The sequence below is a fragment of the Methylomonas methanica genome, from assembly GCF_001644035.1.
GTDB classification, from domain to species: Bacteria; Pseudomonadota; Gammaproteobacteria; order Methylococcales; family Methylomonadaceae; genus Methylomonas; species Methylomonas methanica_A.
In genome coordinates this window covers 113,573-169,100 of the sequence record NZ_LUUG01000044.1, presented here as the reverse complement: position 1 = coordinate 169,100, position 55,528 = coordinate 113,573, and the positions used below count along the sequence as shown (strand labels likewise).

General features: G+C 52.8%; 58 protein-coding genes and 1 pseudogene (2 of these 59 cut by a window edge). 38 read left to right on the top strand and 21 right to left on the bottom strand.

The window, feature by feature from the left end:
- Positions 1 to 157: the 5' end (the start) of a flagellar brake protein gene (locus A1332_RS02920; protein ID WP_064007065.1), read on the bottom strand. It extends 593 nt beyond the left edge of the window; 157 of the gene's 750 nt are visible here — the first part of the coding sequence; the start codon lies at positions 155 to 157; its stop codon lies beyond the left edge, outside the window.
- Between the two features lie 79 nt (positions 158 to 236).
- Between A1332_RS02920 and A1332_RS02915 the strand changes: the two genes are divergently transcribed.
- From A1332_RS02915 to rimO, 4 genes are read left to right on the top strand one after another with little or no spacing between them, the layout of a single operon-like run.
- Complete coding sequence (locus A1332_RS02915; RefSeq protein ID WP_064007064.1) at positions 237 to 557, top strand: DMT family transporter; 321 nt, start codon at positions 237 to 239, stop codon at positions 555 to 557.
- Entirely contained in the window at positions 557 to 850 is a 294-nt protein-coding gene (locus tag A1332_RS02910; RefSeq protein ID WP_064007063.1) for a DsrH/TusB family sulfur relay protein, read from the top strand. The genes A1332_RS02915 and A1332_RS02910 overlap by 1 nt, the downstream gene beginning before the upstream one ends.
- Complete coding sequence (locus A1332_RS02905) at positions 841 to 1,173, top strand: TusE/DsrC/DsvC family sulfur relay protein (protein ID WP_197491378.1); 333 nt, start codon at positions 841 to 843, stop codon at positions 1,171 to 1,173. The genes A1332_RS02910 and A1332_RS02905 overlap by 10 nt, the downstream gene beginning before the upstream one ends.
- A 21-nt stretch (positions 1,174 to 1,194) precedes the next feature.
- Entirely contained in the window at positions 1,195 to 2,505 is a 1,311-nt protein-coding gene (gene rimO / locus A1332_RS02900) for a 30S ribosomal protein S12 methylthiotransferase RimO (RefSeq protein ID WP_064007062.1), read from the top strand.
- A gap of 38 nt (positions 2,506 to 2,543) precedes the next feature.
- Here the strand turns inward: rimO and A1332_RS02895 are convergent, their stop codons facing one another.
- The 5 genes from A1332_RS02895 to A1332_RS02875 all read right to left on the bottom strand — a co-directional run bounded on the left by A1332_RS02895 (position 2,544) and on the right by A1332_RS02875 (position 11,079).
- Positions 2,544 to 2,753 (bottom strand): cold-shock protein, encoded by a 210-nt coding sequence (locus A1332_RS02895; protein ID WP_020483452.1) that lies wholly within the window; start codon positions 2,751 to 2,753, stop codon positions 2,544 to 2,546.
- Between the two features lie 458 nt (positions 2,754 to 3,211).
- On the bottom strand, positions 3,212 to 4,498 hold the full coding sequence (nhaD, locus tag A1332_RS02890; protein ID WP_157203923.1) for a sodium:proton antiporter NhaD: 1,287 nt from the start codon (positions 4,496 to 4,498) through the stop codon (positions 3,212 to 3,214).
- A gap of 400 nt (positions 4,499 to 4,898) precedes the next feature.
- A complete protein-coding gene (locus A1332_RS02885; RefSeq protein WP_064007060.1) occupies positions 4,899 to 8,546 on the bottom strand; it encodes a hypothetical protein in 3,648 nt (1,215 codons plus the stop codon).
- Between the two features lie 48 nt (positions 8,547 to 8,594).
- Complete coding sequence (secF, locus tag A1332_RS02880) at positions 8,595 to 9,524, bottom strand: protein translocase subunit SecF (protein ID WP_064007059.1); 930 nt, start codon at positions 9,522 to 9,524, stop codon at positions 8,595 to 8,597.
- A 97-nt stretch (positions 9,525 to 9,621) separates the two neighbouring features.
- Entirely contained in the window at positions 9,622 to 11,079 is a 1,458-nt protein-coding gene (locus tag A1332_RS02875) for a TrkH family potassium uptake protein (protein WP_064007058.1), read from the bottom strand.
- Positions 11,080 to 11,356: 277 nt separating this feature from the next.
- Between A1332_RS02875 and A1332_RS02870 the strand changes: the two genes are divergently transcribed.
- Entirely contained in the window at positions 11,357 to 11,878 is a 522-nt protein-coding gene (locus A1332_RS02870; protein ID WP_064007057.1) for a phosphatase PAP2 family protein, read from the top strand.
- The gene (locus tag A1332_RS02865; protein WP_064007056.1) at positions 11,878 to 12,918 is read left to right on the top strand and encodes an MJ1255/VC2487 family glycosyltransferase; all 1,041 of its coding nucleotides are present in this window, start codon (positions 11,878 to 11,880) and stop codon (positions 12,916 to 12,918) included. Before A1332_RS02870 ends, A1332_RS02865 begins: the two co-directional genes overlap by 1 nt.
- 6 nt (positions 12,919 to 12,924) lie before the next feature.
- Here A1332_RS02865 and A1332_RS02860 read toward each other — a convergent pair whose 3' ends face one another.
- Positions 12,925 to 13,956, bottom strand: coding sequence for an efflux RND transporter periplasmic adaptor subunit (locus A1332_RS02860; protein WP_064007055.1), 1,032 nt, complete (start codon positions 13,954 to 13,956; stop codon positions 12,925 to 12,927).
- Positions 13,957 to 14,126: 170 nt separating this feature from the next.
- Between A1332_RS02860 and gcvH the strand changes: the two genes are divergently transcribed.
- The 9 genes from gcvH to A1332_RS02815 all read left to right on the top strand — a co-directional run bounded on the left by gcvH (position 14,127) and on the right by A1332_RS02815 (position 19,971).
- Positions 14,127 to 14,510: a glycine cleavage system protein GcvH gene (gene gcvH / locus A1332_RS02855; protein WP_064007079.1), complete on the top strand. Its 384-nt coding sequence runs from the start codon at positions 14,127 to 14,129 to the stop codon at positions 14,508 to 14,510.
- A gap of 9 nt (positions 14,511 to 14,519) precedes the next feature.
- Entirely contained in the window at positions 14,520 to 14,879 is a 360-nt protein-coding gene (locus A1332_RS02850) for a diacylglycerol kinase (RefSeq protein ID WP_064007054.1), read from the top strand.
- 104 nt (positions 14,880 to 14,983) lie between these two features.
- Positions 14,984 to 15,916, top strand: a complete 933-nt coding sequence (locus A1332_RS02845; protein WP_064007053.1) for a carbohydrate kinase family protein — start codon at positions 14,984 to 14,986, stop codon at positions 15,914 to 15,916.
- Entirely contained in the window at positions 15,913 to 16,728 is an 816-nt protein-coding gene (mazG, locus tag A1332_RS02840) for a nucleoside triphosphate pyrophosphohydrolase (protein WP_197491377.1), read from the top strand. Before A1332_RS02845 ends, mazG begins: the two co-directional genes overlap by 4 nt.
- On the top strand, positions 16,721 to 17,200 hold the full coding sequence (locus A1332_RS02835; protein WP_064007052.1) for a hypothetical protein: 480 nt from the start codon (positions 16,721 to 16,723) through the stop codon (positions 17,198 to 17,200). The genes mazG and A1332_RS02835 overlap by 8 nt, the downstream gene beginning before the upstream one ends.
- A gap of 130 nt (positions 17,201 to 17,330) precedes the next feature.
- Positions 17,331 to 18,260, top strand: a complete 930-nt coding sequence (msrP, locus tag A1332_RS02830) for a protein-methionine-sulfoxide reductase catalytic subunit MsrP (protein ID WP_064007051.1) — start codon at positions 17,331 to 17,333, stop codon at positions 18,258 to 18,260.
- A 3-nt stretch (positions 18,261 to 18,263) separates the two neighbouring features.
- Positions 18,264 to 18,896 carry a sulfite oxidase heme-binding subunit YedZ gene (locus A1332_RS02825; protein WP_064007050.1) on the top strand — a complete coding sequence of 211 codons (633 nt, stop codon included), beginning with the start codon at positions 18,264 to 18,266 and terminating at the stop codon, positions 18,894 to 18,896.
- A gap of 41 nt (positions 18,897 to 18,937) precedes the next feature.
- Positions 18,938 to 19,453, top strand: a complete 516-nt coding sequence (locus tag A1332_RS02820) for a hypothetical protein (RefSeq protein ID WP_064007049.1) — start codon at positions 18,938 to 18,940, stop codon at positions 19,451 to 19,453.
- Positions 19,454 to 19,641: 188 nt separating this feature from the next.
- Positions 19,642 to 19,971: a hypothetical protein gene (locus tag A1332_RS02815; RefSeq protein ID WP_197491376.1), complete on the top strand. Its 330-nt coding sequence runs from the start codon at positions 19,642 to 19,644 to the stop codon at positions 19,969 to 19,971.
- A gap of 116 nt (positions 19,972 to 20,087) precedes the next feature.
- On the opposite strand, the gene A1332_RS02810 is transcribed toward A1332_RS02815, so the two are convergent.
- Positions 20,088 to 20,537, bottom strand: a complete 450-nt coding sequence (locus tag A1332_RS02810) for a hypothetical protein (RefSeq protein WP_064007048.1) — start codon at positions 20,535 to 20,537, stop codon at positions 20,088 to 20,090.
- A gap of 554 nt (positions 20,538 to 21,091) precedes the next feature.
- Here A1332_RS02810 and A1332_RS02805 point away from each other — a divergent pair.
- The 16 genes from A1332_RS02805 (at position 21,092) to hypD (ending at position 33,515) form a co-directional block, all read left to right on the top strand.
- Positions 21,092 to 22,183 carry a hydrogenase small subunit gene (locus tag A1332_RS02805; protein ID WP_197491375.1) on the top strand — a complete coding sequence of 364 codons (1,092 nt, stop codon included), beginning with the start codon at positions 21,092 to 21,094 and terminating at the stop codon, positions 22,181 to 22,183.
- Entirely contained in the window at positions 22,183 to 23,979 is a 1,797-nt protein-coding gene (locus A1332_RS02800; RefSeq protein WP_064007047.1) for a nickel-dependent hydrogenase large subunit, read from the top strand. Before A1332_RS02805 ends, A1332_RS02800 begins: the two co-directional genes overlap by 1 nt.
- 9 nt (positions 23,980 to 23,988) lie before the next feature.
- Positions 23,989 to 24,204: a hypothetical protein gene (locus tag A1332_RS02795; protein ID WP_064007046.1), complete on the top strand. Its 216-nt coding sequence runs from the start codon at positions 23,989 to 23,991 to the stop codon at positions 24,202 to 24,204.
- The gene (gene cybH / locus A1332_RS02790) at positions 24,201 to 24,896 is read left to right on the top strand and encodes a Ni/Fe-hydrogenase, b-type cytochrome subunit (RefSeq protein ID WP_064007045.1); all 696 of its coding nucleotides are present in this window, start codon (positions 24,201 to 24,203) and stop codon (positions 24,894 to 24,896) included. The genes A1332_RS02795 and cybH overlap by 4 nt, the downstream gene beginning before the upstream one ends.
- 89 nt (positions 24,897 to 24,985) lie before the next feature.
- Positions 24,986 to 25,672, top strand: coding sequence for a HyaD/HybD family hydrogenase maturation endopeptidase (locus A1332_RS02785; RefSeq protein ID WP_064007044.1), 687 nt, complete (start codon positions 24,986 to 24,988; stop codon positions 25,670 to 25,672).
- Positions 25,672 to 25,968, top strand: a complete 297-nt coding sequence (locus A1332_RS02780) for a HypC/HybG/HupF family hydrogenase formation chaperone (protein WP_064007043.1) — start codon at positions 25,672 to 25,674, stop codon at positions 25,966 to 25,968. Before A1332_RS02785 ends, A1332_RS02780 begins: the two co-directional genes overlap by 1 nt.
- Entirely contained in the window at positions 25,965 to 26,387 is a 423-nt protein-coding gene (locus tag A1332_RS02775) for a hydrogenase (protein ID WP_064007042.1), read from the top strand. The genes A1332_RS02780 and A1332_RS02775 overlap by 4 nt, the downstream gene beginning before the upstream one ends.
- Positions 26,388 to 26,904: 517 nt before the next feature.
- Positions 26,905 to 27,867 carry a hypothetical protein gene (locus tag A1332_RS02770; protein ID WP_064007041.1) on the top strand — a complete coding sequence of 321 codons (963 nt, stop codon included), beginning with the start codon at positions 26,905 to 26,907 and terminating at the stop codon, positions 27,865 to 27,867.
- Between the two features lie 414 nt (positions 27,868 to 28,281).
- On the top strand, positions 28,282 to 29,130 hold the full coding sequence (locus A1332_RS02760) for a hydrogenase expression/formation protein (protein ID WP_064007039.1): 849 nt from the start codon (positions 28,282 to 28,284) through the stop codon (positions 29,128 to 29,130).
- Complete coding sequence (locus A1332_RS02755; RefSeq protein ID WP_064007038.1) at positions 29,127 to 29,348, top strand: rubredoxin; 222 nt, start codon at positions 29,127 to 29,129, stop codon at positions 29,346 to 29,348. The genes A1332_RS02760 and A1332_RS02755 overlap by 4 nt, the downstream gene beginning before the upstream one ends.
- 2 nt (positions 29,349 to 29,350) lie before the next feature.
- Positions 29,351 to 29,812, top strand: a complete 462-nt coding sequence (gene hybE / locus A1332_RS02750; protein WP_064007037.1) for a [NiFe]-hydrogenase assembly chaperone HybE — start codon at positions 29,351 to 29,353, stop codon at positions 29,810 to 29,812.
- Positions 29,813 to 30,970 carry a hypothetical protein gene (locus A1332_RS02745; RefSeq protein WP_064007036.1) on the top strand — a complete coding sequence of 386 codons (1,158 nt, stop codon included), beginning with the start codon at positions 29,813 to 29,815 and terminating at the stop codon, positions 30,968 to 30,970. It begins immediately after the preceding gene.
- 19 nt (positions 30,971 to 30,989) lie between these two features.
- The gene (hypA, locus tag A1332_RS02740) at positions 30,990 to 31,331 is read left to right on the top strand and encodes a hydrogenase maturation nickel metallochaperone HypA (protein WP_064007035.1); all 342 of its coding nucleotides are present in this window, start codon (positions 30,990 to 30,992) and stop codon (positions 31,329 to 31,331) included.
- Positions 31,331 to 32,152, top strand: a complete 822-nt coding sequence (hypB, locus tag A1332_RS02735) for a hydrogenase nickel incorporation protein HypB (RefSeq protein WP_064007034.1) — start codon at positions 31,331 to 31,333, stop codon at positions 32,150 to 32,152. Before hypA ends, hypB begins: the two co-directional genes overlap by 1 nt.
- A 29-nt stretch (positions 32,153 to 32,181) precedes the next feature.
- Complete coding sequence (locus tag A1332_RS02730) at positions 32,182 to 32,409, top strand: HypC/HybG/HupF family hydrogenase formation chaperone (RefSeq protein WP_020483413.1); 228 nt, start codon at positions 32,182 to 32,184, stop codon at positions 32,407 to 32,409.
- On the top strand, positions 32,406 to 33,515 hold the full coding sequence (hypD, locus tag A1332_RS02725; RefSeq protein ID WP_064007033.1) for a hydrogenase formation protein HypD: 1,110 nt from the start codon (positions 32,406 to 32,408) through the stop codon (positions 33,513 to 33,515). Before A1332_RS02730 ends, hypD begins: the two co-directional genes overlap by 4 nt.
- Before the next feature lie 73 nt (positions 33,516 to 33,588).
- Here the strand turns inward: hypD and A1332_RS02720 are convergent, their stop codons facing one another.
- The 3 genes from A1332_RS02720 to A1332_RS02710 form a co-directional block, all read right to left on the bottom strand.
- A complete protein-coding gene (locus A1332_RS02720; RefSeq protein WP_064007032.1) occupies positions 33,589 to 33,846 on the bottom strand; it encodes a hypothetical protein in 258 nt (85 codons plus the stop codon).
- A 177-nt stretch (positions 33,847 to 34,023) separates the two neighbouring features.
- On the bottom strand, positions 34,024 to 34,440 hold the full coding sequence (locus A1332_RS02715) for a PIN domain-containing protein (RefSeq protein WP_064007031.1): 417 nt from the start codon (positions 34,438 to 34,440) through the stop codon (positions 34,024 to 34,026).
- Positions 34,427 to 34,660, bottom strand: coding sequence for an AbrB/MazE/SpoVT family DNA-binding domain-containing protein (locus tag A1332_RS02710; protein ID WP_064007030.1), 234 nt, complete (start codon positions 34,658 to 34,660; stop codon positions 34,427 to 34,429). The genes A1332_RS02715 and A1332_RS02710 overlap by 14 nt, the downstream gene beginning before the upstream one ends.
- 99 nt (positions 34,661 to 34,759) lie before the next feature.
- Here A1332_RS02710 and hypE point away from each other — a divergent pair, with 99 nt between their 5' ends.
- Positions 34,760 to 35,803 (top strand): hydrogenase expression/formation protein HypE, encoded by a 1,044-nt coding sequence (gene hypE, locus A1332_RS02705; RefSeq protein ID WP_064007029.1) that lies wholly within the window; start codon positions 34,760 to 34,762, stop codon positions 35,801 to 35,803.
- Positions 35,803 to 38,115 carry a carbamoyltransferase HypF gene (hypF, locus tag A1332_RS02700; protein ID WP_064007028.1) on the top strand — a complete coding sequence of 771 codons (2,313 nt, stop codon included), beginning with the start codon at positions 35,803 to 35,805 and terminating at the stop codon, positions 38,113 to 38,115. The genes hypE and hypF overlap by 1 nt, the downstream gene beginning before the upstream one ends.
- A gap of 21 nt (positions 38,116 to 38,136) precedes the next feature.
- On the opposite strand, the gene A1332_RS02695 is transcribed toward hypF, so the two are convergent.
- The 3 genes from A1332_RS02695 to A1332_RS02685 all read right to left on the bottom strand — a co-directional run bounded on the left by A1332_RS02695 (position 38,137) and on the right by A1332_RS02685 (position 42,810).
- Complete coding sequence (locus A1332_RS02695; RefSeq protein ID WP_064007027.1) at positions 38,137 to 41,235, bottom strand: efflux RND transporter permease subunit; 3,099 nt, start codon at positions 41,233 to 41,235, stop codon at positions 38,137 to 38,139.
- 191 nt (positions 41,236 to 41,426) lie between these two features.
- Entirely contained in the window at positions 41,427 to 42,101 is a 675-nt protein-coding gene (locus tag A1332_RS02690; protein WP_064007026.1) for a hypothetical protein, read from the bottom strand.
- A gap of 58 nt (positions 42,102 to 42,159) precedes the next feature.
- A complete protein-coding gene (locus A1332_RS02685; protein WP_197491374.1) occupies positions 42,160 to 42,810 on the bottom strand; it encodes a PEP-CTERM sorting domain-containing protein in 651 nt (216 codons plus the stop codon).
- A gap of 354 nt (positions 42,811 to 43,164) precedes the next feature.
- On the opposite strand from A1332_RS02685, the gene A1332_RS02680 reads away from it, so the two are divergent.
- Positions 43,165 to 44,403 (top strand): HD domain-containing phosphohydrolase, encoded by a 1,239-nt coding sequence (locus A1332_RS02680; RefSeq protein ID WP_064007024.1) that lies wholly within the window; start codon positions 43,165 to 43,167, stop codon positions 44,401 to 44,403.
- A 150-nt stretch (positions 44,404 to 44,553) separates the two neighbouring features.
- Here the strand turns inward: A1332_RS02680 and A1332_RS25585 are convergent, their stop codons facing one another.
- The 3 genes from A1332_RS25585 to A1332_RS02665 form a co-directional block, all read right to left on the bottom strand.
- On the bottom strand, positions 44,554 to 45,222 hold the full coding sequence (locus A1332_RS25585; RefSeq protein WP_064007023.1) for a VPLPA-CTERM sorting domain-containing protein: 669 nt from the start codon (positions 45,220 to 45,222) through the stop codon (positions 44,554 to 44,556).
- A 540-nt stretch (positions 45,223 to 45,762) separates the two neighbouring features.
- Positions 45,763 to 46,329: a hypothetical protein gene (locus tag A1332_RS02670; protein ID WP_064007022.1), complete on the bottom strand. Its 567-nt coding sequence runs from the start codon at positions 46,327 to 46,329 to the stop codon at positions 45,763 to 45,765.
- 20 nt (positions 46,330 to 46,349) lie between these two features.
- Complete coding sequence (locus A1332_RS02665; RefSeq protein WP_064007021.1) at positions 46,350 to 47,474, bottom strand: hypothetical protein; 1,125 nt, start codon at positions 47,472 to 47,474, stop codon at positions 46,350 to 46,352.
- A 334-nt stretch (positions 47,475 to 47,808) separates the two neighbouring features.
- On the opposite strand from A1332_RS02665, the gene dnaB reads away from it, so the two are divergent.
- Together dnaB and alr are read left to right on the top strand one after the other, a co-directional pair.
- Positions 47,809 to 49,203 carry a replicative DNA helicase gene (dnaB, locus tag A1332_RS02660; RefSeq protein ID WP_064007020.1) on the top strand — a complete coding sequence of 465 codons (1,395 nt, stop codon included), beginning with the start codon at positions 47,809 to 47,811 and terminating at the stop codon, positions 49,201 to 49,203.
- Positions 49,200 to 50,342 (top strand): alanine racemase, encoded by a 1,143-nt coding sequence (gene alr, locus A1332_RS02655; RefSeq protein WP_064007019.1) that lies wholly within the window; start codon positions 49,200 to 49,202, stop codon positions 50,340 to 50,342. Before dnaB ends, alr begins: the two co-directional genes overlap by 4 nt.
- On the opposite strand, the gene A1332_RS02650 is transcribed toward alr, so the two are convergent.
- Positions 50,318 to 51,112 carry a DUF2797 domain-containing protein gene (locus tag A1332_RS02650; protein WP_064007075.1) on the bottom strand — a complete coding sequence of 265 codons (795 nt, stop codon included), beginning with the start codon at positions 51,110 to 51,112 and terminating at the stop codon, positions 50,318 to 50,320. The genes alr and A1332_RS02650 overlap by 25 nt on opposite strands.
- 93 nt (positions 51,113 to 51,205) lie before the next feature.
- On the opposite strand from A1332_RS02650, the pseudogene ppa reads away from it, so the two are divergent.
- A pseudogene (gene ppa / locus A1332_RS02645) lies at positions 51,206 to 51,750 on the top strand (inorganic diphosphatase).
- 15 nt (positions 51,751 to 51,765) lie between these two features.
- On the opposite strand, the gene A1332_RS02640 reads toward ppa, so the two are convergent.
- The 3 genes from A1332_RS02640 to A1332_RS02630 form a co-directional block, all read right to left on the bottom strand.
- The gene (locus tag A1332_RS02640) at positions 51,766 to 52,533 is read right to left on the bottom strand and encodes a GGDEF domain-containing protein (RefSeq protein WP_064007018.1); all 768 of its coding nucleotides are present in this window, start codon (positions 52,531 to 52,533) and stop codon (positions 51,766 to 51,768) included.
- Positions 52,534 to 52,878: 345 nt separating this feature from the next.
- The gene (locus tag A1332_RS02635) at positions 52,879 to 53,736 is read right to left on the bottom strand and encodes a lytic transglycosylase domain-containing protein (protein ID WP_064007017.1); all 858 of its coding nucleotides are present in this window, start codon (positions 53,734 to 53,736) and stop codon (positions 52,879 to 52,881) included.
- Between the two features lie 534 nt (positions 53,737 to 54,270).
- Positions 54,271 to 55,158 carry an NF038132 family protein gene (locus A1332_RS02630; RefSeq protein ID WP_064007016.1) on the bottom strand — a complete coding sequence of 296 codons (888 nt, stop codon included), beginning with the start codon at positions 55,156 to 55,158 and terminating at the stop codon, positions 54,271 to 54,273.
- Between the two features lie 281 nt (positions 55,159 to 55,439).
- Between A1332_RS02630 and coaBC the strand changes: the two genes are divergently transcribed.
- Positions 55,440 to 55,528, top strand: the start of a protein-coding gene (coaBC, locus tag A1332_RS02625) for a bifunctional phosphopantothenoylcysteine decarboxylase/phosphopantothenate--cysteine ligase CoaBC (protein ID WP_064007015.1). 1,123 nt of this gene lie beyond the right edge of the window; the window shows 89 of its 1,212 coding nt (coding positions 1-89); it begins with the start codon at positions 55,440 to 55,442; its stop codon lies beyond the right edge, outside the window.

Genomic DNA, 55,528 nt, shown 5'->3' with positions numbered 1-55,528 from the left:
GATTGGCTTTTTGATCGAGATCGATAATGGTGGTCAAAAACGATTGGTTATGTTCGCCAAAGTGCGCGGAGATGATGCACTTCTTTTTTATCAGATCGCTTAAGTGACTAAAAATCATTTTGGCGCTTCTAACGAGATAGTCGGATTCTTTTTCCATTAAATTGCTAAATTTTGCGGATAGGTGAGAGCACTGCTGTAAAATACCGCAGATTATAGTGCATAGGAAAGGAGTTTTGATGGGTTGGTTGCTATTGTTCGCCGCGGGTTGCTCGGAAATCGTGTTTGCGATAAGTCTTAAATACAACGACGGGTTTTCCAAGCTATGGCCGAGCGTAGTGACCGGCGTATCGGGCGCTGGCAGTTTTTACCTGTTAATGCTGGCGATCAGAACCCTGCCTTTGGGTACGGCGTATGCGGTGTGGACCGGGATGGGTGCGGTCGGCGTCGCGATAATCGGGATTTTTCTGTTTAAGGAATCGGCGGACTGGTTCCGCTTGGCGTCGATTCTGTTAATCATTGTCGGCATCGTCGGTTTGAAGCTGACGCATGTGGAATAATGCTGCATTTGTTATCGCAATTGCCGTTGCAAGCGGCGGTTATCGAGCGCATTGGTAACGGTGATGATGTCGTCTTGATGGATGGCGCGGTGTGTGCCTCGCTGGCCGGGCATAGTGGTAATGCCTTGTTGCGGCAATTGTTGAGTCAGTCGTGTCGGATTTATGCATTGCAAGAGATGTTGCTTGTTCACGGTATTGATCAGCGGCACGTATTGGCCGGTGTGGAATCGGTCGATTACGCGGGCTTGGTCGAGCTGACCGTGCGGAATCCGGTGATTCATTCGTGGTGTTGATGGTCGACGGCGTTGCGTTGCCAACCAGTGACGATGGTTTTCTGCGCGATGCCGGGCAATGGAATCGCCGCGTGGCCGATGAATTGGCCCGGCTTGAATCCATCGAAATTAGCGACGCACATTGGGAAATCCTGCTGTACATTCGCGATTACTATCAACAATTCCAGCACTTGCCCAATGCCCGAATGTTTGTGGCGGCTATCCGCAAGAAGTTCGGGGAAGACAAGGGCAATAGCCGTTATCTGCAAAAGCTGTTTCCACAAGGGCCGTTGAAATACGCCTGTAAAATCGCCGGCTTGCCCAAGCCACCCACCTGTTTATAAAAATGTTTTCAAGAGAGTTTCATGAGTAACCCCCGTGTTGGATTTATCAGTTTAGGTTGCCCGAAAGCCCTGGTCGATAGCGAGCAGATTCTGACCAGGCTGCGCAGCGAAGGCTATCAGGTTTCGCCGAACTACAAGGATTCGGATTTGGTGATCGTCAATACCTGCGGCTTTATCGATGCGGCGGTTGAAGAGTCGCTGGACAGCATCGGTGAAGCGTTGGCGGAAAACGGTAAGGTGATCGTCACCGGTTGTCTCGGGGCGCGCCAGGATGAAATTTTGGCGCGTCATCCGCAGGTTTTAAAAATCACCGGCGCCCACGCGACTGACGAAGTGGTGTCTGCGGTGCACGAATACTTGCCGCCGGCGCATAACCCATTTACAGATTTAGTGCCGCCGCAAGGTATCAAACTAACACCCAAGCATTATGCTTATCTGAAAATCTCCGAGGGTTGTAATCACAGATGTACGTTTTGCATCATCCCGTCGATGCGTGGGGATTTGGTCAGCAGGCCCATTGATGATGTGATGTTGGAAGCCGAGCGGCTAGCCGATGCGGGTGTTAAGGAATTGCTGATCGTCTCGCAAGATACCAGCGCTTACGGTTTGGATTTGAAATACGAAAGCCGGCGCTGGCGCGGCCGGGAAGTACAGACCCGGTTTTACGATTTGGCCGAAGCATTGGGTGAGTTGGGTATCTGGGCGCGGATGCATTATGTCTATCCTTATCCGCATGTCGATGACGTCGTGCCGTTGATGGCGGAAGGCAAGATCCTGCCGTATCTGGATATTCCGTTTCAGCACGCCAATAGTCGAATTTTAAAGCTGATGAAAAGGCCGGCTGCGGCGGAGAATAATCTGGAGCGCATCCGCGCCTGGCGGAAGATTTGTCCCGATTTGACTATTCGCAGTACGTTTATCGTAGGATTTCCTGGAGAAACCGAGCAAGACTTTGCAGAGTTGCTGCAATTTTTAACGGAAGCGCAAATGGATAGGGTGGGCTGTTTTGCTTATTCGCCGGTGAAGGGAGCGGTAGCGAACGATTTGCCGGACGCTGTTCCGGAAGAAGTCAAGCAGGAACGTCTGGCGCGGTTTATGGAGCACCAAGCAGCTATCAGCGCCGAACGCTTACAACGCCGGGTTGGCCGAATCGAAACGGTTCTGGTAGACGAAGTGGTCGAGGAGGGGGCGGTCGCGCGCAGCAAAAGCGATGCACCTGAAATTGACGGCCAGGTGTTTATCGACGGCGCAAGCCATTTACAAGTCGGCGATTTCGTCGATGTGGAAATCGAGGAAGCCGACGAGTATGACTTGTGGGGTAAACTGATCTAACGAAAAAGCCGCTGGTTAGGCGGCTTTTTCAGTTCAATTTACAGCGGTGTTACGTTTTCCGCTTGTGGACCTTTTTGGCCGTTGGTCACTTCCATAGTGACTTTTTGGCCTTCTTTCAAGGTTTTGCGGCCGTTGCCGTTGATGGCGCTGAAATGTACGAATACATCTTTGCCGCCTTCTTGCTCAATGAAGCCGAAGCCTTTTTCATCATTGAACCATTTTACTTTGCCTTCTACTTGAACTGACATAAATCTCTCTTGCTAATAAAGTGCTATTCGCTGGTTTGTAACTAGGGTTGGTGAATAAAGCAGGTAGTGGAAAACAATGTTTGTTGATCCGATTGCAGACTTGAAAAGCGACAACGATACCGAGCTAAATCAACTCCATTATACATCGCAATCGGCGGGTATCCACAAAAACTAGCTAGATTTTGCGTGCTAAATGCTTGTGACAATAGTGTGTCAACGGTCATTGTTGGATGCTTATGTCAGGCTAACGCAGGTTGCGGGTGGCTATTGGCAGGCTAAGATATTGAAATAAAGTGGTTTTTTATGAGGCTTTTGTGGATGCTCGCTTGGCTTAAATCCGCTTTTGGGCGCTTGCAAATGCGAAATTGGTCGTCGCAAAAAACAAAAAAAATACTGGATTTTGCAATTGACCTATTGGGCAGGCCATGAAAAAAGACTGCCCAATAAAGCTTGTCGCGTCAAAAATAGCTGCCGTTAATCAGAAAATGGGTAGCAATACTACCGAAAAAACCGATCAAAATGACCGGCATCCATTTCAAGTGTGCGCTAAAGGAGTAAAGGCCTTTCATTTGGCCCATCAAGCCTACGCCTGCCGCGGAGCCGATTGCCAGTAAGCTGCCGCCGACGCCGGCGGTTAATGTCACTAACAACCATTGGCCTTGCGAGATGTCGGGATGCATGGTCAGTACCGCAAACATGATGGTACCGTTATCGATGAACGCCGACAGGATGCCGACTACAATGTTGGCGATGGTCGGGTCCATGCCCACGTACAATACATCCGAGGCCATGGTCAAATAACCGATGAAACTCAAGCCGCCGACGCTGATCATTACGCCGTAAAAAAACAGCAGGGTGTCCCATTCCAGCGTCGCAACACTTTTGAATACGTCGAATTTTTGGCTTGGTCTCGCGTCGGGAACCGCAACGTTAAATAATTTATACACGTGGGCGAAATCGCTAATTTTGCCGTTGTCTTTATCGGCGGTTTTTTGCAGATAAAAGCCCAGGAATTTTAGATAGGTCAGACCAGCCAGCATGCCCGCCGCCGGCGGCAGTTTCAACATGTTTTCGAAGCAGACCGCGGTAATAATCGTCAGTAAAAACAGCACGATCATAGTCAACGCGCCGCGTTTCATTTTTGGGGCTTTACCCACAGCCGCCGGTTGTTGTTTGGGTATCCAGAAATGCATGATTATCGCCGGCAGTGCGAAATTGACCACGGCAGGAATGAATAGCGAGTAGAAGTCTTTAAAGGGTACTACCCCGCTTTGCCATACCAGCAGCGTGGTGATGTCGCCGAACGGACTGAACGAACCGCCGGCATTGGTCGCGACTACTACGTTGATGCAAGCGAGTGTAACGAACTTGCGGTTTTCCTTGCCCATTGCCGCGATTACTGCCCCCATTAGCAAGGCCGTGGTCAAGTTGTTGCAAACCGAGGACATAAAGAACGACATGATGCCGGTAATCCAGAACAGCTTACGGTAGCTGAATCCTTTGCTGAGCAACCAAACCCGCAAATTATCAAAGACGCCGCGATCTTCCATCGCATTGAGATAGGCCATCGACACCATGATGAACAAAAACAATTCCGCATAGCCTTCCAGGCAGGCACGGAACGCGTGTCCGGCCTGTTCGCTCATGCCATTATTCACGTAAATGCCGGCGATAAAAGCCCAGATCAAGCTCGCCGCTAACACCATGGGTTTGGATTTGTTTAATTCGGTGACCTCTTCGGTCATCGCCAGCAGATAGGCTACCGCAAAAATGCCGATAGCCAGATAGCCGACCCAATGCTTAGTCAGATTAAGGGCTTGTGTTGCTTGTTCTGCGTCTGCCCAAGCTATCAGTGGTGAGCAGGCGAGTAAAATGAGTAGAAGGATGCGCGAAAACACGGGTGAACTCCTTTCAATAACTGGGTGCTGGACAGTCACGGTAGGGAGTGAGTTCCTCGACCGTGACTGCTTTTGCCGTGCCCGCTTAACTACGGGCTTGGCTATCACGATATTACAAAGCTTGTAACTTTACAGCGATTGTAGTTTAGCATTGCTAAAGTGCGGGGCGTCCGGCCAGGAATGCCCCTGTTTTAGATGCTTTTTGCTAGTCTACCGGGGATAGGCTTAAAGTCTGCCTATCTTTTTATCATTGGGCTTCGAGTAAATACGTCAGCCAGAGTGAGGACAGTTTTTCCTGTACCGTGTTTTGCCGCAGACGGGCAGCCAGATTTGGGAAATCCACATAGTCCAGCGCCTGATCCTGGTTGTAACAGGAGTACATAAAGCTCTCTTCGCCGCTTTCCGGATCCACGTGTTTGCATAAGCATTGGGCGCAGACGCCTTTCATCATGCATTGCATCGGCGAGTTGATTGAGCCGACCGCTTCGTGGCCTTCCTTCAAGTACGGTTTCAAGGCGGCAAAACGTGCTGCTTTTACGGCTGCCATCATCCGGTCGGAACCGATCACGATCAGGTGATCGACGTCTTGCAGAAGCAAGCTGGTTTCGCCCAATTTTCCGGTAGCATAGGACACCATGGCTTCGACGATATTACCGACGAAGGTTTTATCCTGTGGCCGGGTGACAGGAATAGCGTCGTTACCGGGTCTGTCATCGACGGCCCAAACGATCACGTCGGACGCTTCCTCGATTTCCGGCACCTTGAACAGGTCTTCGCTGTTACGGTAACCGGCGAAATACAGCACCTTGTTACCGGCATTGCGCATGGCTTTACCGATTGAGAACAGTACCGCGTTACCCAAACCGCCGCCCAGCAGCAAAACGGTTTTGCCGGTTGGAATTTCGGTTGGCGCACCCGTGACACCCATTAACACCAGCGGATCGCCCACTTTCCAGGTCGCGCACAAGCGGCTGGAACTGCCCATTTCCAAGGCAATCAAGGACACCAGGCCTTTCTCCTTGTCTACCCAGGCGCCGGTCAGTGCCAAGCCCTCGGCGGCCAATGTAGTACCTTCCACTACGGGAGCCAGTGACTCGTAGTTTTGCACGCGGTAAAACTGGCCTGGTTCGAAATGTTTCGCGGCAGCCGGTGCTTTGATGACCACTTCGATGATGGTTGGCGTCAGACGATTCACTTCAACGACATGCGCCAGGAAAGTCGCGTCCAGTTTGTTTTGCAAATCGCGTAACTGTGTATCGCGTTGCGGCTGTTGCGCAGCGTCCAAGCCAGCCAGTTCGTTGGCGAATAACTTAACAATGTACGGATAACCGTCTTTCGCGCTGGCCATCGCCTTCACCACGTTGCCGGCGTAAACCGGGTGGTTGTCGCCGTAAAACGTAATGTAACGACCGTTGCTGTGGTAAGAGGTAAACGGCGCCGGTTTGCCGACTTTGACTTGCGTTTCGTCAGTGCTTGCAACCAACTCTGCTTGGCCTTGCAACCATTCCGGCTCGTGGCGTTTGTAGAATTTGCGATCCATCACAAAGGTGCCGGGGTGTTCGGATTGATAGATGGTATTCGGTGCGGTGCCGGCGGCGATGAACAAGCCGCGCAGTTTCACTTCCACTTCATCGGTTTTGCGCCATTTGCCGTCTTCTTCGGCCAGTTTCTCAAAGCGTACGGCTTGCAAATGGCCGTATTGATCTTCTATGGCTTCCAGAGGGCTCATGCCTTCGGCCAGGTAAATACCTTCCGACAGCGCTTCGTGGATCTCTTCGTGATTCTGCCGATAAGCCGGTGAATCCTTGATGCCTTTACGATAGAACAGCGTCACGCCGCCCCATTGTTTCAGGAAAGGCAGAAAATTGGGCATTTCACCGGCGGCAGCGGCGCGTTCGCGCTCCTGCTCGATCACGCGGCCATGCGCCAAGAACTCTTCCAGAATTTCCAGTTCTTCGCCGTCGTACCGGCTGCGCACTGCTGCTTCACCGTACTTGGCGACTAATTTGTCGTAGCGATGCAAAATCTTGCTGACTTGCACGGGGTAGTAGGCCAGCAACTCGGTGGTGGTATCGATAGCGGTCAAGCCGCCACCGATGACGCCGGCGGGCAAGCGCACTTGCAAATTAGCCAGCGAGGATTCTTTCGCCGCACCGGTCAATTGCAGACCCATCAAAAAGTCGGACGCCTTGCGGATGCCGCGGATCAGGTTATTTTTCAGATCGATCACGGTGGGTTTGCCGGCGCCGCTGGCGATGGCGATATGATCGAAACCCATCTCCCAGGCTTCATCGATAGTGATGGTGCCGCCGAAACGCACGCCGCCGTAGCATTTGAATGCACTGCGACGCAGCAGGGTCAGGTAGATGACTTTCAAAAAGTTCTTATCCCAACGCACGGTAATGCCGTATTCGGCCACGCCGCCGAAGCCCAGCAGCACGCGCTTATCCAGGTCTTCGTACAGGCTTTGGAAGTCCATAATCGGCATCGGCAGGTTGTCGCGGTCGCCGGTCAGATGCAGGGGTAGCGGCTCGATTTTCAAGGCATCGATACCGACGACGCCAAAGCCTTCGTTCAACAGGTAGTGCGACAAGGTGTAACCGGCTGGACCCATGCCCGCCACCAGCACATTTTTGCCATTGTAAGGCAACGCGGTGGAGCGCTTGATGTTGAGTGGGTTCCAGCGCGTTAACAGGCTGTAAATTTCAAAACCCCAAGGCATGAACAGCACATCGGTCAGCACATTGGTTTCGATTTGCGGAATATTCACCGACTCGGTTTTTTGGTAAATACAACCGCGCATGCAGTCGTTGCATATCCGGTGGCCGGTGCCTGGGCACATCGGGTTGTCGATGATGATCATCGCCAGTGCGCCGATATTGTCGCCTTGGCGTTTGACCACATGCATCTCGGAGATTTTTTCTTCCAGCGGGCAACCCGTCATCAACGCGCTCAAATGATTGGTTTTGAACGTGCCGTCTTTTTTGTTCTTGATGCCTTTGGAGCAGGAGTCGTTATCGCGGTCGTGGCAGTAAATGCAATGATCGACTTCGTACAACACCTGGCGTTGTTTGAAGCGTTTGTCGGTCAAGGCAAAGCCATCGCGGCGGCGCTGATGGTGATCGTTGCACGCCCAAACATCAAAGCCGTTTGGTGACACGGTGTCGTGTTCGACCAGATTGTCCAGATTGGTTTTTTCCGGAACCTTGAAGCTCACCCATTTGGCGACATAGGCTTGCAATTCAGGATCTTGCTTGGCGGCAAAACTCCAGCGGCAGACGATGTCCAGCAAGCCGGCTACCAGCGCAGCGGGACTGTCGCAGCCGCTGAGTTGATCTTGCAGGTGGGCAACATCGGCATCGGTAATCTCTGCCTGTTGTGATAAGCGCCATAAATCGGCACCCAGCTGGCTCACGGCCAATTCCGGGTCGGCCTGGAATAAATCTTGTCTGTCGGTGGCCGTTAGCAGACCAGCCAATTGGCTGCGCAGTGCGGCAATATCCCAGCCTTCGATAGTTTGGCCTTTGAACAGCTTGCTTAAATTACCGACGATTTCGGTGCGATAAACAAATATCGCGTCGAATTCGCCACGAATAGTGCCGATTTGTTGGTCGCGGACATCGCTGACATTGAACAAACGCGCGACGAATGTCCCGACCAGCGGTGCCATCTTTACCAATAACTCGGAAATGTCCTCCGGCTTCATGCCTTCGCCGCCACAGGCGCGGTAAGCGGTAATTTCCGCAAACAAGGCTGCATCGTGTTGCTGTACCGACTGATCGAATACTGTCAACAAATCAGACAGACGTTTGGCATCGTATAAGTCTTTATATTCAAAGCCGGGGATGCCGAGGGTGAGTTGGGTAAGGTCGCGAGTATTAAGCTTTTGTGTCATCAAGTTATTCCGTGAGCGTTCGCTTGAAGTGATAAATGAAAATTCGGTTTAAGGCATGTCGTCGACGACGCTGTCCTTGGCGGGCGGCATCAGGTCGTCGCGGCTCAAGCCCAGGCTCAGAGCGAGTGAGCTGGCGATGTAAATTGACGAGTAGGTGCCTTTAACGACGCCGATCAGCATCGCAATGGCAAAGCCGTGGATGGTTTTGCCGCCGAGGAATGCCAGGGCCAAAAGTGTTAAAAATACGGTCAACGAGGTCAGAATGGTTCGGCTCAGGGTGTCGTTCAGTGCGGTGTTGACGATTTCGTTGATCGATTCCTTGATGCGGCTAGTGCGGACGGTTTCGCGAATCCGGTCGTAGACCACGATGGTGTCGTTGATGGAATAACCGATCAACGCCAAAATCGCCGATAACACGGTCATGTCAAATTCCCAGCCAAACACCGAGAAAAAGCCCATCGTAATGATGCTGTCGTGGAATAAAGCGGCGATGGCGCTCAACGATAATTTCCACTCAAAGCGAATGCTGACGTAGACCATGATGCCGACAAAGGCGAAGAACAGTGCCAGACCGCCATCGTTGACCAAGTCATCACCCACTTGCGGGCCGACGAATTCAACTCGGCGCAGCTCGCCCGGTTGGCTTTGGCTGCTATTGGCGACGCTTAGCACTTTTTCGCTAAGCTCTTTTTGGCTGATGTTTTCTACCGGCTTCAGCCGGATTAACACGTCGGCCGCGCTGCCGAAATGTTGCAGATTGGCATCGGCAAAGCCCTGTTGTTCCAGCGTGCTGCGCATCTTGTCCAGATCCGCCGCTTGGTTGTAATGCAATTCGTAAAGGCTGCCGCCGGTAAAGTCTATGCCCAGATCCAGACCCTTGACGAAAAACGAAACAATGGAAATTAATAGCAGGGTGCCGGAAAAGTAAAAGGCCAGTTTTCTTTTGCTAAGAAAATCAATATGTGTAGCGGAAGTCATGCCAATGTTCCTGATAAATGGTAAGTGTTGCGTTCCGGTCGCGCTGAATCCAAGGTGTCAAATAGAAAGCTTGCGGACGATAAGGCGGAGAATTGTACTATTTTCTCCAGAAAGTAGGTGTAAAAAGCACGATCAGCGTGAATACTTCCAAGCGTCCCAATAGCATGGCGACAGAACAAATCCAGGTTTGAAAATCGCTGAGACTTTGGTAATTGCCGGCAGGTCCGACTTGATTCAATCCGGGGCCGGCATTATTGATGCAGGCGATAACCGCGCTAAGCGCAGAGATCGGGTCCAGGCCGGAAAAAATCAAGGAAAAGGTCAGCACCACGATGGAAATGAAGTACAGGAAAATAAACGCCAGGACCGCGAAAATGATTTTGTTGGCGATGGGGGTGTTGCCGATCCGAATTGGGTTGACCGCACGCGGATGCAGTAGGCTGAACATTTCCCGGCCGGCTTGTTTCCATAACAATAAAGTACGGAACATTTTGATGCCGCCGCCAGTAGAGCCGGTGCAGACGGTAATGCAGCTCAGATATAGCATCCACCACGGTACAAACGGCGGCCATTTGTCGAAATCCGCGCTCATGAAGCCGCAGTCGGTGGCTATCGATACCAGGTTGAAAGTCACATGGCGCAAGCTGGTAAAGAAATCCGGGTAGGTATCGAAATGCCATAGATAGCCGCTGCAAAGCAAAATGCTGCCGGCTACGACACCCAACATCGGTATTGCTTCCGGGTCCGATAGATAGGGTTTCAGGCTGCGATGATGCAGTACCGTGTAGTGCGTGGCGAAATTCATCGCCGCGATCAACATGAAAATAGTCAGTACCAATTCAATGGCTGGCGAATCATAAAAGCTGATGCTGGCGTCGTGCGTCGAAAATCCACCCAAGCCCAGCGTGGCAAAGGAGTGGCAAATGGCATCGAACCAACCCATGCCGGCCAAATTTAATGCCAGGATACAGGCTAACGTGGCACCGGCGTAGACCAGCCAGAGCAAGCGAGCGGTTTCGGCGATGCGCGGGGTGATCTTGCTGTCCTTAACCGGGCCGGCGATTTCAGCTTTGTACAGCTGCATCCCCCCGACGCCCAGCAAAGGCAGAATCGCCACGGCCAGGACGATGATTCCCAGTCCGCCTATCCAGTTCAGCTCGTGTCGCCAGAGGTTGAGTGACGGCGCCAAATTGTCCAGACCGACCAATACAGTGGCGCCGGTGGTGGTAAATCCGGAGACGCATTCGAAAAAAGCGTCCGTGAACGTCAGGCCGGGTATACCCCACATCAACGGCAGTGTGGCCGCTGAAGACATCAAGATCCAGAACGAGGCGACCAACAGATAGCCGTCCCGCGTTTTTACATCGCCGCGAAAGCGCATGGTTAAGCCGGATAGCAGGCTGCCGATACCAATATTCAATGACATGCCGTTCAAGAAGTGATCGACCATGCCATCCTCAAAATACAGCGAAGTGGCTATCGGTAGCGCGTAGGTGACGCCGAAGACCATTAAGATCAGGCCGAGTACAAACCCTAAAGTGCAAAAACGTTGCATAGTGCCCTGATTAAAACCGAAAAGGTTTTGCCGTGTTGTTATAGATCGCCGGTCTCGACGCGCTAAACAGCCGAGCGCGTCGCAGCCGGCAATTGTAACAAACAATCGCCGAAATGGGCCTGTCACATAAGCTTAAACAAAGCTTCATATTGTTGTCACAAAGCATCTCTAAGCTGGCCTCGTCATCAGGGATAAACGTGAAACGGAAAATCGACGATTTCCAACTGCTGCATGAAGGTCGCGGTCGACGCGTGCGGCAAACAACGAGGAGCAGACCATGAAGCTGATTTACTCAATTCATAAGTACGACGTGACCATGTTTACCTGGCTAAACGGCGTCGCCATTCATGCCTATCTAGTGCGCTTTTGCCGCATGATTTCCCGAACCGCCGACGGTTTTCTGTACGTCATTCTCGCGGCCTGGCTCTATTGGGATCAAGGGATCAACGATGCGTTGTTGCGGACCATGATCTTAGCGTTTTTGATCGAAAGACCGGTTTATACGCTGCTGAAAAAAGGCTTTAAGCGCAACCGCCCGCAGCAAGCGTTGCAGGATTTCAAAAGCGTGATTACGCCATCGGATCAATTCAGTTTTCCATCCGGACATACCTCAGCCGCATTTATGGTAGCGACCTTGCTGGGGTATTTCGCGCCGTCGCTGATGCCGGCGCTTTATGTTTGGGCCGCATTGGTGGGTTTTTCCAGAGTGGTTTTGGGCGTGCATTTTCCCACCGATACGCTGATGGGCGTTGTCTTGGGTGTTAGTACGGCAATTTTTAGTCTCGATTACATTTTATGATGAAAATTTTTTACGGTGTGCAAGGCACGGGCAATGGTCACATTACCCGTGCCAGAGTGATGGCGAAAGAACTATACGCGGCGGGTTTTGATGTCACCTTCCAATTTACCGGCCGGCCGGCGGATAAATACTTCGATATGGAGGTGTTTAACGGTTATCAAGTCAAAACCGGTTTGACCTTTAACACCCACAACGGTCAGGTCAGCTATGTGAAAACCGCTATGGAAGCCAGTCCGATCCGCTTTGTCAAAGACATCAACAGTCTGGATTTAAGCGCTTACGACTTAGTGATCAGCGATTTCGAGCCCGTTACCGCTTGGGCCGCGAAACGGCAAAAGAAAAAAGTGCTGGGTATCGGCCACCAATATGCGTTTAGACACAAAATTCCCCGCGCCGGTGGCGATCCGATTGCCGAGCAGGTAATGAAGTATTTCGCGCCGGCCGACATCGGCATTGGTTTGCACTGGCATCATTTCGGTCAGCCGATCTTGCCACCGATTATCGAAACCCCGGCGTTTCCGCAAAATAGCCAAGCCAATAAGATTGTGGTGTATTTGCCCTTCGAAGACCCGCAAGCGGTGGTTAAGCTGTTGTGTCCGTTCGAAAACTATGAATTTCATGTCTATGCGCCGGAGCCGGCGGTGTCGAAATATCCGCACATCGTTTGCAAGCAACTGTCCAGAACAGGCTTTCAGCGTGATTTGTACGATTGTGCCGGCATCATCAGTAATGCCGGGTTCGAATTGGCCAGCGAGTCCTTGCAGTTGGGCAAGAAGATTCTCGTCAAGCCTCTGCACGCGCAAATGGAGCAGATTTCAAACGCCGAGGCTTTAAAGCAACTGGGCTACGGTCACACGATGTTTGATCTGGATGACGCGGTGATCGAGGACTGGCTGCACAATCCGCATGCGGTGCATGTGACTTATCCCAATATCGCCAAAGTTATCGTGCAATGGCTCAAGGATGGCATGCCGGAGATGGACGCGGAATTCACCGAGCGGGTTTGGGAGTCGGTCCAGGTGTTGCCGATAAAATACTAAGCAGGCTTAATCCTTATCTTCGTCGGGTATCAGCCCTTTCAATTGTTGCGATAACAGCGTTTGTGCGCCGGTAGTCACGATTTCCTCGCCGGGCTGCAATCCGTCGGCCACGAAATAGCCTTGGCTAGTGTTGCTGTATTGCTTGAGCGCCCGGCGGCTGAAATGCTCCGTATCGGTTTTGACAAACACAAAAGCTTGGCCCAGATGCCAGACCAAGGCCGGTTGCGGGATAGTGATGCCAGTATTGGCTTGGCCGCCCTGCGGAATCCAGACGGTGATATGGGTGCCGAACGGCAGGCGGCAGTCTGAACATTTGAAGAAATAACGCGGGCCTTGCGACACCGGATCGACTTGTGGCGCTGCGGAAATTAACTCGGCGGGTAAAGCGGCCTGACGCTGGCCACGTTCATGAACATGAATAACATTGATGCCCGGATCGAGCCGGCTGTTGGCGGGCAGGGTAATTTGCAGTAACTGGGCGCGATGTTCCAGCAATTGCGCGGCGTTTTTATCCTGAGCTTTGGTAAACCAGCTGCTCAAGGTGTCGCCCCAGATTAGGCGGCTATTGGCGGCGATCAGTTGTTGCTGGTAGCTATTGGCGGCCAGATTGGCTTTGTCCGCCTGCCAGATCGCTTGCTGTTCCTGCAGGCGGCGGGTGGAAACGATGTCTTGTTGATGCAGGTCGCGGGTGCGATTCAAGTTTTGCGCCGCCTCGCTGTAGCGGGCTTGTGCGCTGTCTTGCTGGGCGCTGGCGGCCAGGAATTGCTGGCGGATGCTCAGTAGCGGTTCCGGATTGAGCACCGTACCGTAAGCGGCAATTTCGGGCGTTTGCCTAACCGCTACGAGTGTTTGGGTTTGAATGCCGGCCGACTTTTGAGCCGTCCGGTCCAAATGTAATGCATCGGGGTCGGCATTCGGGCTGGTCTGTTTGGTTTGGGCGGTGCTTGAGGGGGGGGCGTCGTCATCGTCCGCCAACGCGGCGGCCGGAATCAGATTAAGAACGCCCAGCCAGCCGGCGAGGAAAAGTGCTGTTCGCATGAATTTTATTGAATGAAGTTTGACGCCTTAATGGCCGGACTTAAGTTAGGTACTCTCCGCATGGCCCAAGATTATAAAGTTTGGGCTGGCGGGGGCTGTAATTTTTTGTTGTGTTAAAAAAATAGCCGGTTATCCTTTTGGATTACTGTTACGGCTTGAGGGAAATGCAAATGAGTGAAACACCTGAAAATTTGAAATATGCCGAAACCCATGAATGGGCCAAGCTGGAGGACGACAACCTGGTGCGCGTCGGTATCACCGACTTCGCGCAATCCGAATTGGGCGACATAGTGTTTATCGGCTTGCCCGATGTGGGCCGGGTCGTGAAAGCGGGAGAACAACTGGCAGTGGTGGAATCGGTGAAAACCGCATCCGATCTGTTCAGCCCGGTTAGCGGCAGTGTGGTCGAGGTCAACGAAGCGGTGACGGACGAGCCGGAGTTGGTGAATGACGGTGCGTATCAAACCTGGCTGTTTTCTATCAAAGCCGATAACCCAGCGGAACTGGAACAATTAATGGATGCCGATGCTTATCGGACCCTGATCGAGGAGTAGGACTAGCCAATGGCAAATCAAAATGCAAAGGGATTTAAGCGGCTGATCAATGCCTGTTTCTTTTCGGTTGCTGGCTTCAAAGCCACTTGGCAACATGAAGAGGCGTTTCGTCAGGAAGTAGCGTTGTTCGTGGTGACGACGCCGCTGGCAATCTGGCTGGGCCAATCCGACATCGAAAAAGTCCTGTTAATCGGCAGCGTGGTATTGGTGTTGCTGGTGGAGTTGTTGAATTCCGCAGTGGAAGCGGTAGTGGATAGAGTCGGTTTCGAACATCACGAACTATCCGGGCGGGCCAAGGACATAGGCTCGGCGGCGGTCATGTTGTCCTTGATTTGGGCCGGCGTGACTTGGGCGTTGATTTTGTTATAAGAGGTAAAGACGAAGAATAGCGGTTGATTTTGTCGCTTCCGTCTTGTGCCTGTTTCAAACATCCGTTACCTTAGGGCCGCTGAAATCGTTAAACAAGGATAATAATGAGTGCATTGATCTGTGGCTCCATGGCCTACGACACCATCATGGTGTTTCACGACAAATTTAAACATCACATCCTCCCAGAGAAAGTACATATGCTGAATGTGTCTTTCCTGGTGCCTGCCCTGCGCCGCGAATACGGCGGCTGTGCCGGTAACATCGCTTACAACATGAAATTATTGCAGGAAGAGCCAGCTATCATGGCTACCGTCGGCCACGATTTCGAACCCTACGCGCAATGGTTGAGCCAATGCGGCATCTCCAGTCGTTATATCAAGGTGCTGGACGATCATTACACCGGTCAGGCCTATATCACCACAGACGTAGACGACAACCAAATCACCGCGTTCCACCCTGGTGCGATGAGCTTTTCGCATTTAAACACTGTTCCGGCCGACTCTGGTATTACCATCGGCATCGTCTCGCCTGACGGTAAACAAGGCATGCAGGAGCATGCTCAACAGTTTGTCGATCAGGGCATTCCGTTTATTTTCGATCCAGGCCAAGGCATGCCAATGTTCGATGGCGACGAGTTGTTGGCGTTTCTGGAACTGGCCAATTACGCTACTTTCAACGATTACGAGTCGGAATTGATGCAACAACGAACCGGCTTGACGCTGGAGCAAATCGCCGAAAAAGTCGATGCCCTGATCATCACCTTGGGCGGCAACGGTTCCAAAGTCTATACCCGCGGCGAATGCATCGATATTCCGCCAGCCAAGCCCAAACAACTGCTGGACCCCACCGGCTGCGGCGACGCTTATCGTGCTGGTCTGCTGTACGGTTTGATCAACGATTACGATTGGGATGTTACCGGTCGGATTGCTTCACTGCTGGGCGCGATCAAAATCGAACACAACGGCACCCAGAACCATACCTTCACGATGGCGGAATTCAAAAAACGCTATCAGGATACGTTTGGTTCGACATTTTGAGTTTGACTAAAACCCGGGAACTGCTGGCTTTGATGGCCCGCTTGCGCGACCCGGAAAAGGGTTGCGCCTGGGACGTCAAGCAGGATTTTCATAGCCTGATCCCCTATACCATCGAAGAAGCTTACGAGGTGGCCGACGCCATCGAACGAAACGACTTCGAGGATTTGCGCGGCGAATTGGGCGACCTGTTGCTGCAAGTGGTGTTTCACTCGCGGATTGCCGAAGAACGCGGCTTGTTCGACTTTGAGCAGGTGGCGGCGGCAATCAGCGAGAAACTGGTGAGTCGGCATCCGCATGTGTTTGCCGATGTCAAATTCGATACCGATGAGCAACGCCAACAAGCCTGGGACGCAGCCAAAGCGCAAGAACGCCGCCTGAAACAGCCGGCACAGCAAACAGAAAGCGTGTTGGCCGGCGTCGCGCAAAGCCTGCCGGCCCTGGTGCAATGCGAAAAAATTCAAAATCGCGCCGCCAGCCACGGCTTCGATTGGCCGGATACCGAGCCGGTGTTCGAAAAAGTGCGGGAGGAATTGCACGAAGTGCACGAAGCCTGGCAATCCGGCGATCAGGCCCATATTCACGAGGAGGTCGGCGATCTGTTGCTGGTGGCGGTCAATCTGGCCCGGCATTTAAAAGTCAATCCGGAAATAGCCCTGCGCGAAGCCACTAAAAAATTCACCCGCCGGTTTAATTACATCGAAAAACAGGTGGAAGCCTCCGGCCGCGAGTTGCGCGATTGCGAACTGGCGGAACTGGACGGCCTGTGGAACGAAGCCAAACGTCACTTAAAGCAATTGCAGAAAAATGGCTAATTCGCGCAAGGGTGGCTTAAAACCCTCAAGTTACAAAGCGTGCTATTTGAGTGTGCTTTTCAGCATCTGGGTATATAGCCCAAGCGCAACGGCCGAATTATTGGGGACAATCTCCGATGAAACCGCGCCGGTTACCAAGTCGCTCGAACCCAAAACCGGCAAAAACGACGACCGGAAAATTATCTATCGAGTCATTTGCTCGCCTGACGATCAAGACTTGCCCGACTGCGACCGGTCAGCCGTTGACGACGGAAACGAAACCGCCGCATTGCCGATGCCCGATTTGCCCCCGGATAGCGCGGATCTGGCAGAACAATCCGCGCAAACTGACGCCGCGAAAGTGACTGTGGAGGAAAAGCCGCAGAAGTCCACGCATAAAAAAGCAGCCAAGCCCAGTAAGTCCGCAAAAAAGACTGCCACAAAAAAGATGGCAGCCAAAAAGTCGGATAGCAAGAAAAAGTCGCGCAAATAGAGTTTAGAGGTCCCTTTTAAGCAGACACGGACGGCCAAATTGGCAAAGCCCCTGGCTTGACTTGGGCGCTAGCGGAACTGCCGGCCGGGTTTATGGTCGAGTAGATCTAAACTTTTCAAGAGGCATCCCCATGAAGCTCCCCTGCATCCCCGCCATTCCCGCTTCCGAAATCACGCCACGCGAGCTGTTTTACCAGCGCCGGCATTTTATGCAGTTGGCATTGGGCGGCTCTGCCGCGTTGCTGGCGGGAACTGCTGTTGGTGGGGAAAAACTGGCAAGCAGTCTATCCGAAGCTTACGGCTTGACCGATAAACTGACACCTCTGGAAGACGTCAGCCAATACAATAATTTCTACGAATTCGATACCAGCAAGGAAGGTCCGGCCAAAATGGCCGGCCGCCTGAAAACTCGGCCGTGGACGGTCAGCGTGGAAGGTGAAGTCCGTAAACCCAAACAATTTGCCATAGAAGATTTACTGAAGCTGGCGCCGATGCAGGAGCGCATCTACCGTCTGCGGTGCGTGGAAGCGTGGTCGATGGTGATTCCCTGGCTAGGTTATCCCTTGGCGGAGCTGCTGAAACAAGTTGAGCCGACCAGTGAGGCCCGTTATGTGGAGTTCGTCAGTCTGCACGACCCTGAACAACTACCCGGTCAGCGTCGCGCCGTGCTGGAATGGCCGTATCGGGAAGGTCTGCGCATCGACGAAGCCATGCATCCCTTGGCTCTGCTGAGCTTTGGCTTATACGGCGAAGTCTTACCCAATCAAAACGGCGCGCCCGTACGCATCGTCGTGCCGTGGAAATACGGCTTCAAAAGCGCCAAATCCATCGTCAAGATTCGCTTGCTCAAGCAGCAGCCGACGAGCAGCTGGATGCACGCCGGTCCCAGCGAATACGGTTTTTATGCCAACGTCAATCCGGAAGTCGATCACCCGCGTTGGAGCCAGGCCAAGGAGCGCCGCTTGGGCGAGTTTCTAAAACGTCCGACCTTGCCGTTCAACGGCTACGCTGAGCAAGTCGCCGGCTTGTATGCCGGGATGGATTTGACTAAGAACTTTTGAAAAATGAATTGGAAAACGCTTGAAGATACTCACCTGCGCCATCTAAAAGCGCTGGTATTTTTGCTGGCCTTGCTACCTTTGGCGCTATTGCTGACGGCGGCCTGGCAAGACAATTTGGGCGCTAACCCCATCGAAAAAATCACCCATAACACCGGTTATTGGACGCTGACGTTTTTGCTGATCAGTCTCGGTGTCACGCCGTTGCGGCAACTGAGCGGCGCAAGCTGGTTGGTTCGGCTTAGACGTATGCTGGGATTGTTCGCCTTCTTCTACGCTTGTCTGCACTTCCTGACTTATCTGGTTTTAGACCAGTTTTTCGATTGGTCGGCTATAGCCAAGGACATTCTGAAGCGCCCTTACATTACCGTGGGTTTTGCGGCGTTTGTGCTGCTGATCCCGCTGGCCGTAACCTCCACCAACGCGATGCAACGCCGACTCGGCGGCAAAAATTGGAAACGCTTGCACCGTTTGGTCTACCTGATCGCCACTGCCGGCGTGGTGCATTTTGCCTGGCTGGTAAAAAAAGATTTAAGCCGGCCTTTGCTGTTTGCCGGGATACTGGCTTTGCTACTTGTCTTGCGCTGGATTAATAAGCTTAAAGTTGCTCGCTTAAGTCGGTCATATTCGACGGTTTAAGCTAGGCTTATAGCTTTTACGATTTGCAAAGGGATGCTCAGTTGCAAATAATCAGACCAAATGTAATAGATTTCGAAGCCTCCGGTTTTGGCTTCGATAGTTATCCCATTGAAGTGGGTGTGGTATTGGGTAACGGGCAAAAATATTGCGCGCTGATCAAACCTGCCAGTGACTGGACGTTTTGGGACGCGCAGGCCGAACGGGTGCATGGCCTTAGTCGAGAGACCTTAATCAGTTATGGAAAGCCCATCGCCCTGGTAGTCAGCGAATTGAATGATTTTTTAGCGGGCAAAACTGTGTATAGCGACGGCTGGGTGGTCGATAAACCGTGGTTATTGCGCTTGTTTTTTCGGTGCGGCGTACAGCCGGGTTTTTATCTCAGCGCGCTGGAAATGATATTGAAAGAAGCGCAAATGGATATCTGGAGCCAAACCAAGCGGCAAGTGATTCAGGATTTGGCCTTGATGCGCCACCGTGCCAGTACCGATGCCTTAATAATTCAGGAAACCTATGCCCGTACCCGGCAATTGATCAGCGGCGGGTTCGCGCCGGCTTGAGGTTGAATTGATTGCCGAAATTCGCCTCTTCGAGTGCAACGAACTTGCCGAAGGTTGATAACTGGCCGTGGCCTTGATAGCCTATGCCGCCGGCCGAAGCTTAGTGAAATATTTGGCCGAAAAGAATAGAGCCAGGGTTGGCGCCAACCCGATAATTATAATAAACGAGAAAATCGAGAGCTCGCATCATGAAACTGGAAACCCAATTTAGCATTCAGCAACTCAAACGTATCAACGTTCAGGGTATTTTGTATATGTGTTCCTGCCCGTCGCAGGTTGGCGGACAAATCGATAGTTTGCGTAAGTTGTTCGATTACCAAGCCAATTGTTCAGAGCGCAGCGGCAGCGAGGTGCAAACCAGGGTACACCAGCGCATCGCCGATGCCACCCAGAAAGCCCATTTGATCATGGAAGAATGCCTGAAAGATGTGCTGGAGCTGGAAGGCTGGGATCCGGAAACCCTGGAAATGCCGGCCGGCCTGCGGACTTTGCTGGAACAAGAAATAGACAGCGAGTAAGCAAGCGCCAGCGCTTCGTTGGCCTAGAGCATGAACTGGATTGGACTTAATATCCAGCTTGATTCAAGTTTGCCTTTTTGATTTTTCCGTATAGCAAGGGTATTGGGCAGTATTGATCATTGCCCGTATTTCTTTTCCAATTCCCGCGATAGTGCTTCGGCTTCCTCGTCGGACATATTTTCCAATTCTCGCAGGCTTTTACCGGTTACTTGTTTTACCGCCGCTGCGCCTTGGCCTTGACTAAGCGCACTGCGAGCTTCCTGAACCAAGCGATTAGCCTCTTCCGTAGTTTGTTTGATCTTGGCGTCGTACAAACGATTCACTTCAGCATCCGATTTGCCTTTGGCTGCCGCACCCAGGTTTTTGCGCTTGCTGTCCAGCATCTCCCGATTGGCTTTGGCATTGGCCTCGTCGACCATTTTTTGCGCCTCGCGGTTTCTGGCTTGTTCGGCGCGTTGCGCGGCCTCGCGCTGTGCTTGTTCTTGTGCCTCCATTTCCGGATCCCAATCCGCCCAAGCGGTGCTGTTAAATGCAATCAAGAATATGATCGTGATAATGCGGTTCATAAGGGCTCTCCTGGCGATGCGGTAGTGGGTCGGCTTAGCGGATTCTCGCCGATCTCTGTAAGAATTATTCTGAGTTAAATCCGCTCCATTGGCTGAGACGGATCGGGTTGGTCAATGTAGCCGTCCCTCCGCAGACCTGTCAACCAAGTATGGGCAGGTTTTCCGGCAGCCATTACCCGTTATAGGTTTATGTCGTATTTCCGGCAATCTTTGTAAGGTTTTGTTGAGATTGTTGGTTTGCAGACAGAGACGAAGCCGCGTTAAACACTAATAGTCCCACGATTGCAAAGGTTTTAGCATTGCCCTATGGCCGGCATGGATGTTGCTCTGGCAAGGCGGGACAACGCCGGTAGCTAAACGTGATTGGTGCTGCAACTCAAATAATAACAATCAAAGGTTTTCAACTGTCCGGAGATTTACTGGTCAGCTTAGCTGCGGGGGCGGCTTTGAAAACCTGCTATTAAAGCTACTGGATCACAACAATCAGCGCCTAACATCGCGCGGTGTCGTCAAGCCAGTCACTTTGATTAGCTATAACGACGACTGGAGTATCCATGATCGAAACCTTTTATGATGTGATGCGCAGGCAAGGCATCACCCGCCGCAGTTTTCTGAAGTTTTGCAGTTTGACTGCTGCCTCGCTCGGCTTGAGCCCGGCTTTCGCACCGAAAATCGCCCATGCGATGGAAACCAAACCCCGCATCCCAGTGCTATGGTTGCATGGATTGGAGTGCACTTGCTGCTCGGAGTCCTTCATCCGCTCCGGCCATCCCTTGGCTAAAGACGTGATTTTATCCATGCTATCGCTGGATTACGACGACACCATCATGGCTGCCGCCGGTCATAACGCCGAAGCCATCGTCACCGAGATTGTCGAAAAATACAAAGGCAATTACATCCTGGCCGTGGAAGGCAATCCGCCGCTGGCCGAAGACGGTATGTATTGCATCATCGGCGGCAAGCCCTTCGTCGAGCAACTCAAATACGCCGCAGAAAGCTGTAAAGCCATCATCTCTTGGGGCTCTTGCGCCTCCTGGGGTTGCGTACAAGCCGCCAAACCCAATCCAACTCGCGCCACACCCGTACACAAAGTGCCGGGCTTGGCAGACAAGCCCATCATCAAAGTCCCTGGCTGTCCGCCGATTGCCGAAGTGATGACAGCGGTAGTGGCGTATTTATTGACTTTCGACAAGCTGCCCACTCTGGATAAACAGGGTCGGCCACAAATGTTCTACAGCCAGCGCATTCACGACAAATGCTATAGACGGCCACATTTTGATGCCGGCCAGTTCGTCGAACAATGGGACGATGAAGCCGCGCGCCAGGGCCATTGTCTTTACAAAATGGGTTGCAAAGGGCCAACCACCTATAACGCCTGCTCCACGGTCAAATGGAACGAAGGCACCTCGTTTCCGATTCAATCCGGTCATGGCTGTATCGGCTGTTCCGAAGACGGTTTCTGGGATAAAGGCAGTTTTTACGATCGCCTCACCGGTATTAACCAATTTGGTATCGAAGCCAATGCTGATGTCGTGGGTGGCACCGCCGCCGCGATAGTAGGTGCCGGCGTTGCCGCGCATGCTGGTTTGACGGCCTTGAGTCGCGCCAAACAAGCCGGGGATAAACAACCAGGAGCGCAGCAATAATGACAGTCCGAAACACACCCAACGGTTTTAATTTGAACGACGCCGGCCGCCGTGTTGTGGTTGATCCGGTTACCCGCATCGAAGGCCACATGCGCTGCGAAGTCAATATCGACGACGACAACATCATCCGTAACGCCATCTCCAGCGGCACCATGTGGCGCGGGCTGGAAGTGATTTTAAAAGGCCGCGATCCACGCGATGCCTGGGCCTTTGTGCAACGTATCTGTGGCGTTTGCACCGGCACCCACGCACTAACCTCGGTGCGTGCGGTCGAAAATGCCTTGAAAATCAAGATCCCGGAAAACGCCAACTCGATCCGCAATATCATGCAGCTTAGTTTGCAAGCGCACGATCACTTGGTGCATTTCTATCACTTGCATGCCTTGGATTGGGTCAATCCGGTCAATGCCTTGAAGGCCGATCCGGTGGCGACCTCAGCCTTGCAACAACAGATTTCGCCAAGCAACCCCAAATCCTCACCGGGCTATTTCCGCGATACGCAAAACCGGCTGAAAAAATTTGTCGAATCCGGCCAGCTTGGCCCATTCAAGAACGGCTATTGGACCAACCCGGCTTATCTATTGCCGCCGGAAGCCGATTTGCTGGCCGTGACCCATTACCTGGAAGCACTGGATTTTCAAAAAGACATCATGAAAATCCGTACCATCTTCGGCGGCAAAGACCCGCATCCGAACTGGCTGGTCGGCGGCGTGCCGTGCGCGATCAATCTGGATGGCGTCGGTGCGGTTGGCGCGGTGAACATGGAGCGTTTGAACCTGATTTCTTCGATCATCGACCGCACCATTACCTTTATCGACCAGGTTTACATTCCTGATCTGCTGGCCATCGCCCAGTTCTACAAAGGCTGGCTGTATGGTGGCGGTTTGTCCGGCGCCAGCATGCTGTCTTACGGCGACATCCCGGACAAGGCCAACGACTATTCGGCGGCCAATCTGTTGATGCCGCGTGGTGCGATCATTAATGGCGACCTGACTAAAGTCCACGAAGTCGATCTGACCGACCCCGAGCAAATCAAGGAATACGTGCCGCACTCCTGGTACAAATATCCTGACGAGGCGTTGGGATTGCATCCTTGGGACGGCATCACCGAACCGAACTACAAAATCGGCGCTAAAACCAAGGGCGACCGCACCAACATTCAGGAACTGGACGAAAGCGCCAAATATTCCTGGATCAAAGCCCCGCGCTGGCGCGGCCATGCGATGGAAGTTGGGCCTCTGGCGCGCTATGTGATTGGTTATGCGCAAGGCAACAAAGAGATTACCGAGCAGATCAATTTTGTGCTGAAAACCCTGGATGTACCGGTCATCGCCTTGTTCTCGACTTTGGGCAGAACCGCCGCGCGCGGCCTGGAAGCGCAATGGGCCGCCGGCAAGATGCGGTATTTCATGGACAAGCTGATGACCAATCTCAAAGCCGGCGATCTCAGCACCGCCAACGTCGAGCGCTGGGATCCGGAAACTTGGCCGAGCAGCGTCAAAGGCGTTGGCTTTACCGAAGCGCCGCGCGGAGCTTTGGGTCATTGGCTGAAGATCGAAGACACCAAAATCGCCAACTACCAATGTGTGGTGCCAACCACCTGGAACGGTTCGCCGCGTGACGAGCAAGGCAATATCGGCGCCTTCGAGGCTTCGTTGATGAACACCAAAGTCGAGGTGCCGGACGAACCAGTGGAAATTTTGCGCACGCTGCATAGTTTCGATCCGTGTCTGGCCTGCTCGACGCATGTGATCAGCCCCGACGGTACCGAATTAACCCGCGTCCAAGTCAGATAAGGAATAGCCATGAAAAATTTGTTTTCGATTCTGTTTCTGCTGGTGCTGGCCGGCAATGCCCATGCGCACAGTCATCCCGGTATCGACAGCCTAACGCACGCCCTCGAACATATGTTTTTGCTGCAAGGCCTATCTATGCCTTACGCCATGGGTGGAAGCCTGTTGCTGCTGGTACTGGCTGTGGTAGCGGTCTGCTGGGCTAGCCGGCGGCGGAGACCTTTATGAGCGCGCCGCTGGCACCGGTTTATGTTTACGAACTGCCGGTCAGGCTCTGGCATGCCCTCAATGCACTGGCGATTACGGTGTTGGCGATCAGCGGTTATTTGATCGCATCGCCGCTGCCTTCACCTGTTGGCGAAGCGAGCGAGCATTATCTGATGGGCTATATCCGCTTTGCGCATTTTGCCGCGGGCTATGTATTGGTGATTGGCTTACTGGGGCGCTTGTACTGGGCGTTTGCCGGTAATGAGCATGCTCGGCAAATTTTTCTGCCACCGCTCTGGCAAGCGCATTTCTGGGACGGTGTCCTGCAAGAAGTGTTGTGGTACGCGTTTTTGACCAAGTCACCGCGCCACTATATCGGCCACAACCCTCTGGCCATTTTGGCAATGCATTTCGTGTTGGTGTGGGGCTCTCTTTTCATGATCCTCACCGGTTTTGCCTTGTATGGCGAAGGCGAGGGGCAGGGTAGTTGGCAATACACGTTGTTCAGCAGTTGGCTGCTACCGCTGTTCGGCGATAGCCAAACCGTGCATACCTGGCATCACCTGGTGATGTGGTTCATCGTCTGCTTCGTGCTGATTCATATCTATGTCGCGGTGCGCGAAGACAAATTGTCCGGGCAAAGCATGCTGTCCACCATAGTGAATGGTTGGCGCACTTTTAAGGACGACAAGCCGGTGGACGATGCGCATTAAGTTTGTAGGGTGGGCACGGTTTTGGTGCCCACGCGGAACCGAACGGTGGGCACTTGACTGTGCCCAAGCTACGTTTGTCTAAGCGGGTCATGACAAATACTCCATCCAACATCCTACTACTCGGCATCGGCAACCTTTTGTGGGCCGACGAAGGCTTTGGCGTGCGTGTGGTCGAGCATCTGCAAAAGCACTACCGTTTCCCGGATAACGTGCAGGTGGTGGACGGCGGGACGCAAGGCGTGTATCTGATCGAGCATGTGCAGGCGGCGGATGTATTGGTGGTGTTCGATGCGGTCGATTACGGTCTACCGCCGGCCACTATCAAGCGCGTGGAAAACGACGAGGTACCCAATTTTCTGGGTGCCAAGAAAATGAGTCTGCATCAAACCGGCTTTCAGGAAGTATTGGCGTTGGCGCAGATGCTGGGTCAATACCCGCAGCATCTTTTGCTAATTGGCGTACAGCCGGAAGAACTGGAAGATTACGGCGGCAGTCTGCGGCCCGCCATCAAGGCACAGATTCAACCGGCTATCGATATGGCTTTAGCGTATCTACAAGACTTTGGCGTGAGTGCGGAGTGTGTGGATCTGACTGGCGAGTTAGCCGATCCAATCATGAATATCCAACGCTACGAACAAGAACGCCCCTCGCCCGACCAAGCCTGCCGCTTGGGTGACGAACGCATCGTATTATCCGCTGCATTCGAAGTGAAACCGCCCCCCGCTTCCGACCTGCCCAGTTTGCAAGTCGATGTCGATTATCGGGGCAAATACTGATGTGCATCGGCATCCCGATGCAAGTCATCGAGCCGCGTGGCAATGCCGCTCTGTGCGAGTATCGCGGCCAAGCCACCCTGATCGACATGATGTTGGTCGGCGAACAAGCCGCCGGCACCTGGTTGCTGGTGTTTTTGGATGCGGCGCGGGAAGTCATCTCCGCAGAACGCGCCGCGCAAATTGCCGATGCCTTGGAAGCCATGCGCTTAGCCATGCAAGGCGAAACCAACTTCGATCATTTATTTGCAGATCTGGTCGACCGCGAACCCGAATTGCCGGAGTTTTTAAGAACATGAGTACAGCTTTACTGGAACAACTGCAAACCCGTCACGGCCTGCCGCTGCTGGATGCCGACGCTTACGATTTGTTCGTACACGGCCATGACACAGTTGTACTGTTCTTTGCCAACGATCCGCTGATGTTTCCGGAAAGCCACGACGTCGCAGTGATTTTGCCGGAGTTGTTGAAAGCTTTTGCAGGGCGCTTACAGGGTGCGCTCATTGATAAATCCATCGAACGGGAGTTGCAAGCCAGATTTCGCTTCACCAGTTGGCCGTCCCTGGTGTTTTTGCGCGGCGGTGAGTATCTTGGCGTGATTACCGGGATCAAGGACTGGGCGGAATACGGGCAGGAATTTGCCAGGATTTTAGCCGCCGAGCCGGGGCAGCCGCCGGGGTTTGATCTTGCGAAAGTTTGTGGTGTTGGGCATGCTTAGCTTTCAAAACGTGTAGGTTGGGTTAGCTCGATAAGAGCGTAACCCAACATTTCGAAGCCCAAAGTCTGTTTATGGCTAGCGTGCTTCATGGTCGAGGATTAAATTCTCATCAGCTCTTTAACAATTTGGTGTCGCTATCGCGACGGCTGATTTAAAGTCGGGTCTCGGCCTGACAGCCGAGATACTTTCTTTTGCTTGGCCAAAAGAAAGTATCCAAAGAAAAGGCCACCCGGTATTCCGCCAATTTCCTGCGCTTCTCGCTTTTGGCGAGGGTTTTCGGAAGGGGCTTCCCAGCCCCTCCGAAAACGAGCGGCATCCCTGCCCGCTCCCCTGCGGGCTAATCTCGCCAAAAGCTCCGATGCTCGGGGCGGAATAACGGGGACAGTCCACTCCAACGGTTATTGCGTGTAGCAAAGGTTTTTTCGTAGGCGGGTTGAAATGGTAGTGTAAACCCAGTTTTGGCCTATATTGCTGGGTATCGCTTTGCTCTCCCCATCCTAAGCACTCAAAAGAACCAATGAAATCAGTTATTCAATTTCTGGTAATCCTAGCAACATTGGCCGGCATGATTATTCTGGCTTTATTGGCGAAATCAACGGACGAAGCTAATACTAACGCTAGTGTCATCTATGGTGTTCTTGCCATATTGGTCGTTGCTGCTTTGGTGTTGTTATTTCGTTGGGATAAGAAACGCATTCAAGACGAAGAACTCGAATTGCAGCGACGTGTAGATGCAAGAATCAAGGCAGAGTTAAATTACAAGCAACCCGTCGAATTCTATGCGAAACCGACTCAATTTGTATTCTTAGCATTTATGTTGATCTTGAGCTTCGGGGCGATCTATTTTGGCGCTTATTTACTCATCGATTTACCGGTAACAAATTGGCTCGTTGGATCAAGTTTTTTGTCTGGCGGCATAGTATTTAGTATCGCATTGATTGTGTCTGGAAAACGACTGATTGGCCGACCGGTTATTAGCTTGGATATACGTGGCCTAGCGCATTTTCGGTTTGGCTTCATCCCTTGGAGTGAAGTGAATGAAATTTTTCTCCAGACTGTAACAATAAAAGGAAATGAGGTGTTCTTTTTGAAGATTGGAACGAGGAATAATGAGTTTTATCAGACTCGGCTTCCTCGTTGGTTACGAGTATTTCATAAAATGGAACCAGGTGGACTGTCCCTAGCTTTGCCGCTTTCAAAAGAGAATGCTCATGTAGTTGAGGGTATTGCAGATGCTTATGCGGAGTATGCCGGTGCGCCAACTTTGGGAAATATCATTTCAAGAAAATTAGCCGAAGAAATATCTACCCTACAAACAGGGCAGCAAAGGATGCAGCGATTGCAAGATCTAATGAAAGAAAGCTCTCAAGATTTTATAAATCGGCGTCAGGCTATTTCCAGAGCTTATATTGTTTCCGCCATGATCTTGATATTAGGCGTTATCGGCATTTGCGCTGGAGCGTGGATCACAAGTAAATGAACCGAGTATGGTGGTCAATTTTGCCCACCATTGACCTAGGCTCGTTTTCCCTCGTGGGCACGAAAAAGCTGGCCCCCTTCAGTTTTCGAGATTCATTTTAAATTTTGGGACGGTTTTCTCCCGTTATTCCGCCCCGAGCATCGCAGCTTTTGGCGAGATTAGCCCAATAGGGGAGCGGCAGGGATGCCGCTCGTTTTCGGAGGGCCAGGGATGGCCCTTCCGAAAACCCTCGCCAAAAGTGAGAAGCGCAGGATTAACGCGTAATTCCGGGTGGCCTTTTCTTTGAATACTTTCTTTTGGCCACGCAAAAGAAAGTATTTCGGCTGTCGGGCCGAGACCCGACATGCAAAACCAGCCTCGCGATAGCGACACCAAATAAAACAAACACCTCTTAATTCAGCAAACAACCAAAACATGACCAGCATATCTCTCCCTATTTTCGGCCAAGGCAGCCAACCCGCCGAGGAAGACGGCGTCGAACTCGACTATCTGGCGATGCCGGAAGAAATGGCCACCTATCGGATGCCGACGATTTCGGTGGACTTGAACGCGGCTGATCTGGCACAGGCCAAAACCGTGTTGCAGCAACTGGAACAGGATTTGGCAACGTACCCGGCAAACAGCCAAACCATAGATTTGATAACTCTGGACCAAACCAATCGCCAGTTCGTGGACGAACTGCTCGGCGAAGGCGAAGTCAGCATGCTGTGTGGCGGTGCGCAAACAGTGCGGATTCAGGAATCGGTGTTGGCTGGCGTCTGGCGCTCGCAGCGTCTGGACGGGCAAAAACAGATCGTCACCGATACTTTGGAAGTCGGCATCATCCCGCAAGTCATCTTGCAAACCGCATTCGCCGATGCCGCCGTTCAAATCGACGCCGACATGAGCGCATTGCCGGACGGGGTAATGAACGCGCCACCACTGCTGGCGGAATTGAATGCCAAGATCGCCGAGTATCAACCCGGCGCCGAAGCGCATATCATCAACCTGAGTTTGCTGCCGCAAACCGAGCAAGATTTGGCGTTTCTGGAACAGCGCTTGGGCAGGGGCGCGGTGACGATTTTGTCGCGCGGTTACGGTAACTGCCGGATCGACGCCACGGCGACCCGTAATGTCTGGTGGGTGCGATATTTTAATTCTCAGGACACGTTGATTCTGAATACGCTGGAAGTCAGCGAGGTACCGAATGTGGCGTGCGCGTCGGCGGAAGACATTGCCGACAGCCACCAGCGTTTGCAGGAAATTTTGCAGGTGTATTTGTGAGCGAAGGCTTTTTTGCCGGGGCATACGGCGGCGATGCTTCGCGCTTGCCTGCCGAGGCCAAGCTGGAATGCAAGATTTGCTGGCATGTCTACGATCCGGCTGAGGGCGATACCGTTTGGCAAGTGCCGCCCGGCACTGCCTTTGTCGATTTGCCCGACCATTGGAGTTGCCCCCAATGCGGCGCGTCGAAGCAGGGCTTTTTGGTGCTGGACGACTAAGTATGTACTGGCAGGATGGTGAGCAGATTCGGCAAACGCTGGAAGCCGTGTTTAACAATATCCTGACCACAAGGATGCGCGACATGCCGGTGCTGAATTCGGCATTGGCGGTACGAGCCCTGGGATTTAACCGATACAACGCCGATTGGGTGGGCGTATTGATTACGCCTTGGTTTATGAACGTATTACTGCTGCCTGGCCTGGATAGTCAGTGGCCAACGCAAGCGCCAGGAACCAAGTTTGACCAGGCTTTTCCGTACGGCAGTTTCGAATTTGTTGTCGCTGACGAAGGGCAATTGGGGCGCTACGCGCAATGTTCGCTATTTTCGCCGATGTTTCAATTTGCCGATCAGGCGGCGGCCGTGGCTGCGGCGGAAAGTGCTTTGCACGCTTTGCTAGCCGCTCCCGCGCCGCGAGCGATCAGTCGCCGTGATTTGCTGCGCGGCAATCTGGCAAGACCTTAAGTGACGCCGGCTGGCGAGATTCATATCGAGCTGACGCATCAAGCCGGCCAGGTCGGTGCGGTGAAAATAGGCTCGACCCGGCCCGAAGCGGCGCGGGTGTTGATCGGCAAAATGCCGGAGCAGGTGTTGAGCATGGTGCCGCTGTTGTTTTCCTTATGCGGTAATGCCCAGGCTTACGCGGCTTTACAGGCTTGCCGCGCTGCGATGGGGATTCCTGCCGAGCCGGAAGCCGACGCGGCCAGGGAATGTTTGGTGCAACTGGAAACCGTGCGTGAACATGCCTGGCGAATATTGCTGGATTGGCCGGGCTTGCTGGGCGGGGCGGCAGATAAAGATACCGTTGCCGGGTTATTGAAGCTGGATAGACAGTTCAAATCCTGCCTGTTCGGTGACACCGAGGCGTTTAAGCTGGATAGTCGTTTGCAGATTGACGCCGTGCGTCTGCAAGGCTTACTGGATGAGTTGACGGGCTTGATTGATCGAGCCATTTTTGCTGGCGGGCAAAATCGCTTTCTGGCTCTGACTGACGAAGGGCAATTGCAAGACTGGCTGGATGGCAACATGGCGTTGGCGGCACAACTGTTGAACACGCTGTACCAACGAAAGTGGCAGGCTCTGGGGAATAGCCATGTGGCGGGTTTGCCGAGCTTGGGCCCGGCTGAACTGAACAGGCAGATGCAAAACACGGATCTATCGGCGTTTTGCCGGATGCCGCAGTGGCAGGGGCAGTGTTGCGAATCGACGCCATTGAGTCGTCAGCAAAGCGGGCCTTTGCTCGCGGATTTGCATAGCCGCTACGGCAATGGTTTGCTACCGCGATTTGTTGCCGTGTTATTGGAAGTGGCTGCTATCCCGCACGGATTAAAACCATCGCTTGGAACGATGTCGGCCTATGCCGCCGATGGCATCGGTCTGGCGCAAGTGCAAGCCGCGCGGGGCTTATTGATCCATCGCCTGGCCTTGCGCCAGGGCAGGGTGTACGATTACCGCATAGTGGCACCGACCGAATGGAATTTTCACCCCGATGGCGTGCTGGCCCAAGGTTTAAAGTCTTTGCAGGCCGCCGATGCGGATGGCTTGCGGCAGCGGGCGGAATGGCTGATCAACGCTGTCGATCCCTGTGTGCAATACCGGCTGGCGTTAGTCCCGGAAAATTGAATTTATCAGAGCAATCATCATGCACGAAATGTCGCTCTGCGAGAGCGTGTTACAGATCATCGAACAACAGGCCAAGGCCCAGCAATTCGCCAAAGTCAAAACCGTGTGGCTGGAGATTGGCGCCTTGTCCGGCGTGGAGGCGGATGCGATGCATTTTAGTTTTGAAGTGGTGATGCAAGGCTCGCTGGCTGATCAGGCCAAGCTGGAGATTATCGAAGTGCCGGGCCTGGCTTGGTGCATGCCCTGCGGCTGTGAGGTGTTGGTGCAACAGTTATACGACGAGTGCCCGCACTGCGGCAGTCATCAATTACAGATCGTCGATGGCGATCAAATGCGAATTAAAGAATTGGAGGTAGAGTAATGTGCGGCGTATGCGGCTGCGGCGAGGGCCATATCCACTCGCACGACGAACCACACGATCACGAGCATGCTCATGAGCACAGCCATGACCATGGACATCACCATCATCACGAACATAGTGCGGAACACTCGCACGCGCCGGGTTTGACTCAGGCGCGGATGGTGCAGATCGAACAGGACATTCTGGCGAAAAATAACCGCTATGCCGACGAAAACCGCCGTTATTTTAGTGAGCGCGGCATGTTGGCTTTAAACCTGGTGTCCAGTCCCGGTTCCGGCAAAACCACGCTGCTGACCGAAACCATTCTGCGATTGAAAGACGAGTTAAGCATCGCGGTGATCGAAGGCGACCAACAAACCGCTCGCGATGCCGACCGCATTCGCGCTACCGGCGTACCTGCCTTGCAAATCAATACCGGCAAGGGCTGTCATCTGGATGCGCACCGGGTCGGTCATGGCCTGGAAAGTTTGAATCTACCCGAGCATAGCCTGCTGTTTATCGAAAACGTCGGTAACTTGGTGTGCCCATCGGCTTTTGACTTGGGTGAAGCGCATAAAGTGGTGATCCTGTCGGTCACCGAGGGCGAAGACAAGCCGATCAAATACCCGGATATGTTTCATGCCGCCGATTTGATGATCTTAAACAAAACCGATTTGCTGCCTTACCTGGACTTCGATAGCGCGCAATGTATCCAGTACGCGAAACAAGTTAACCCGCGCATCAAGGTCTTGTCGCTATCGGCCAAAACCGGCGAAGGCATGGACAACTGGCTGACCTGGCTGCGTGCCGAGATGGCTTTGCAGCGGATAGCGTATGCTTAATCAACCCTACCGCCACTTTTAATACCGCTATGTGCCTAGCCCTGCCTGCCCAAATTACCGATATCGATTTTGCCACGCAGATGGCAACCGCCAGCGTGGACGGCGTGAAGGTCGAAGTGTCGCTGGCTTTGGTGGATGATGTGAAAGTCGGTGATTACGTGCTGGTGCATGTGGGGTACGCGCTGAACAAGATCGACGAGGACGAAGCCCTGAAAACCTTGGCATTGTTTGCCGAAGCGGGGCTAACCGCATCATGAAGTACATCGACGAATTCCGTCAGCATGATGTAGCAAAGCAATTGGCGCAGGTCATTGCCCAAACCGTTAATCCAGATCGGCATTACCGGCTAATGGAGTTTTGCGGCGGCCATACCCATGCAATTTTTCGTTATGGCGTGCAGGATTTAATGCCGAGCAATGTCGAGTTCATTCACGGCCCCGGCTGCCCGGTGTGTGTGCTGCCGACGGGACGCATCGACAACGCGATTCAATTGGTCGAACAGCACGACGTAATCCTCTGCACTTACGCCGATCTGATGCGGGTGCCGGGTGGCGGCAGGCAAAGTCTGCTCAAAGCCAAGGCGGCCGGCGGCGATATTCGCATGGTTTATTCCACCCAAGACGCCTTGAAAATCGCCCGGGATAATCCGGACCGGCAAGTGGTGTTTTTTGCGATTGGCTTTGAAACCACCACCCCGCCGACTGCGGTTGCCATTAAACAGGTACAGGCCGAAGGGCTGACTAATTTCTCGGTGTTTTGTAATCATGTGTTAACGCCGGCAGCGATGCAGGCCATTCTGGATGCGCCGGAGCCGGTGTCTATCGACGCTTTTCTCGGGCCCTCCCATGTGAGCAGCGTGATCGGCAGTAAACCCTACGAGACCTTCTCTGAACATTACGCCAAACCCATCGTCATCGCCGGTTTCGAGCCGCTGGATGTGATGCAGTCGTCCTTGATGCTGATTCGGCAATTGAACGATGGCCGGCATGAAGTGGAAAACGAATACAGCCGGGCGGTGACGCGCGACGGCAACATTAAAGCCCAAGCCTTGATGGCGGAGGTGTTTGAGCTGCGTCCGCAATTTGAATGGCGCGGTTTGGGTTTGATTCCGAACAGTGCGTTAAAACTGCAATCGGCTTATGCCCAGTTCGATGCCGAACAGCGCTTCCAGATGCCGGCTATCAAAGCCAGCGATGTGAAAGGCTGCGAATGCCCATCCATCCTGCGCGGCGCGAAAAAACCGCAAGATTGCAAATTGCTGGGTACGGTCTGCACGCCGGAAAACCCGATGGGCTCGTGCATGGTGTCGTCTGAAGGTGCGTGTGCGGCGTATTGGAGTTACGGTCGGCTGCGGCAAGCGTAGCGGTAAAAAGGTGGACACCGATAAAGTGTCCACCTGGATCACCTCGACTTAAAGCGGGGTGAGTAAACTGGGCTTATTTATAGATTTCTGCGGCAGCGGCTTTTAGTTTGGCGTCATTGCCTTGCATCGGTTTCATCATCTCGTTTTTAGAGGCTTTTGCGCCGGCGACCAATTCGTCAGCGGTTTTGAATTTGGCTTTCAAAGCGTCAACAGCCGGAGCCACAGAACCGTTATGGCAACCTTTACAGGTATCGGCTTCGCCAGCTGCGGAAAGAGAAGGTATTAAAGCAACAGAAGCAATCGCCAGCAGTGCAAAAATTTTAGTTTTCATTGTAAGTTTCCTCGTGATTGTAATTATTTTTACTCAGCGTTAGACGCACGATACTTTTCTACAGCAGTATCCTGCGTCTACCGATGGTGCAGATGATTTTTTATCACCGGCGGGAGTTTTCTATCACAGCCTGAAATGCGAAGCAAACTCTACGAGGGAATTGATTGACGGCAGGGTTTAATCGACTGGATCGGCAAACGGATTGACAATCAAAAGCTGGTCTTGGATCAGCTGGCCGTGTTGTAAATCTTCTGAATACAATGGGGTGCATCCAGCGAGCAGGGCAGCGGCAACGATTAAGCTGTCGTACATCGAAAAACTGAAACGTTCGGCGATGTCCAGGCCTTGTTCGTGTATTTCTAAGGTGAGCGGGATGATTTGGCAAACGGTTTTAACGACCTGCAAAGCTTCGCGGATCTCTGGGTATGACATTTTGAATTTGCGTTTGGCGACCGACGTAAACTCATTTAGTACCTGCACGCTGATGAAAGCGCCGGTTTGCAGAATGTCTTCGGCTCGATCAGCTTTGTCGGTGTCCGCAGAAAAAACATACAGTAAAACATTGGTATCGATGAATGTTTTAGCGGTTTTCATTCGCTTCCAAACGATCAAATTTAAAATCCGCCGGCATGCGGCCGCGGAATTTACGCAATCTGCTCAGAAGCTCTTGATTGCTGACTTTTTTGTCGATTTCGAAAGCACGCTCACCGGTTACCTGAATCTCGATGTCGTCGCCTTCCTTAAGTTGCAAGGCTTCGACCACCGCAGCAGGCAAGCGGACGGCTAAACTATTACCCCATTTGGCGATTTGCACGACTACCTCCTAAAAGTTTTAAGGATAAACGACTTAGATTGTATATCCGTATAAGGGAGATCTTCCACATGAAATTGTTTACATAACGAGACCTAAACCGTGCCAGAGCGCTATGCAATTCCTTTAAATCTAAAATCCGGTCATGTCGATCTCAGTCACGGTGGCGGCGGTCGCTCCATGGCGCAGTTGATCGACGAGCTGTTCATCAAGCATTTTGATAACGAGCTGCTGCGTCAGCATAACGATCAGGCCTTATTCAAGGTACCGGCTGGGCGACTGGCGATCAGCACCGACGGACATGTCATTTCGCCTTTGTTTTTTCCGGGGGGAGACATCGGTTCCTTGGCTGTGCACGGCACGCTGAACGATGTGGCAATGGCCGGCGCCAAACCCTTGTATCTGGCGGCAGGCTTTATCCTGGAAGAGGGTTTGCCACTGGCTGATCTGGAAAAAATCGTCATCAGCATGGCCGCTGCCGCGAGGGCGGCCGGTACGCCGATTGTCACCGGCGACACTAAGGTGGTGGAACGCGGCAAGGGCGACGGTGTGTTTATTACCACGACCGGTGTGGGACTGGTGCCGGAGGGGGTGACTATCTCCGGCGACCGAGCTGAGCCCGGTTGCGCGATTTTAGTTAGCGGCTCGATTGGCGATCACGGTGTGGCGATCATGGCCAGTCGCGAGAATCTGCAATTTCAGACCACTATCGTTTCCGATTCAGTGGCCTTGCATGGTTTGGTCGCCGATCTGGTGGCAACCGCACCAGCGGCCTTACGCTGCTTGCGCGACCCGACACGCGGCGGGCTGGCGACGGCTTTAAACGAGTTGGCTAAACAGTCTGGCGTGGGGATGGTGATCGACGAAGCCAAAATCCCGGTCAAACCCGAAGTCAAAGCTGCCTGCGAAATCCTCGGCCTCGATCCCTTATATGTCGCCAACGAAGGTAAATTGGTGTGCATTTGCGACGCCGCTGCCGCCGACGACTTGTTGGCTGCGATGCGACAGCATCCGCTGGGCCAGGATGCGGCTATCATCGGCGAAGTCATAGCAGACCAGCATGGCTTCGTACAAATGACCACGGCTTTTGGCGGGCGGCGCATCGTCGATTGGCCGGTCGGCGAGCAGTTACCGCGCATCTGCTGATGCCCGGCAAGGCGATCCGCGTTCGCGGCATAGTGCAGGGCGTTGGTTTTCGTCCGGCGATCTGGCATTTGGCCCGGCAGCACGGTTTGACTGGCTCGGTTTGGAACGACGGCGAAGGGGTGATGATTCATGCCTTCGGTGACGCGCAAGATCTGAGCAACTTTGTCCAACAAATTGCCCTGCAGCTGCCACCTTTAGCGCGCCTGGATCGTTTGGAAATCGATGAATTATTGGGCATCGCGCCTGATGAATTTACGATTGTGGCTAGTCATCATAATGGCATCGATACCCCCATCGCCGCCGATGCGGCGACTTGTCCGGATTGTCTGGCCGAAATAGCCGATCCGCACAATCGCCGCTATCGCTATCCCTTCACCAATTGCACCCATTGTGGCCCGCGTTTATCGATTGTACGCAGCGTGCCTTACGACCGCCAAAACACCAGCATGGCGGCGTTTCCCATGTGTCCGCAGTGTCAACAGGAATACAACGATCCATCCGACCGGCGCTTTCACGCGCAGGCAAATTGCTGCCCAGTGTGTGGGCCGAATTTGTGGCTGGAGGATCATCAAGGGCAGACTTTGGCAAAAGATGAACCGATTGGCCGTACCGCCGAATTGATCCGCCAAGGTTATATTGTCGCCATCAAAGGACTGGGAGGCTTTCATCTTGCTTGCGACGCGAGCAATGCTGAGGCTGTCGATAGACTCAGGCAGCGAAAGCGCCGCTATGCCAAACCGTTTGCGATGATGGCAAGGGAAGAGGCTGTGGTTAGTCGTTATGCCTCCATCGGTCCTCAGGAACTGTCAGCCTTGCAGCATCGCGCTGCGCCGATTGTGCTGTTGTCAGCGCAAGGCGATCAACTTCCGCCCGGTATCGCGCCGGATGACGACAAGCTCGGTTTCATGCTGCCTTATACGCCCTTACATACCCTTCTGATGCAAGCACTCGAGGCCCCCATCGTGTTGACCTCAGGTAATATTTCCGACGAACCGCAGTGTACTGCTAACGCGCTAGCGCGGGATAGGCTGGCAGGCATCGCCGATTTTTGGCTATTGCATGACCGCGACATTGTCAATCGCCTGGATGATTCGGTAGTGCGCTTGATGGACGGCCAGATGCGTATGTTGCGGAGGGGGCGAGGCTTCAGTCCGGAGGCTTTGCGATTGCCGCCTGGATTTGCTGAGTCCGACAACATTCTGGCGATGGGTGCGGAATTAAAAAATAGTTTTTGCTTACTGAAAAACGGCCAAGCCATCGTCAGCCAGCATATCGGCGATTTGGAAAATGCCGTCGTGCAGCAGGATTACCGGCAAGCCATCGATTTGTACAGAAAACTAAACGATTTTCGTCCGAATCAGATCGTTGTCGATGAGCATCCCGGCTATCTGTCGACCCAATATGGAAAGACTTTGGCGGCGACCGAGGCGATCGAACTTGTCAGTGTTCAGCATCATCACGCCCATTTGGCGGCTTGCCTGGCGGAACACAGTGTGGGCTTGGATGCGCCGCCGGTATTAGCGGCAATTTTCGATGGCCTGGGTATGGGCGAAAACGGCGAGTGGTGGGGGGGCGAGTTTTTGTTCGGCGATTACCGCAGATGCACGCGGCTGGGGCATTTTCAACCCATCGCAATGCTGGGTGGTACGCAAGCGATGCGCGAGCCTTGGCGGAATACTTATGCGCAATTGCGGCATTATTTTGACTGGCAAACTTTGGCACGCGATTATGCGGATTTGGACATCATGCAATTGTTGGTCGGCAAACCTTTGGCGACGCTGGATAGGATGCTGGCAAAAAATCTCAACTCGCCGCTCAGCAGCTCCTGCGGTCGCTGGTTCGATGCCTTAGCGGCTGCATTAGGCTTGCATGCCGAGCGGGTCGATTATGAAGGTCAGGCTGCCATTGCGTTGGAAGTTTTGGCCGCGCCGGTATTTGCCGAAGAGCAAGCCTACCCGCAAGCCTGGGCTATAGGCTGCGGTCTCGACAAGTCGGTGTTAAGTTGGCAAGGCCTATGGCTAGCGGTGCTGGACGATCTTAAACACGGCACCGACAAGCCCCGCATCGCCGCCCGCATCCATCACAGCCTGGTTGCCGCAACCGTCGAGATGCTGAATAGGTTGAGTGGTCAAACCGGGGTGAATAGTATCGTTTTAAGCGGTGGCGTATTTCAAAACCGCTTGTTGCTGGAAGCGGTTAGCAATCAATTGCGCCAGCACGGTAAAGCCGTATTGTCGCCGCAACGCTATCCGATGAATGATGGTGGTTTGGCCCTGGGCCAGGCGGTGATTGCGGGGGTATCGAAAAGTTAATAAAAGAGCCTATTCTTTCCACTAAATCTGTTTCTCAAACACTATCTCAAACTTGCCATAGCGCTGCAAAATCGCCGGCAACAACAATAGATTCAACACGGTCGAAGAAGCCAAGCCGCCGATGATGATCGCCGCCATCGGCCCCATGATTTCCCGGCCCGGATTATCGCTGCCTATGGCGATAGGCAGCATCGCTAACGCTGTGACCAGTGCTGTCATCAGAATGGCCGGCAGGCGTTCCTGGGCGCCGCGGATCAACGTCACTGTCGACCAAACCTGGCCTTCCAGTTCAATCAAATGCCGGTAATGGGAGATCAGCATGATGCAGTTGCGTACGGTGATGCCGAACAAGGTGATAAAGCCGACGAAGGAGCCGACCGATAGTGTGGCGTCGGTGATCACGACTGCTGCCACGCCGCCCAATAAGGCAAACGGCAGGTTCAGCAAAGTCAGCAGCATGTGCCGCAGGCTACCCAGTGCGATAAACACGAAAATCAGCACACCGGCACCGGCCAGCAGGGCGTGGATAATCAATGTCTCCCTGGCTTTGGCCTGTTCCAGCGCTGCGCCGATAAATTCCGGATAACTGCCGTCGCGCCAGTTCATCTCGTTTTGTACCCGCTGTTTCAGTTCCGCCATAAAGGCATCCATGTCCCGGTCTTTTACCTTGCAGGTGACGGTCTGGATACGTTGCGCGCCCTGATGCAGGATGTTGTAACGGCCTTCGCCGTGGCGAATTTCGGCCACTTCGCCGAGCAGTACCCGCTGGCCTTCGCTGTTTTTCAACGGCAACTGCGCCAGATAATCCGGCTGGCTGCGCCATTCCGGCGCCAGCGCCACCGCGACATTGAAAATCCGGTTGCCTTGCAGATGCTTGCCCACGATGCGGCCTTCGTAAGCGGTTTGCAATGCTGTCATCACTTGCGCCGGGCTGATGCCGCGAAATTTTAACTGCTCCAGATTCAACTCGACTTGTAGTAAGGCCGTTGCCGGCGGCGAACGCAGTTGCACGTCTTCCGCGTCGGAAATTGTATTGATCAGAGCGGCAAGTTGTTGGGCTTTACGGTCCAGTTCGGCCAGATCGTTGCCGTAGATATTCACTACCACCGGCGCGGTATAGCCGGAAATGGTTTCATCTACCCGCTCCGTCAAAAAGGTATTGGCTTCGAAATTGATACCGGGGAATCGTTCCAAAATATCGCGCAAGCTGTCCAGCACCTGCTGCTGTTCTTGGCCGGATAATGGCTTTAAGCGCACTTCGTATTCGCTGTAATGGCTGCCATAAGTGTCGGCGCCGCGCTCGGCGCGGCCGGCCCATTGCGAGACCGACTCGACGCCGTTAATAGCCATGATTTGCTCGGTGAGCAAACTGCCGACGCGGATGGATTCCTGCAACGATGTTCCCGGCACGCTGGCGGTGTGGACGATGAAATGACCCTCGCGGAGTTCCGGCAGAAACTTATGATCCAAACGCAGAAAAGCGGCGACGCCGATCAGGCAAGCAATCGCGCCTACCGCCGCCACGGTTTTGAAGTGCCTGATAGCCCACAGCAATTGACGGGCGTATAGCGGTTTAAGACGCCGCAATACGGGCGGATCGCTGTCGTCCGGTAGCTTGTTACGAAACAGCAAATGGCACAACGCCGGGGTTAGCGTTAGTGCCACCAGCAGCGACATCAAAATTGCCAGGATATAGGACACGCCCAGCGGTGCGAACAGTCGGCCGCTGACACCGTCCAGCGTCAGCAATGGTACGAACACCAAGGCGACGATGAAACTAGCGTAAACCACTGAGCTGCGTACTTCCATTGAGGCGTGGTAAATCACCGTTTCGGCGCTATCCGGGAAGATTTTTAAACGGTTTTCGCGCAGGCGTCTAAAGATGTTCTCAGTATCGATGATGGCGTCGTCCACCACTTCGCCCAAGGCAATCGCCAACCCGCCCAGCACCATGATATTTAAGTTGACGCCGGATTCCAGCAGCACCAGCGCGGCAGTCAGCAGCGACAGAGGTATAGCGGTGGCGGCGATAAAGGCGCTACGCAGATTAAATAAAAACACATACAGCACCGCCATCACGAACAGGCCGCCGATCAGTAAATGTCCGGACAAATTATGCACGGAGGTTTCGATGTAATCGGCCGGCCGGAACAAATGAGAATAGAAATCCACGGACTGCTGTTTGAAAATTGGCTGAAATTCCTCCAACACGCCTTCCACCTGTCTCGACACCGACAATGTATTGGCGCCGTACTGGCCGATCACCATCATCACTATGCCGGGCTTACCCATAATCTGTGCCGCGCCGATGGGTGGCTCGGGGCCGTAACCGATCTGCGCGACGTCGCCCAAGGTCACGTTCATGCCGTCCTGGCGTTTGACGATCAGGTGTTTGAATTGTTCGGGATTGGCAGGCTGGCCGCTGATTTGCAGCGTAAAACGCTGATTAGCGTTTTCGATGAAGCCGGCGCCGTTCATTTCCGCCGCACCGGCTGCCGCATTGACGATGTCGTCTATCGATAGATTGAAGCGCTGTAAGGCCGCCGGTTGCAACTGCACTTGCAGCTGTTGAATATCGCCGCCGAATACATTTACATCGGCCACGCCCGGCACCGCCAGCAGGCGTGGCACCAAACTCCAATCCACCAAGCTTCGCAGTTCCATCAGAGTCTTACCGTCCGAATGCATACCTATGGTCAATACCGTGGCCGACGAAGACGATAGCGGTACCGCTACCGGCATACCCACGCCGGCCGGCAAACGTTGGCCTAGACTGTTCAGGCGTTCGCTGACCAATTGCCGATTGCGATATACATCGCTGTGTTCGTTAAACGTCGCGGTAACGATGGACAAGCCCTGGATAGACTGAGAACGTAAGGTTTGCAGACCAATCAAGCCGCTGATACTGTTCTCGATTTGCTGGGTAACCAGCACTTCCACTTGCTCGGCAGCCAGGCCAGGCGCTTCGGTTTGGATGATGACTTGTTTGGGCGAGAACTCCGGGAAAATATCCAGGCCGGCGTTGGTCAGGCGGTAAATTCCGTAAGCGAATAGCAGTAGCGCCAAGGCGACGACGATGCCGGAATAACGAATGGAAAAACGGACCAGAAGTGCGAGCATGAGCGACGAAAGGGGTTAAATAGCGAGCTATTGTGCCTTGTCGGTCAGGTTTGGTCCATGTTGATGCGCTGCCTCCCTGGTTATACTGGTAGGGCGAAGCGCAAGCTCTGAGGCGTTTTCCAAGAGGAATGATGCTTAAAAGACCGCCTCCGCACTAGCGGCGGAGGTGAGCGTTATAGATTTTTTTAGAATTAGGAAAGCGATTTTCTGCGAGATATGGCGATGAAGCTCAATAATGCCGAACCCATTAAACCAAACGCCGCCGGCACAGGAACTGGGGTTGTGGTGGTTAATAGTCTGAACTGTCCATCCCACTTTTCCGGGCCTGTGAAATTCAAGCGAAAGCTATGCAGGTTGGCAAATACTGCCGGATCAGTAAAATTGCTGAAACTGATCAGGTAATTATTGTTGCTGGTAAAGGTTTGGGTACCGGAGCTTGAGCTGCCGTTGGCTACCATTTCCACATTTACGCCAAGATCGATTGTCAGCACTTCCAGCAGGATAGCGTTGCCGTGAGCGGTTAAATCAAGTGGATCGAAATTCCACAGAATGGAGGCGCCACCGGCTGAACGTCCGTCATTCGATATGATCAACTGGTTACCGCCGGAAACGATTTCCGTGGTATTGGCTAAACGGGTTCCCGAGGCTTCGGCGATAAAGGTTCTCGTGGCATTGCTTAGGTCGGTGCCGGTAAGCGCCGATACCGTATCGCTGGAAGACCCTGCGCTACCGCCGTCGTCGAATACGGTTTGAGAATGGCTGAAATTATCAATCGTCAATATACCTGCTTGGCTTTGGCCGGATAGCGTTAAGCCCAGGCTTAGCAGCAAAGGTGCGAGGTTTTTCTGCAAATGTTTGGCATTCATGTGGATTATCCGTGATCAGAATTGAAGTTTGGAAATCGGAAGATTTTGGTGGCCGGTGTTAAACTGCAACTGCTTTTCGGCGTCTGCCGCTCGTAATGCCCAAAGCGCCTATGATTAATAAAGCGGTTATGGAAGGTTCCGGGACCGTGGATAGCTTGCTGAAGTCAGCGTCCCAAGCAGCATTGGTGCCCCGCAATTTCAGCTCCAGACTGTTCAGATTCTTGAACGCCGTGGGATTCGAGAATTGTGAGAAATCGAATCTAATTGTGCTCGGTGACCCGATTGCTACGCTGGCTAAATTCTGAAAACTTAACATCGACGTACCGTTGGCGATCATTTGAATTTGGTAGGTGGCGTCGCTAGATTCCGTGGTAAGGACTAGCGCGTTCGCGAAAGCCGTGAAGTCGATGGCATCGAAATTGTAAAACACACTGGCGGTGCCGGTTGAATTGCTGCTGTTACCGACGGTCAACAAGCCCTCTTCCACAAAAATTCTGGTGGTACCGCCTGGGGTAGGGCTGGAATTCAATGTCCGTTGCAAATTGCTTAGACCTGAACCGGATACGTTAACTGGGCCGTTGACTGTGTTAGTGGTGGATTGAAGGTTGGCAAAATTATCGATCAATGTTGCCGACTCAGCGGCTTGAGTGAATAGGGCTAAAATCAGGATTAATCCGGATAAGCGCATTTTCGGCATTACAGAGTTCATGTCGATTCCTTTTTGGCAGTGGCTGAGAGATAAATATTTCGCGTGCAAGCAATTGGTTTGCATAGTGCGTCACTCTAACACAGCACTAGTAGTGCCAACTTAATTTAAATTAATCTAATCAATTATTTAAATGTGATGTACCAATGATTTTCAGTTAAACAACTGACAGAGGGGGCAGAGGTTGCGACAGTTTTGGCAGGGTGGCATGGGGCTGTCATGCGAAGCTTTTCACAGCGCTGCGTGAAGTTACAGCTTGTCGTCTTGGTGAGTGAGTTGGAATGTTTGCGATACTTTGCCGATCTTTTCAAAGTACGATAGCATCGTACTAACACCTTCAATCTGGAGTCCAGCCTCATGGATAGTCAACATATCGATTTGCACCGCTCCATCATCTCCTTGAGTTGTGCGCTGGATTTAGTCGGTATCGACGAAGTGAAGCACGGCAAGCGGGTCGCGATGATGGCTTGGCATATAGCCGGTAAGCTCGATTGGTCAGCTGTCGATAGATTGAGCATTCTGTATGCCGGCATGCTGCACGATTGCGGAGTGGCCAAGGTTCGCGAGCACAGGCATTTGACCGAATCGCTGGAGTGGGACGGTGCCGAGGCGCATTGCTTACGCGGCGCGGAATACCTGCAGGCCTGCCCGCCTCTGGCCTATCTGGCTGAGGAGATCCGCTACCATCACACGCGCTGGGAGCAATTGATTGAATTGCCGCTGGAGCCCCGAGTGCGGCTGCGTGCCAATCTGCTGTTTTTGGCTGATCGCATTGATGTGTTGCAAGCTCCGTATCTGGCCAGCGAGCAAATTTTGGTGGCCGCGCCCAAAATAGTGGAGCGATTGCAAAGTTATTCGGGATCTTTGTTTGCGCCTGACTTGTTGGCTGCGTTTGCGGAGTTGGCGAAAAGTCAGGCGTTCTGGTTGGCAATGGATCCGGATTATCTGGATGAGGATTTACGCGAATTGGGGCGTGACTTACCGACGGTAGACTTGGCTTATCCTTCGCTGCGAGAAATGGCGCGGCTGTTCTCACGAGTGGTGGATGCGAAAAGTCCCTACACCGAGCAGCATTCTGAACGGGTTGCGCAAATCTCCAGGCAATTGGCATTGGATATGGGCGTGACTGGTTGCGATCTGGAGCAGGTAGAAATTGCCGGTTTATTGCACGACATCGGCAAATTGCGGGTTTCTGAGGATATCATTGATAAGCCGGGTAGCCTGACTGCCGAAGAGCGGGCCTGTATGCAGCGGCATAGTTACGATACTTACCGAATTTTGCAACGGGTATTTACCGACTCCAAGATTCCGCAATGGGCTGGCTTGCACCATGAAAATCTGCGTGGCGAGGGCTACCCATTTAAAACCATCGGCAAGTCTTTGGCCTTAGAATGCCGGATTATCAGTGTGGCCGATATTTTTCAGGCCTTGGCGCAGTCCCGCCCATATCGCGCGGGCATGTTATTGGCCGACATTATCGAGCATCTGCAGCAACGCGTGGCTGAAGGGGTCTTGGATAGCGAAGTGGTCGCAAAATTGATCGAGAATGCGGACGTTTATTACGAACTGGCGCAAGGCAATTGCTCGATGGCTTAAACCGGCCGCAAAAGCACCGTTCTCGTCCGCGAAATTGCATAAACAGTTTAAAAGTGCCTTGTAAAAATATTCGCTTGAAGCTGAAAATACAAAAGCCGGAGGCGTCAATTAACGCCTCCGGCTTTTAGCAAGAGCGAACTAAATTGCTGATTATGCTTGACGTTGTCTTCTGGTGTTAAAACCCATCAATCCGAGTAGGCCGGAACCCATCAGCCAGGCTGCGGCAGGAACCGGTACCGAGGTAATCGGGCCACTTCCGCCATTGTTGTCTAGGCAATATTCAACATAGAGCTCGGCCGCTTTGAAAAAGTAATCTTTACTGCCGCTATCCTTTACGCCGAGTACAGCCGTCAGAGAGGCGAAGCCGGTTGTGGACAGGAAGTCGCGAACATCCAAGCTGATATATTTTTTGTAGCCGTCGACTTCGGTCCAGTCGGTAGAAACGTTAGAGCCGTTAATGGATGTGATGCGGGCGTATTCGTTTCTGTCTTTCAATATGCCGTTATAGTGTGAATCGTCGGCCGATGTTGAGTCGTCACGCAACCATATTTTCAGCAGGGCGTTACTGATGAAGGTAGTGTCCAGCTGATAATCGAAGTTAAGGGTGTAGCTATTGTTGGCGGTATCGCTATCGGCTTTGGAAATTAGCGTGCCGTTGTTGCCGCCGGATAAGGTCAAGCTCAGTTTTTCTAAATCGCAAGACGATTGGTTACCGCAGTTACCGTGCTCATGCTCATGTTCAAAATCATTGGATGCTAAGGCGGAGGAGGTTGCCAAGGCCGAAGATAATAGAATGGAAGCGGTAAGTAGTGTTTTCATAGCAAGTACCCAGAAGTAGTCAATGGAAATGTTTCGGTGACGATTGGACGTAGAGGCAGAGCGGGCTGTGTACGGCAAATCAGCTGGTGACCAGTGTATCCGGGTGTGTAACGCTGTTTAATTGTCCGTTCGTGCCATGACAAATTTGTCATGGCTGTTATGGACGGTTTGGACGGAACGAGTGGAGTGGCGTTATAGTTCAAGGGCGGTCTCGATTCCACGCAGGCGAACCTGCTGTAGGGTCGAATTTATTCGACCTTAATCTTCAATGTTGACAAAAGGGCAAATGAATTCGCCCCTACACCTGTGTCCTCTGCTGAGCAGGATGAAAATCTTTCAGCGCTGAATATTTACGTAAAAAGAGCGAATTGCTCGCTGATTTGCTTGAGGATTCTTCGGTGAATAGGGATATGTCGAACTTGCGCCGATAGTTTTTAAGCACAAGCTTTAATCAATTCTGCCGTTTGCCTTGCTGTTTAGAATATTTTCCGAAAACGCCGCCTCGATTTTGAGGCGGTGTTTATCCTGGTTGCTCTTATGTTAGATGCGGCGGCGTTGTCCGCTCAATCCCAACCCCGCCAGTGCAGCAGCAAACAGCCAAGCTGCGGCGGGTAACGGCACGGTATTGATTTTGATTGAGGCATTTGCCGTTAAAAAATTACCGTTGGACAACGTGTCGGTGTCCGGGTCGAACAAGGGGTTGAACGGGCTACGGGTGAATAGATCGTAAGTCAGCACGATCTGCCCATAGATCGTGTCCTGCGTGGCATCGTCGGCAATCTTAAAGCTGCCGACGCCGATTTGGCTGGTGGCGTCGAACGTTTGTCCCCAGGCCGTGCTGGCGCCAAAACCCGGCCCTACAACGAAGAAATTATCAGGCGCGCTGATAAGGTCTGTAAACGTGCCCGATGAGGAGGATGACTGAAATTCCGCACCGGTCACCACCAAGTAGTTTTGGGTATTGGTGAGCAGGAACCCCCAGCCCACGGTATCGCCCGCTTCCCCTTCGATTGAGCCGTTAATGGGGTCTAGTTGTAGGGAAGTGGCCGCGTGAGAAGCCGGCAATGCAAGAAACAAGCTTGCTAACATGATCATTAGTTTTAACATGAGGTATCTCCAGGCTAGGGCTAGCGGAATTGATTGGTTAAAGTTTTCGATCCCGTTACTTCGCCATTGTTGCTGCTAAATGGGATGACTGCTTTAAATCTGGCCGTGTTGGGGCAGCCGCCGAAGTTTATCGTTGCTGTGCCGCTTACCTTAGCTCCCGCCGCTATATTGCCCACGCCCAATGGGAAGCTGGCTGGAATAGTGATGGCCGGTGTGCAGTTACTCCCTGTTAACTGAGTTAAACGCAAGTCGTCGATTTGAGTATTTTCCGCCGGACACCGGCTGTTGTTGGTCAGCGTAATAGTCCAGATGCGGGCGTTTTGTATACCAGATTTATTACTAATAACCGCCGATAGTTCTGGAAGTCCACCCACTTCGCATTCGACTGGATTCTCGATGAATCTGTCGGAAAAGTCGGTTTTGGCATAGTCGTAAGCCACGACATTGTCAACGACGTATTTGTCATAGGAGTTACCGTCAGATTCCGCTTCCGATCCCAACACAAAGCCCGAGGCGGGAATAGTGGCCGGATTCCATTGTGCGGAACTCGCGCTTATCAATTGTCCGTCTCGATAAACTCTTAATGTATCGCTGCCACCATCTATGCCGTTCACGTTCCAGGCGATGGCGGCATGGAAGGCTGCGCCAATTTGTGCGACAAATTGCCGAGGTTCCAATGATGTCATGATATTGGTAGAAGCGATGCCGCCGAAGAAGCCCTGACCGGTTACCCCATCGCCCCAGTAAAGAAAAAAACTATCTTGCTGTCCTGAATATGGGTGGCCGACCAACCCAAAAACGCCGTAATCGTAGGGCTGAGGTTGCGTTACTTTGGGGACGACCCACATTGATATAGTCCCTTTTTGCGCCAAGCTAGTCATAATTTGGCCGGGAAATTCAATCCAGTTCCAAAGGGCTTTGCGAACGTAGCCATTGCCGAATTTGGCCGGCTCGTAAGCGTAGCTGTTGCCCATAATGCTGCCATCGAGTCCTACTTCGCTATTGGTAACCTCGGCGGTACTACCCAATTTGTTCCATAACACCACATTACCCGTTTCAGCTTGGCTGGTGTCAGACATCGACAAGCCGACCAAAGCCAGCAGACCAGCGACGGCGACTATTGTGTTGCGTTTAATTCCGTTCATGAGAACCTCCTTCGAGGAGTAAAGAAATGCAATTTGCCGCAACCCGTTTATGCTGTCGACCAGCCGGAGAGGGCAAGCGAATAGGTAGAATTGTTGTAAAAAATGAGGATGAAGCGAGACGTCATTGCCGGCAACTCGCCGAAAAAAGCCAAGATGAACGCCAAAATTTATGGTACGAAATATAAGGTAATTAAGCAAGGTGACTAGAGATTTAATTAAGCGGCTTGAAGCCTGTCAGGCTTGACGCGTGCAATTCGGTAAAGAAACCGACGCTGCCGCGATTGCTGCATAGCCGGGTATAATCCGCCGCTATTGTTTGCAACCGCTGTCCGCTATGTCTGAAGACTATTATTTCACCCCCGACCAAGCTGTCGAATCCCTAAAAGTACCGCCGCATTCCATTCAGGCCGAGCAATCGGTGCTGGGTGGACTAATGCTGGATAACCAAACCTGGGACTCGGTGGCCGACAAGGTGGTCGAGACCGACTTTTATCGCCGTGACCATAGACTGATTTTTCGTTCCATAGCCCAATTGGCGGAGAAGCAAGATCCGTTCGACGTGGTGACCTTATCCGAGGTGCTGGAAACTACCGGTGAATTGCAGGATGTCGGCGGTCTGGCTTATTTAAGTACGCTGGCCCGGGACACGCCCAGTGCTGCGAATATCGTGGCCTATGCCAATATCGTCCGTGATCGCTCGGTATTGCGGCAATTAATCCATGTTGGTACCGAGATTTCCGATTCGGCATTTACCACCGAAGGCCGGGAAACTGCGGATTTATTGGAAAACGCCGAGCGGCGGGTATTTGAAATCGCCGAGCAGCGCCAGCGCGGGCAGGGCGGATTCAGCTCGATCAAATCCTTGTTGGCCAAAGCCGTGGATAAAATCGAAACCCTCTACGAACTGGACGGCGATATCACCGGGGCCAGCACCGGCTTTACCGATCTGGACGAAAAGACCTCGGGTTTGCAGCCTGCCGATTTGATCATCGTCGCCGGCCGGCCGTCCATGGGTAAGACCACTATTGCGATGAACATGGCTGAAAACGTGGCGCTGAAAAGCGGCATGCCGGTGGCGGTGTTCAGTATGGAAATGCCCGGAGAATCCTTGGCTATGCGGATGATGTCGTCGCTGGGTCGCATCGACCAACACAAGGTCCGCACCGGTAAACTGGATGACGACGATTGGCCGCGTCTGACCTCGGCAATCAATTTGCTGGCCGAGACCAAGCTGTTCATCGACGACACACCCGCGCTGACGCCGACCGAAGTCCGTTCGCGTGCCCGCCGCTTGACTCGGGAACATGGCCAGCTGGGTTTGATCGTGTTGGATTATTTACAACTGATGCAATCGCCTGCCAGCGGCGATAACCGGGTGCAGCAGATTTCCGATATTTCTCGCGGGCTTAAAGCGCTTGCCAAGGAGCTGAATGTACCCGTGATTGCACTTTCTCAGCTTAACCGGAATCTGGAGCAACGGCCCAACAAACGACCGGTGATGTCCGATTTACGCGAATCCGGCGCGATCGAACAGGACGCCGACTTGATCATCTTCGTTTACCGAGACGAGGTCTATCACGAAGACAGCCCGGACAAGGGCATAGCCGAGGTGATCATCGGTAAGCAACGGAATGGACCGTTGGGGACGGTGCGCCTCACCTTTCTTGGTCAATACACCCGCTTCGAGAATTTTGCCGGGGTTTACAACGGCCCCGAGGATTACGAATGACGCCAGCGGCTTTTGTGCGTTTGGATTTGGAGGCTGCCCGTCATAACCTGGCGCAAGTAAAGCGTTACGCGCCGGACAACAAAATCATGGCGGTGATAAAAGCCAATGGCTATGGACATGGCATTACGCGGGTAGCGACCGCTTTGGACTTGGCGGATGGTTTTGCCGTAGCGCGGGTGGACGAGGGCGTCAGGCTACGTCAGGCCGGATTTAAACAGCCCATCACCGTGTTGCAAGGTTTTGTTTGCGTAGACGAATTGCTGCAACTGTTGAAGTTTCAACTGGCGGCGGTAATTCACACGCCGCAGCAAATCTCGATTTTGCAACAGCAAGTCGATGCCGAAAGCAAGCTTGCGGTTTGGTTGAAGATGGATACCGGCATGAACCGCTTGGGTTTTAAAGGTGCCGACTTCAACGCCGCTTATCAGCAATTGCTGGGCTGCGCGCTGGTCGAACAACCAATCAATCTGATTACCCATTTCGCCAACGCCGACGATTTGCTGGACGATAAAACTCGCCGGCAAATCGATTTATTCAACGACGCGGTAAAAGACTATCCCGGCGAATGCAGCATCGCTAATTCTGCCGGGATTATCGGTTGGCCCAACGTCCGTTTCGGTTCCGCTCAGGACAGAGCTAGCGATTGGGTGCGGCCAGGGCTCATGCTATACGGCTGTTCGCCGTTTGCCGGCAAGACCGGCGCGGATTTTGGGTTAAAGCCGGTGATGAGTTTGCATTCACGGTTGATCGCGGTAAAGGATGTGGCGGCCGGAGAAACGGTAGGCTATAGCGGCACCTGGCAATGCCAAACCGCGACCCGCTTGGGGGTGGTTTCCATCGGTTACGGCGACGGCTATCACCGTCACACTAAGAGCGGCGCGCCGGTGCTGGTTAACGGCCAACGGGTGACGCTGATCGGCCGGGTGTCCATGGACATGATTACCGTCGATTTGAACAGCCAGCCTGGTGCGCAACCCGGCGATCCTGTCACTTTATGGGGCGATGGACTGCCGGTCGAGGAAATTGCCCGCCTTGCCGATACCATTCCTTATACCTTGTTGTGCGGCATTACTCAGCGGGTGCAGGTGATTGAGCAAGGTTTGGCCGACGACGTTCAGACTGTCACTTCCACTTCGTAGCCGGCAAATTTGCGGATATTGATCACGCCGGTATCGAACAGCAAATACTGGCCTTTGATGCCTTCCAAAATGCCGGACACCAGCGGTTCCTTATCGAAATTAAACGATTTCACCTTGCTGGGGTATTGCAGGACCGGATAGTCCAGTGTCAGGGACGTGGCATCGTTGAGCAATTGCGGCGGGCTGTCCGGAAATTGCGCGGCGATGCTTTGCAACTGATCCGCGCACTCCTTCAACAAACTATTACGGACGGCGGCCAAATCCAAGGGCACGGTGTTGTTTTTCAACATTTGCTGCCAACTGGTTTTATCGCTGACATGTTGCGCCAAGCTTACCTCGATCAAGCCCGATAGATGGCGTGAGGCAACTTTGAAAATCGGTAAAGCTTGCACCGCGCCCTGGTCGATCCAGCGGGTCGGTGTTTGCGATTGGCGCGTGATACCGACTTTGATGCCGGAAGAGTTGGCCAGATAAACAATATGCGGTTGGAAGCAAAACTGCTCGCCCCAGCTCGGTTCACGGCAAGTGCCGGCGGCGTAGTGGCAGGTTTCCGGCTTCATGATGCACATATCGCACTGCGCCAGTTTGATAAAGCACGGGTAGCAATAGCCTTGATTGAAGCTTTTGTTGGTCTTTTTAGCGCAATGCACGCAAAAGATCTGGCCGCTGTAGCGCAGTGATAGTTTCTTGCCCAACAAGGGGTTCAATGCGATTTCCTGATCGCCGACCGGCAAACGATATTGCACTGGTTCGGCCAATGCGCTGGTCATTTTTTGCAGACTGCCTAACACCTGATTTAATCCCGATAGCCCAATAACGGCGGCTATAATGACAGCGTTTCCAGCTTACTCAAAGAGGATTCGATGTCATTCATGCAAGTCGCTGCCGGCGGCAATATTCCTTTTGAAATAAATGTAGTGGTGGAAATCCCGGCCTTTAGTGATCCGGTCAAATATGAAGTGGACAAACATACCGGGGCCTTGACCGTGGACCGGTTCATGGGCACCGCGATGCAATATCCCTGCAATTACGGTTACATCCCGCAAACCTTGTCCGAGGACGGCGATCCGGTGGATGTGATGATCATCACGCCGGCACCTTTGCTAAGCGGTTGCGTGATCAATTGCCGGCCGTAGGGGTGCTAAAGATGATAGACGAAGCAGGTCCTGATCCTAAACTGCTGGCAGTGCCGGTGCCGCGCTTGACGCCGTTCTACAATCACGTCACCGATTACAAGGATTTGCAACCGGACAAACTGGCCAAGATCACCCATTTTTTCCAACACTACAAAGATCTGGAAGAAGGGAAATGGGTTAGCGTGGAAGGTTGGGGCGGGCTAGACGATGCGCGGCAAGAAATTCTGGCTAGCGTCGGCCGCTATAAAACGTCGCATAGCAGCCGCCGCTGATCCGGTTTTCTGAAGCTAGCCGATTGCTTGGGAGAGTTTCAGTTTTTTCGCGCGGTACATCGCACTATCGGCTCGGTTTAGCAAGTCAATACTGCTTTGGCCGTCGTGGTGGTAAATAGCTGCGCCGATGCTGGCGCTGATAGCAACCGGTTTGCCATTGATGCTGCAAGACTCTGCTAGTTGCGACTGGATTTTTTCTATCACCGCTGCCACGCTGCGGTCGGCATCAATTTCGCCCAGCAGCACCAAAAATTCGTCGCCGCCGTAGCGGCAAGCGGTGTCGCCACAGCGAAGACAAGCCGACAAACGTCCCGCCACTTCTTTCAGTAATCGGTCGCCGGCCGCGTGGCCGAGTTCGTCGTTGATGTTTTTGAATTCGTCCAGATCGATAAACAACAGCGCGACCGGCCGTTGTTGGCGATCCGCTTGGGCCATGGCTTGTTGCAGTCTATCCAGCAACAAAACGCGATTGGGGAGGCCGGTTAACTCGTCGTGATGCGCGCAATGCAGGGCTTGTCTGTAATTCTCGTCACTTTCCAGCAGTTGCTGTTCCAAGGTTTTGCGTGTGTTAGTAAGTGCTTCGATTTGCCGTTGGGCATTGGCGAGCTGTTGTTGGCTAATTGTTAGGGCGCGTTCCAATGCGGCAATCTCGGCACGGGATTGATTCAGTTGGCAACATTCTTTGTCGGTTTCGCATTCCGGTGTTTGGCTAAGCCAGCGTTGGGCTACAACGGATGAGATAAGGCTTGGCTTTTGGGACTGCTGTCTGATTTGGTTAGTCATCACAGCACCTCGAATAGGACAGCGGCTGAATCGATGACGGTCAACGCCGCGATGAATAAGATCGAATTATCAACTTTCATGACAATAACCTGTATGAATTGAGTGGCCGGAAAGCTCGTTAACTGAGGTATGTTGACTTAGTGGAATCAATTCTTATGCCAGGACTGTTTATCTTGACAGTATTGCTAGGTAACTGACTGTTGTTGAAAGCGTTTAGGAGGAATGAAAAGAGGGGAGAGGCGCTGGATAATGCGAGGTCTTGGGGCTAAGTGCAGACGGTATTTCGTCAATATTACGAAATACCGTGTTCCTAAGCTGGGGTAGCGTAGGAGGATTGGCGATAATTTAGGTTTTCTGTTCGATAACCAGATTTTTTTGCAGTTCTTGCGGCGGTACAGGATGTGTCGGTTTTTGATACGCAGCCAGAATTTGCTTCACGTAATTGCGGGTTTCCTGATACGGCGGTATGCCTTGATAGCGCTCCACCGCACCTTCGCCGGCATTATAGGCAGCCAGTACCAAATCGACTTTGCCTTCGAAATGCCTCAATAGCCAATGCAGATAGGCGGTGCCGCCTTTGATGTTTTGAATCGGATTCCAGCTGTCTTTTACCCCGAAGCGTTCGGCGGTTGCCGGTATCAGTTGCATCAGGCCTTGGGCATTTTTGCCGGACAGTGCGCTGGGGTTGAAAGCGGATTCGGCTTGAATCACCGCCATGATCAGTTGCGGGTCGATGCTGTAAATCGGTGCTATCTCCTTTACCCAGGCTTCTACTAGTTGGCGGTTAGGGTTGGGATCGGCAACCAGCGTAACTTCAGGTTCCGGCGCCGGCGGTTGGCAGGCTGGGTCGTCACTGGGCGTTACATCGCCAAAACGGCTTAGCATTTGCTGTGCATGCGTGTCGCCGTGTTCTGCGGCTTGTTTAAACCAGTGGCTGGCCAGCGGAATGCTACGAGTCACGCCGCGGCCGTTGAAGTACATAAAGCCGATGCTGTAAGCCGATTCTGCATCGCCTTGCAGCGCGGCCTTGCAGTACATATCAAATGCTTGCCGGTAATCTTGTTTGACAGTGCGGCCGTGTTCGAAATCGGCAGCAGTCTTGCGGATTTGTTCCAGATTAACCGGCGCTAAGTCCTGGGCATTACCGATTTGGGTGGCAAAGCCCAAGCACAGGGCAATTAGCGATTGGCGTTTCAAGTTCATAAAATTCTCGTTCTGTATTGCTGAGACTAGGCTCTTCTAAACCCGGCCGGAAAAGGATTAAACAGTCAATCCTCCAAGCTTCCAGCTACCGTATACATTGCAAGTGCTTGATCGCCCATATGGTCGAGTTTCCGTGCAATTGCGCTTAATTGCATCCCGCGGGATGTTGGCAAACCTTGAAATAGTTCCGGGGCCGCTGAGGGTGTTAGCTTTACCGGAACTGCTTCAAGGTTGTCCGCACTATACCCTCTGTTTTGCTGAGGCTATATTGCCCATATGGGCAGGTGAGCGTGGCGCGAATATATCACAGGGTTGATTGTACGGCGATTTAAACTGTTGTTTTTGAGGGGATTGTGGCGGCTTCTTAGGCGCGGCGTCTGATTTAGCCCCTAGTTCTCTGACCCAGGTTTTCGCCCTGAGCGACTGTGCTATTCGCCAAAGTAAGTATCCAATTTGCCTGTTGCGGATTTCAAACAGAGGGTCAACCCAAATGTAAACTTAATTTGTATTCAGGATGACTTGCCGCCGATTATTTTATGATCGGCCGGCAAATTTATCTCTGCGAGACATTGCGCTCATTAAGCCAACGCCCATAGACATCAGCAGGAAGCCGCCAGGCAAAGGGATAGCAGCTGGTAGCGGCACTAATGTGACACCGCTGAAATTCACTTGTTGTAGTCCGCCGAAATCAAAAGCAAGGGCAGTGTCAAACGCTTCGTCACCCCAGTTGATCACTCCAAATTCAAGGAAATACGATCCCGAGGCAGTGAACGAGTACGCAGACTTAATCCAGCCGGTCGGACCACAGGTGTTCGCGTTATCCCAGCAAATGCCGCTTGAGCTACCCAGTGGTATCCAGTTTGTGCCGGCCACATTAAAGCCAACGGTGTTGCCGTCATTCAATACGGCGTCGAGTTCATCCGGTAAGGTGTTATCTACCTGACGGTTCAACACATTACCCGGCACTACGTTACCGTTAGCGGAATTGGTGCTGCGCGCCGTAAACAACCAGGCGGCAGTGTTGTTAGTATCCGCATTGACCAAGCGCGCCCAGGCATAGTCGTCGTAGCCGCGGCCATCGGTTGAAATGTAATTGAAGTGCAGAGTTAGCGTGTCATTCGTGCTGGCATTGAAGGCGTTCGATTGAATTTTCGAGCCATTGGTTTGGTTCTCGGTGCCGCGGCCTTCATCCCTTAGTATCAGGGGAGAAACACCATAGACGCCGCCAGAGGTCGACACGTAACCGAACTGGGCATTTCCAGTTGGCGAGTTATTTACAATGCTGTCCCCGTAAATAATTCCGGCCGCGCCGCTGGCAGTCCAGGTGTTGCCGCTGACGGAAATATTGGAAGCTTGTGCCGCAGGTATCACAAGCGCGCCGCTCAAACTCAGGGCGATCAGGGGAATGCGCGTATTTTTCATGGTTCTACCTTTTTAGGTGTGGATGTATAAGTCATCAGGGTTTTGTTGAATAAGCCGCTGCAATCCCAGGTAGCGCTGCTTACCTCGTTCATTCGGCGAAACCTATTCTGTGGTGTATTCCCTGTGACAGCCCAATGGTTCAATTTGGGGGGCGGTTATAAGTCAGGCAATTGCAAAACCCACGGTTCAAGCCTTGGTTGCACAGACTGATTGCAAAATAAGCTGTTCCTATACATCAAAGGTCGAGTTTGCCATAATTCCAAGAACTGATCTTTTGGGGCATAAACATTAACAAGCGAATTTTGTTGGGGGTTTGCGGCGGTATCGCGGCGTATAAAGCGGCGGAACTGGTGCGCTTGTTGCGGAAGCA

What these genes read in the sequence shown, in the direction of transcription:
- A1332_RS02915 (WP_064007064.1), top strand. Translation starts at nt 237, where the DNA reads ATGGGTTGGTTGCTATTGTTCGCCGCGGGTTGCTCGGAAATCGTGTTT.
- A1332_RS02910 (WP_064007063.1), top strand. Translation starts at nt 557, where the DNA reads ATGCTGCATTTGTTATCGCAATTGCCGTTGCAAGCGGCGGTTATCGAG.
- rimO (WP_064007062.1), top strand. Translation starts at nt 1,195, where the DNA reads ATGAGTAACCCCCGTGTTGGATTTATCAGTTTAGGTTGCCCGAAAGCC.
- A1332_RS02895 (WP_020483452.1), bottom strand. Translation starts at nt 2,753, where the DNA reads ATGTCAGTTCAAGTAGAAGGCAAAGTAAAATGGTTCAATGATGAAAAA.
- nhaD (WP_157203923.1), bottom strand. Translation starts at nt 4,498, where the DNA reads ATGACCGAAGAGGTCACCGAATTAAACAAATCCAAACCCATGGTGTTA.
- A1332_RS02885 (WP_064007060.1), bottom strand. Translation starts at nt 8,546, where the DNA reads ATGACACAAAAGCTTAATACTCGCGACCTTACCCAACTCACCCTCGGC.
- secF (WP_064007059.1), bottom strand. Translation starts at nt 9,524, where the DNA reads ATGACTTCCGCTACACATATTGATTTTCTTAGCAAAAGAAAACTGGCC.
- A1332_RS02875 (WP_064007058.1), bottom strand. Translation starts at nt 11,079, where the DNA reads ATGCAACGTTTTTGCACTTTAGGGTTTGTACTCGGCCTGATCTTAATG.
- A1332_RS02870 (WP_064007057.1), top strand. Translation starts at nt 11,357, where the DNA reads ATGAAGCTGATTTACTCAATTCATAAGTACGACGTGACCATGTTTACC.
- A1332_RS02865 (WP_064007056.1), top strand. Translation starts at nt 11,878, where the DNA reads ATGAAAATTTTTTACGGTGTGCAAGGCACGGGCAATGGTCACATTACC.
- A1332_RS02860 (WP_064007055.1), bottom strand. Translation starts at nt 13,956, where the DNA reads ATGCGAACAGCACTTTTCCTCGCCGGCTGGCTGGGCGTTCTTAATCTG.
- gcvH (WP_064007079.1), top strand. Translation starts at nt 14,127, where the DNA reads ATGAGTGAAACACCTGAAAATTTGAAATATGCCGAAACCCATGAATGG.
- A1332_RS02850 (WP_064007054.1), top strand. Translation starts at nt 14,520, where the DNA reads ATGGCAAATCAAAATGCAAAGGGATTTAAGCGGCTGATCAATGCCTGT.
- A1332_RS02845 (WP_064007053.1), top strand. Translation starts at nt 14,984, where the DNA reads ATGAGTGCATTGATCTGTGGCTCCATGGCCTACGACACCATCATGGTG.
- A1332_RS02835 (WP_064007052.1), top strand. Translation starts at nt 16,721, where the DNA reads ATGGCTAATTCGCGCAAGGGTGGCTTAAAACCCTCAAGTTACAAAGCG.
- msrP (WP_064007051.1), top strand. Translation starts at nt 17,331, where the DNA reads ATGAAGCTCCCCTGCATCCCCGCCATTCCCGCTTCCGAAATCACGCCA.
- A1332_RS02825 (WP_064007050.1), top strand. Translation starts at nt 18,264, where the DNA reads ATGAATTGGAAAACGCTTGAAGATACTCACCTGCGCCATCTAAAAGCG.
- A1332_RS02815 (WP_197491376.1), top strand. Translation starts at nt 19,642, where the DNA reads ATGAAACTGGAAACCCAATTTAGCATTCAGCAACTCAAACGTATCAAC.
- A1332_RS02810 (WP_064007048.1), bottom strand. Translation starts at nt 20,537, where the DNA reads ATGAACCGCATTATCACGATCATATTCTTGATTGCATTTAACAGCACC.
- A1332_RS02805 (WP_197491375.1), top strand. Translation starts at nt 21,092, where the DNA reads ATGATCGAAACCTTTTATGATGTGATGCGCAGGCAAGGCATCACCCGC.
- A1332_RS02800 (WP_064007047.1), top strand. Translation starts at nt 22,183, where the DNA reads ATGACAGTCCGAAACACACCCAACGGTTTTAATTTGAACGACGCCGGC.
- A1332_RS02795 (WP_064007046.1), top strand. Translation starts at nt 23,989, where the DNA reads ATGAAAAATTTGTTTTCGATTCTGTTTCTGCTGGTGCTGGCCGGCAAT.
- cybH (WP_064007045.1), top strand. Translation starts at nt 24,201, where the DNA reads ATGAGCGCGCCGCTGGCACCGGTTTATGTTTACGAACTGCCGGTCAGG.
- A1332_RS02785 (WP_064007044.1), top strand. Translation starts at nt 24,986, where the DNA reads ATGACAAATACTCCATCCAACATCCTACTACTCGGCATCGGCAACCTT.
- A1332_RS02780 (WP_064007043.1), top strand. Translation starts at nt 25,672, where the DNA reads ATGTGCATCGGCATCCCGATGCAAGTCATCGAGCCGCGTGGCAATGCC.
- A1332_RS02775 (WP_064007042.1), top strand. Translation starts at nt 25,965, where the DNA reads ATGAGTACAGCTTTACTGGAACAACTGCAAACCCGTCACGGCCTGCCG.
- A1332_RS02770 (WP_064007041.1), top strand. Translation starts at nt 26,905, where the DNA reads ATGAAATCAGTTATTCAATTTCTGGTAATCCTAGCAACATTGGCCGGC.
- A1332_RS02760 (WP_064007039.1), top strand. Translation starts at nt 28,282, where the DNA reads ATGACCAGCATATCTCTCCCTATTTTCGGCCAAGGCAGCCAACCCGCC.
- hybE (WP_064007037.1), top strand. Translation starts at nt 29,351, where the DNA reads ATGTACTGGCAGGATGGTGAGCAGATTCGGCAAACGCTGGAAGCCGTG.
- hypA (WP_064007035.1), top strand. Translation starts at nt 30,990, where the DNA reads ATGCACGAAATGTCGCTCTGCGAGAGCGTGTTACAGATCATCGAACAA.
- hypB (WP_064007034.1), top strand. Translation starts at nt 31,331, where the DNA reads ATGTGCGGCGTATGCGGCTGCGGCGAGGGCCATATCCACTCGCACGAC.
- A1332_RS02730 (WP_020483413.1), top strand. Translation starts at nt 32,182, where the DNA reads ATGTGCCTAGCCCTGCCTGCCCAAATTACCGATATCGATTTTGCCACG.
- hypD (WP_064007033.1), top strand. Translation starts at nt 32,406, where the DNA reads ATGAAGTACATCGACGAATTCCGTCAGCATGATGTAGCAAAGCAATTG.
- A1332_RS02720 (WP_064007032.1), bottom strand. Translation starts at nt 33,846, where the DNA reads ATGAAAACTAAAATTTTTGCACTGCTGGCGATTGCTTCTGTTGCTTTA.
- A1332_RS02715 (WP_064007031.1), bottom strand. Translation starts at nt 34,440, where the DNA reads ATGAAAACCGCTAAAACATTCATCGATACCAATGTTTTACTGTATGTT.
- hypF (WP_064007028.1), top strand. Translation starts at nt 35,803, where the DNA reads ATGCCCGGCAAGGCGATCCGCGTTCGCGGCATAGTGCAGGGCGTTGGT.
- A1332_RS02695 (WP_064007027.1), bottom strand. Translation starts at nt 41,235, where the DNA reads ATGCTCGCACTTCTGGTCCGTTTTTCCATTCGTTATTCCGGCATCGTC.
- A1332_RS02690 (WP_064007026.1), bottom strand. Translation starts at nt 42,101, where the DNA reads ATGAATGCCAAACATTTGCAGAAAAACCTCGCACCTTTGCTGCTAAGC.
- A1332_RS02685 (WP_197491374.1), bottom strand. Translation starts at nt 42,810, where the DNA reads ATGAACTCTGTAATGCCGAAAATGCGCTTATCCGGATTAATCCTGATT.
- A1332_RS02680 (WP_064007024.1), top strand. Translation starts at nt 43,165, where the DNA reads ATGGATAGTCAACATATCGATTTGCACCGCTCCATCATCTCCTTGAGT.
- A1332_RS25585 (WP_064007023.1), bottom strand. Translation starts at nt 45,222, where the DNA reads ATGAAAACACTACTTACCGCTTCCATTCTATTATCTTCGGCCTTGGCA.
- A1332_RS02670 (WP_064007022.1), bottom strand. Translation starts at nt 46,329, where the DNA reads ATGTTAAAACTAATGATCATGTTAGCAAGCTTGTTTCTTGCATTGCCG.
- A1332_RS02665 (WP_064007021.1), bottom strand. Translation starts at nt 47,474, where the DNA reads ATGAACGGAATTAAACGCAACACAATAGTCGCCGTCGCTGGTCTGCTG.
- dnaB (WP_064007020.1), top strand. Translation starts at nt 47,809, where the DNA reads ATGTCTGAAGACTATTATTTCACCCCCGACCAAGCTGTCGAATCCCTA.
- alr (WP_064007019.1), top strand. Translation starts at nt 49,200, where the DNA reads ATGACGCCAGCGGCTTTTGTGCGTTTGGATTTGGAGGCTGCCCGTCAT.
- A1332_RS02650 (WP_064007075.1), bottom strand. Translation starts at nt 51,112, where the DNA reads ATGACCAGCGCATTGGCCGAACCAGTGCAATATCGTTTGCCGGTCGGC.
- A1332_RS02640 (WP_064007018.1), bottom strand. Translation starts at nt 52,533, where the DNA reads ATGACTAACCAAATCAGACAGCAGTCCCAAAAGCCAAGCCTTATCTCA.
- A1332_RS02635 (WP_064007017.1), bottom strand. Translation starts at nt 53,736, where the DNA reads ATGAACTTGAAACGCCAATCGCTAATTGCCCTGTGCTTGGGCTTTGCC.
- A1332_RS02630 (WP_064007016.1), bottom strand. Translation starts at nt 55,158, where the DNA reads ATGAAAAATACGCGCATTCCCCTGATCGCCCTGAGTTTGAGCGGCGCG.